We start from the raw sequence: 55,373 nt of genomic DNA, 5'->3' as shown, positions 1-55,373 counted from the left end.
CGCGAGAGAGGAAAAGGACCCGGCAGAGCGGGACCTGGGGCTGGAGGCGACGGACCCCCCCCCCCGCCCCCGGTGCGCGCGGGGTCAGAAGGGACGGTCGCCCTCGATGGCGACGCGTTCGGCGACGCGGCGGTCGGAGCCGTAGTCGCCCACGGCGTAGTGCTGCGTGGCGCGGTTGTCCCAGAAGGCGACGTCCCCGGGCTGCCAGCGGAAGCGCACCTGGTACTCGGGAACGTGCGCCTGCTGGAAGAGGAAGCGCAGCAGCCGGTCGCTCTCGTCCCGGTCCATGCCGGTGATGTGAGTGGTGAAGGAGGTGTTGACGAACAGCATGCGCCGCCCGGTCTCGGGGTGGACGCGCACGACGGGGTGCTCCACGGGCGGGAAGAGGTCCTGGTGGGGGATCAGCCGCTCGGGACCGTAGAACCTCGCGAAGCCGGGGATGAAGTCGTGCACGGCGCGGGCACCGTCGATGCGGTCCTTCACCTCCTGCGGGAGGTTGTCGTAGGCGGCCGCCATGTCCGCCCACATGGTGTCCCCGCCGAACGGCGGGACCTCGCGCAGCTGGAGGACGGCGCCGAGCGCCGGCCGCTCGCGGAACGTGACGTCGGTGTGCCAGACGTTCTCGTACGTCGGGGTCGCCCCGTCGGCCTTGTCGAAGCGGACGACGTCCTCGCTGGAACCGGCGGCGAGCAGGGGGTTGGTCTCCAACTCGCCCCAGTGACCCGCGAAATGACGCTGCCGGTCGGAGGTGAGGTGCTGGGCGCGGAAGAACAGCACCTTCCACTCCAGCAGGGCGCGGTTCAGCTCCTCGCGCAGTGCGGCATCGAGCGGGCGCGAGAGGTCGACGCCTCTGATCTCGGCGCCGATCGTGCGCGCCTGCGGAACGACCTCGAAGAGTTCGTAGGGCCGTTCCTCCCACCCTGCGGGCAGTCGGCGCAGCACGCGCCGGCCCTCGTACATCCCGTCCTGTGGAATGCGTGCTTCTCGCAGGCCGGTGCTCGGTACGGCAGCCGTGACGGTCATGGGAGTCCTCCCCTTGTGCGGCGGTACGGGCAGTGCCGGGCCACGGCGGTACGACGTCATCGCCGGACGGCCCGGGAAATGAAGGTGTTCCGGACTGTTCGCCGGAAGAAATACCGATCGGCTCGCGACGCGGTACGCGTCGGGCCCTCGGTTCGAAGACGGCCGTTATCGGCCGGAGCGCTCACATCCGGTTCGTTCGGGCACGCGGGGACACTCCGCCGTGGTGCCGAACCGGTATGTGGTCATGGCACCGATTGTGTGATCTCCCGGCGCCCGTGTCAACGGGGTCCGACGGGCTGCGGGGCGAAGGGGAGCATGGCATCGCCCTCGGGCTGGACGACGCCGTAGCTGCTCTCGGGCACCTTGTTCCAGACGCCGGGCAGGTCGCCCAGGGGTTCCGAGACGATGAGGCGGGTCTCGTCGGACGCCTCCCGGAGGAACGGCAGGTCGGGTTGGAGGGCACGCAGGCTCTCCACACGTGAGCTGTAGTAGAGCGACCGTGACTCCGCCTGGCTGGAGTAGCGGAAGGCCCACAGCCGCAGCCCGTCGGTGACGGCGACCGTCATCTGCAGCGGGTACTCCACGTCGTGCTCGTGTCCGACCTGCTCCACCAGCCCCGCCATCCGTGCCACGGCCGTCGGAGGGTCGTCCTCCAGGCCGAACGTGAGGGCCAGGAAGAACATCATCTCCGAGTCCGTCGAACCCTCGATGTGCGTGTAGAGCCGCGGATCGACGGCCAGGGCGAGGTCGCGCCGGACGCGGTGGAAATCGGCGATCGCGCCGTTGTGCATCCACATCCAGCGGCCGTGGCGAAACGGGTGGCAGTTGGTCTGCTGCACCGCGCTGCCCGTCGAGGCCCGGATGTGCGCGAAGAACAGCGGCGAGCGGACATGGCTCGCGATCTCCCGCAGATTGCGGTTGCTCCACGCCGGACCGATCTCCCGCACGATCGCGGGTGTCGTCATCTCGGGACCGAACCATCCGACGCCGAATCCGTCCCCGTTCGTCGTCTCGACGCCCATCCGGGCGTGCAGGCTCTGGTCGATCAGTGAGTGCTGCGGCTGGTAGAGGATGGTCTCCAGCAGCACGGGCGTTCCCGAGTAGGCAAGCCATCGGCACATCGTCTGCCGCCTCCCTGGTCCTGGGCGCGTGCCGCGCGGGGCGCCGGCCCTCAGTCGACCGGCCAGGTGTGGACCGGGGCGTTGAGATGCATGTAGTCCATGTACTGCTGTGTCATCCGGCGCAGGGCCTCGTGGCGGCCCGGATGGGCGGAGGCGTCGATGTGGTGGAACATCTCCTTCTGCCAGACCGCGCCGTTGCGCCCGGTGACGCACCGCTGCTCGATGATGCCGAGCAGCGGCTCCCGCCAGGCCGCGTCCATGCCGGAGAGCTCCAGTCCCCGGTGCGCCAGCGGCAGCAGCCGCCGCAGGACGAGTTCGGGCACGGTCACCTCGCCCACGCCGGGCCAGTACAGCTGTGCCTCGATGCCGTGCCGGGCCGCGGTGTGCAGGTTGTCCTCGGCGACCGAGAAGGACATCCGCGACCACACCGGCCGCTCCTCCTCCACCAGGGCGCGGGTGAGCCCGTAGTAGAAGGCGCCGTTGGCGAGGGTGTCGGCGACGGTCGGGCCGGCGGGCAGTACGCGGTTCTCCACCCGGACATGCGGTTTGTCGTGGGCGACGGCGTAGACGGGCCGGTTCCACCGGTAGATGGTGCCGTTGTGGAGGGTGAGCTCGCCCAGTTCGGGGATGTCGCCGCGGTCCAGTGTCTCCGCGGGGTTCTGCTCGTCGCACAGGGGCAGCAGCGCCGGGAAATAGCGCAGGTTCTCCTCGAAGAGGTCGAAGACGCTGTTGATCCACCGCTCCCCGAACCACACGCGGGGCCGCACGCCCTGCGCCTTGATCTCCTGCGGCCGGGTGTCGGTGGCCTGCTCGAAGAGCGGGATACGGCTCTCGTGCCAGAGTTCCTTGCCGAGCAGGAAGGGCGAGTTGGCGGCGAGGGCGACCTGGACCCCGGCGATCGCCTGGGCCGCGTTCCAGTAGTCGGCGAACTCGTCGGGGGAGACCTGGAGGTGGAACTGCGTGCTGGTGCAGGCGGCCTCCGGTGTGATCGTGTCCGCGTAGGTCCGCAGGCGGTCGACGCCGTCCACCTCGATGTGCAGGTCCTCGCCCCGGGCGGCGAACACCTGGTCGTTGAGCAGCCGGTAGCGCGGGTTCTCCGACAGGGCGGCCTCGCCCACGTCCGAGTGGCGCAGCGTGGGCAGGGTGCCGACCATGATCAGATGTGCGCCGACCGACTCGGCGCGGTCCTCCGCGTGGTTCAGGGCGGCGCGGATCTCGGTCTCCCAGGCGTCGGGGCCGCCCGCCGTCAGGGCGCGGGGCGGGATGTTGATCTCCAGGTTGAACCGGCCCAGCTCGGTGGACCAGGCGGGGTCCGCGATCGCTTCGAGCGCGTCGCTGTTGCACATCGCCGGCTCGGCCTCGTCGTCGACCAGGTTCAGCTCGATCTCCAGCCCCACCTGGGGCCGCTCCGTCTCGAACCGTGACTCGCGCAGCATCTGCGCGAAGGCCTCGAGGCACTCCTGCATCTTGCTCCGGTACCGGCGGCGGTCCTCGCGGGTGAAGACCAGCGCCGGGACGTCCCGTCCCATCGGCCCTCCCGGGTTGCCTCGCTCGGACGCCTCTCCACCCCAGCGTCGCACCACCTGGCGCCCCTCACCAGACGGGACGGGGCGGGGCTCACCGCACCGTGTGCGATGAGCCCCGTCGATTCAGGTTCCCGTGCGGCCGATCAGCCCTCAGATCTTGCCGGACTCCCGCACCGTGATCTTGGCGGAGGTGCGGCCGGCCGGGGAGGAGCCGTAGCCCTCGACCTTGTCGACCACGTCCGTGCCCTCGACGACCTTGCCGAAGACGACGTGCTTGCCGTCCAGCCAGGGGGTGGGGACGGTGGTGACGAAGAACTGCGAGCCGTTGGTGTTCGGACCCGCGTTCGCCATGGACAGCAGGTAGGGCTCGGTGTGCTTCAGCTGGAAGTTCTCGTCCGCGAACTTCTCGCCGTAGATGCTCTTGCCGCCGGTGCCGTCGCCCCGGGTGAAGTCGCCGCCCTGCAGCATGAACTGCGGGATCACGCGGTGGAACGGGGAACCCGCGTAGCCGAAGCCGTGCTCGCCGGTGGCCAGCTCGAGGAAGTTCTTGGCGGTCTTGGGGGTGACGTCCTCGAAGAGCTCGAAGACGATGCGGCCCGCATCCTGGCCGTCGATGTCGATGTCGAAGTAAACCTTGGAATTGCTCATCGCACCATTGTGACGTGTGAGCCCCCGTGATGTCGCACCGGCCGTCCTTTCAGCGCGTGGCGAGCAGTCCGAGCGTGTCGATCACGCGGTTCGAGAAGCCCCACTCGTTGTCGTACCAGGCGACCACCTTGACGTGGCGGCCGTCGACGCGGGTCAGGGCCGAGTCGAAGATCGACGAGGCAGGGTTGCCCGTGATGTCCGAGGAGACCAGCGGGTCGTCCGAGTATTCGAGCACGCCGGCGAGGGGCCCCTCGGCGGCGGCGCGGTAGGCCGCCAGCACGTCCTCCCGCGTCACGTCACGGGCGACGGTCGTGTTGAGCTCGACGATCGAACCCACCGGTACCGGCACGCGGATCGAGTCGCCCGACAGCTTGCCGTCGAGGTTCGGCAGCACCAGGCCGATCGCCTTGGCGGCGCCCGTCGTGGTCGGCACGATGTTGACCCCTGCGGCGCGGGCCCGGCGGGGATCGCGGTGCGGACCGTCCTGGAGGTTCTGCTCCTGCGTGTAGGCGTGCACCGTCGTCATGAAGCCGTGTTCGATTCCGGCGAGCTCGTCGAGGACCGCGGCCAGCGGCGCGAGCGCGTTGGTGGTGCAGGACGCGTTCGAGACGATCGTGTGCGCGGCCGGGTCGTACGCGTCGGTGTTCACGCCGTACGCGAGGGTGACGTCGGCGCCGTTCGACGGCGCGCTGACCAGGACCTTCCTCGCGCCCGCGGTGAGGTGGGCGCGGGCGGCGTCGGCCGAGGTGAAGCGGCCGGTGGCCTCCAGTACGAGTTCGACGCCGAGCTCGGCCCAGGGCAGCCGCGCCGGCTCGCGCTCGGCGAGCACCTTGATGCGGTGGCCGTCGACGACGAGGGTGTCCCCGTCGACGGTCACCGGGCGGCCGAGCCGGCCCGCCGTCGAGTCGTAGGCCAGCAGCCGTGCGAGGGTGGCGGGCTCCGTGAGGTCGTTCACGGCGACGACCTCGAGCTTGCTGTCGCGTTCGAGGAGAGCGCGCAGCACGTTGCGTCCGATGCGCCCGAAACCGTTGATGCCGATGCGAGTCATGTGTGGTGCCCCTTCGGTTCGCCATGCGGTGCACCACCAGGCTCCCCCGTGGCGTCCGCCGGCGGTAGCGGCGTGATCGCCATGGTTCGCAAGGATCGCGCCAAGCGCCGGAGGCGGGGGGTGCGGTCGATGCCGCGGTTGCGGTCGGTCGCGGTCGCGGGGCTATTCGCCCTGGGCGAAGGTGCGACGGTACTCGCTCGGTGTGGTGCCGAGGATGCGCTGGAAGTGCAGCCGCAGATTCGCACCGGTGCCGAGACCGACGTCGGCGGCGATCTGCTCGACGCTGCGCTCCGAGCGTTCGAGCAGCTCACGGGACATGTCGATACGGGCGCGCATGACCCACTGCATCGGCGTGTACCCCGTGTCGTCGACGAAGCGTCGCGAGAACGTGCGCGCCGACACCGCCGCGTGCCGGGCGAGGGCCTCCAGAGTCAGTGGTTCGCCGAGCCGGCGCAGCGCCCACTCGCGGGTGGCGGCGAACCGCTCGCCCAGCGGCTCCGGCACGCTGCGCGGCACGTACTGGGCCTGACCGCCGCTGCGGTAGGGAGCGGCGACGAGGCGCCGGGCCGCGTGGTTCGACGCGGCCACCCCGAGGTCGCCGCGCAGGATGTGCAGGCACAGGTCGATGCCCGAGGCGGCGCCGGCGGACGTCAGCACGCTGCCCTCGTCCACGAACAGCACGTTCTCGTCGACCCGCACGAGAGGGTGCTTCGCCGCGAGCGCCCGCGTGTAGTGCCAGTGCGTCGTGGCGCGCCTGCCGTCGAGCAGGCCCGTGGCGGCGAGCGCGAAGGCGCCTGTGGAGATGGCGGCGAGCCGCGCCCCCCGTTCATGGGCCGCCGTCAGCGCGTCGACGACGGCCCGCGGCGGATCGTCGAGGTCGGGGGACCGGTAACCGGGGAGGAAGACCACGTCGGCCCACGCCAGCGCGTCGAGGCCGTGGGCGACGTGGTACGACAGGCCGTCACCGCCGGTCACGAGGCCGGGCGCCGCGCCGCACACCCGCACCTCGTACGGCATGCTCGCGCGCGTGGTGAACACCTGCGCCGGAATGCCGACGTCGAGGGGCTTCGCACCCTCGAGCACGAGGACGGCGACGCGACGCAGGCGGGAGGACGGCACGGGGCCAGCGTACGTGGGGGAGTGGGGGTCAGCTCAGGCCCAGCACGCCCATGGTGTGCTCGGCCATGCGCCGCTCCCCGAGGGCGTTGGGGTGCACGGGCACCAGGCTGTGTCCGAAGAGCAGCGGTTCGATCCACCGGGTTCCGGGGGCCTCGCAGGCGTCGTGCCCCTCGGACACCTTGGAGAAGTCCACATACGTGGCACCGGTCTCCTCCGCGGCCCGCTCGACGACGGCGTTGAGGCGCGCCTGGATGCCCCGCAGGTAGGGCACGTCACCTGCCGCGATGGGCAGCTTCGCGAAGCAGGACGGGTCGGCGGTGGCCGGTGTGATCCACGGGTAACCCAGGGCCGCGACCCGGGCGTTGGGAGCCTCGGCGTGGACGCGGCGCAGCGCGGCCTTGAGCGCGGGGTAGGTGTTGGTCTCGATCTGGTCCACGAAGGACGTGCCGTGTCTGTCCTTGCAGGGGCTGCCCTTCCCGCCGCTGAGGACGCCGGCGGAGCCGCAGGCCGTGATGGCGTTGATGAACGTGTTGTTGTCGTTGCCGCCGATGGTCAGCGTGACCAGGTCCGTGCCGGTGCTGAGCGCGTCCACCTGGGGAGCGACGCCCGGGTACTGCGCCTGCGTGAAGTGGGACGTCTGGGCTGCACCGCAGGTGACGTCCTTGAGGTTGGCGCCCGTGGCGGAGGCGATGACGTGCGGGTAGTTCGCCGTGGAGCGCAGACAGAGCAGGTTGGTGAGATCGACGGGCAGGACGCCCGAGCCGGCGCTGTAGCTGTCGCCGAGGGCGACGTAGTCCAGGGAGGGGGTGGCGTGCGCGGTGGCGTCGGTGAGACCGAGAGCCAGCGTGCCCGCGAGGGCGACTGACGCGGTCATGACACGACGCAGGGCGTGCTTCGGCATGTGGTCTCTCTTCTCGGGGCGTGGGCACGGGAGTTGTGCGAGCGTGCGACCGCTGGTTACCGGTCGGTTCTACTTTTAAGTAATGTGCATGCACCCTGACTTTGAGTCAACGTTGTTGACGGAACTTCTTGCGCCCGCGTCCGCGGAGGCCGGCCCCCAGGTGGCCCGGTCCGCCGACTGCCGTGAGCGCTGTCGGTGCCCGTAGCTATGCTCACCGAGCCCTTTCCGTCCCCGCGCGCTCCGGGAGCCCATGCCGTGCCACCGACCGAGACCGACCTGGTCGACGCCGTCCACCGCGCGGCCCGCGCCGCCTTCCTGGACCTGTTCCGCGAACACCCCGACCACCGGTTCTACTACTGCACCCTCGTCACCCCCGGCGAGGCCTACGGGCCGGTGCTGTCCGCGTGGTCCGTCCAGGCCCTGGCCGAAGAGGCGGCACGCCAGGGGTGCGCGCCGCCGGACATCAAGTGGTCCTACGCAGACTCCCCGTTCTGCGGCTACGGCGAACGCCATATGGAGCCGGTGCGGCCCCTCTTCGAGGCGCGGGGAGAACTCTTCGACCTGCCCGACGGAGAGTGGGAGGCCGAGTTCGACCTGAGACTGCGGGCGATGGAGACGGCCATGGCCCGCCTCGACGCGGAAGGACTCTTCGGTACGGGCACGGACCGCCATTCCGTCGTCGTCACCGTCGAGGTGCCGTCCGAGACGGGCAACGACGAGAGGGCGCTGCGGCTGAACCCGCCGGAGGCCCTGACCGGCTGGCTGGCCGAGGCCGCCGTACTGGAGGACGGCTGACCGGCGGCGATGGGAACCCGGGCTGTTCTAGAGTGACTTCCGCCAGTGCAGACGACCGCGGACCTGTGAGGTACTCACCAGCCATGACGACCGAAACGTTTGAGTTCCAGGTAGAGGCGCGTCAGCTCCTGCAGCTGATGATTCACTCCGTCTACTCGAACAAGGATGTCTTCCTGCGCGAGCTTGTCTCCAACGCCTCCGACGCGCTGGACAAGCTGCGCCTCGCCGCCCTGCGGGACGACACACCCGGCGTCGACGTGACCGACCTCCACATCGAGCTCGACGTCGACCAGGAGGCCCGTACCCTCACCGTGCGGGACAACGGCATCGGGATGTCGTACGAAGAGGTCACACACCTCATCGGCACCATCGCCAACTCGGGCACGGCCAAGTTCCTCGAGGAGTTGCGCGAGGCCAAGGACGCCGCCGGGGCCGACGGGCTCATCGGCCAGTTCGGCGTCGGCTTCTACTCGGGCTTCATGGTGGCGGACGAGGTCACCCTGGTGACCCGGCGCGCCGGTGAGACCGAGGGCACCCGCTGGACGTCGCGCGGCGAGGGCACGTACACCCTGGAGACGGTCGCCGAGGCGCCGCAGGGCACCTCCGTCACCCTCCACCTCAAGCCGGCGGACGCCGAGAACCAGCTCCACGACTACACCTCCGAATGGAAGATCAAGGAGATCGTCAAGCGGTACTCGGACTTCATCACGTGGCCGATCCGCCTGCTGCCGGAGCCGGCCGAGGACGGCGCCGAGGCGCGCGAGGCCGAGACGCTCAACTCGATGAAGGCACTGTGGGCCCGCCCGCGCGACGAGGTGTCCGACGACGAGTACCACGAGCTGTACAAGCACATCGGCCACGACTGGCGCGAACCGCTGGAGACGATCCGGCTGCAGGCCGAGGGCACCTTCGAGTACCAGGCGCTGCTCTTCGTGCCCTCGCACGCTCCGCACGACCTGTTCACCCAGGGCTACCAGCGCGGCGTACAACTCTATGTGAAGCGCGTCTTCATCATGGACGACTGCGAGGAACTGCTGCAGCCCTACCTCCGCTTCGTCAAGGGCGTCGTCGACGCGCAGGACCTCTCGCTCAACGTCTCCCGCGAGATCCTCCAGCAGGACCGCCACATCCGCATGATCCAGCGCCGCCTGACGAAGAAGGTCCTGTCCACGGTCAAGGACCTGATGGCCTCCGCGCCGGACCGCTACGCCACGTTCTGGCGGGAGTTCGGCGCCGTCCTGAAGGAGGGGCTGGTGACCGACTCCGACAACCGGGACGCGATCCTCGCCGCCTCCTCGTTCGCGAGCACGCACGACGCCGACGAGCCGACCACGCTGAAGAGTTACGTGGAGCGGATGAAGGACGGCCAGGACGACATCTACTTCATGACGGGCGAGTCCCGGCAGGCCATCGAGAACTCCCCGCACATGGAGGCGTTCCGGGCCAAGGGTGTCGAGGTGCTGCTGCTGACCGACGCCGTGGACGAGGTCTGGGTCGACGCGGTGGGGGAGTACGACGGCAAGCCGCTGCGCTCGGTGGCCAAGGGCGAGATCGACCTCGGTGGCACGGAGGACGAGAAGAGCGACGCCGAGAAGGACGCGCAGAGCGAGGAGTACGCCGGGCTGCTCGGCTGGATGACGGAGCACCTGGGCGAGGACGTCAAGGAGGTCCGCCTCTCCTCCCGCCTCACGGTCTCCCCGGCCTGTGTCGTCTCCGACGCGAACGAGCTCACGCCCGCGCTGGAGAACATGTACCGGGCCATGGGCCAGGAGGTCCCCCACGCCAAGCGGATCCTCGAACTCAACCCGGAGCACCAGCTGGTGAAGTCCCTGAAGCGGGCGCACACGGAACAGCAGGACCGGACGGAACTGACCGAGACCGCCGAACTGCTGCACGCCCTGGCGGTACTCGGCGAGGGAGGCCGGCCGAAGGAGCCGGCCCGCTTCGTGAAGCTCGTGGCGGACCGCCTGGAGCGCACGCTGTAGCCACGCGGATCGGTGTGAGGCCCCGAGGCAGTCCGCTGCTTCGGGGCCTCTCCGCTCGCCTGCTGTCCACGTCGCCATCCGCATGGCGAGACGGCCTGGCATCCGGAGCGCCCCACTCCGTATATTCGCACGCATGTATGCATCGGCTCCGCTGCTGTGCCTCGCGCTCTTCGCGAACTCGGCGTGGTGCGTCGACGACGGCCTCTGTCGCCACTGAGCCCCGTACCGGCCGCGTGAACCGCGCCGCCGGTACGCCAGCGCCCTCGCCCGCCGTCCCCGTGCACCACACCGGAGATCTTCCGTGACCACCGCACCCCCAGCCGGGCCGGCCCCGGCCGCGCCGCCGCGCGCGCCCGCCGCCCTGTTCGCCCCCTCACCCACCTCCTCCGCACGCCCCGAGGCGTCGCCCCTGCCCCCGGTGCGACGGACGCCACTCGCGGTGTCCGGGCTGCTCGCCGCGGCCCTGACCGTGTACGTGTGGTCCGCGCACGGCGCCAAGCCGGGCGTACTGCTCCTGCTCGGTCTCGGTCTGGGCGTCGCCCTCTTCCACTCCCGGTTCGGCTTCACCTCCGCGTGGCGGCAGCTGGTCGCCGTCGGCAACGGTGCCGGGCTGCGGGCGCACACCCTGCTGCTCGGCACCACGGCCACCCTGTTCGCCCTGCTCATCGGCACGGGCACCGGTCTTTTCGGCTCCCAGCCGGCCCCGTCGGCCGGGACCATCGGGGTCGGTCTGTTCGCCGGTTCGGCGCTCTTCGCGATCGGCATGCAACTCGGCGGCGCCTGCGCCTCGGGCACCCTCTTCGCCGTCGGCTCGGGACAGACCTCGATCGTGCTGACCCTCGGCGGCTTCATCGCGGGCGCCACGCTCGCCGCCTGGCAGTTCGACCTGTGGAAGGACCTCCCGGCCTGGGATCCCGTCGTCCTGTCCGACCACGTCGGCTGGTTCGGCTCCTGGGCCGTGACCATCGCCGCGCTGCTGCTCGTGGTGCTGGTCACTCGGCGCGTCCAGGCCCGCCGCAACCCGCCGCCCCTCGGGGCGGTGCCCTCGGCGCGCGGCGCGGCGGTCCGCGCCGTCCGCGGCTCCTGGCCGCTCGCTGCCGGTGCCCTCGCTCTGGCCGTGCTCGGAGCGGGCGTGCTGTGGGTCTCCGGCGGTGCCTGGGGCGTCACGAGCGCCTTCAGTCTGTGGGGCTCGGAACTGGTGGGTGCGCTCGGCGAGCACCCGGAGAACTGGACGTGGTGGCAGCGGCCCGGCAACGCCGAGATGCTGGCGGGCCCGGTGCTCGCCGACAAGACCAGCCTCACCGACATCGGCATCATGATCGGCGCCGCGGTCGCCGCCTCGGTCGGCGGAACCTGGGCCCTGCACCGGGGCATCCCCTGGCGCACGGCGCTCGCGGCGGTGCTCGGCGGTGTGCTGATGGGCGTCGGCGCCCGCCTGGCCGGCGGCTGCAACATCGGCGCCTATCTGGCGGGCATCGCCTCGGGCAGCCTCAGCGGCTGGCTGTGGGGCGCCTTCGCGCTGGCCGGCACGTGGGTGGGACTCAAGCTGCGTCCCCTGTTCGGCCTGGGCAACCCCAAGCCGGGTGACGGCGTCTGCTGACACGGGGGATGCCCGTGCGGCACAGGGGTCAGGCCTGTGCCGCACGGGCGGCTAAGGGGCGCGCCGGTCCGTGGTGGTGACGCGGGCGATGGCCTCCGCGGTGAGGGCCCGCCCGTGGGGCTCACGGGCCAGCGCGCGGTGCAGCGTCAGGCCCTCGATGAGGGCGTCGAGCTGGCGGGCCGTCTCCGGGTCGAAGTGCTTCTCCAGGTGGACGCGACTGCGGCGCATCCACTCGTGGGTGAGTTCCCGGTAGGCCGGCTGCCGTGCGGCGAGGGTGTACAGCTCCTGGGTGAGCACCAGGTCCCGCTGGCTCCCCTCGGACAGTTCGTGTACGAGGTCGGCGACCGCCGCCCGGGCCTGGTCGCGGTCGGCCGCCGCGCCGAGATGGGCGTCGAACACGGCGACGATGTGGTCGGTGAAGCGGCCGAACGCCTCCCGCAGCAGCTCCTCGATGCCGCTGAAGTGGTACGTCATCGAACCCAGGGGGACCCCGGCGCGCGTGGCGATCTTCCGGTGGGAGACGCGCGCGATGCCCTCCTCGGCGATCAGGTCGAGCGTGGCGGCGATGATGCGTTCACGCCGCTGCGGGTCCGTGTGTCCGGTTGCCATGGGAAGAGGCTTACACCTTCCGCACCGGCCGGGCAGGGTTGCCGACGGCCACGACGTTCGCGGGCACGTCCTTCGTGACGACCGCTCCGGCGCCGATGACGGCGTTGTCGCCGATGGTCACGCCGGGCAGGACGACGGCGCCCCCGCCCAGCCAGACGTTGTCGCCGATGGTGATGGGGCGGGCGGCCTCCAACTTGTCCCGCCGGGGCTCGGCCTCCAGGGGATGCGTGGGGGTGAGCAACTGGACGCCCGGCCCGATCTGGCAGTCCTCGCCGATGGTGATCGCCGCGACGTCCAGCGCGGTCAGGTTGTAGTTGACGAAGGTGCGCGCGCCGATCGAGATGTTGCTGCCGTAGTCGACGTACAGCGGTGGCCGCACGTGGGCCTCGGCGCCCACGGAGCCGAGCAGTTCCGCGAGGATCGGCTGCGCGGCTTCGGCGTCCTCCACGTACGCGGCCTGGTAGCGGGCGGCAAGCCGCACGGCCTGCTGCTGCCTGCGGGCGATCTCGGGGTCGTCGGCGATGTAGAGGTCGCCCGCCTCCATGCGTTCGAGGTTCGTGCGGGGGTCCTGCGCGAAGTGGTCCGTCGGCATGCGCACGATCCTACCCCTGAAGCGTACGAACGTACATTCACCGTCGCCGGGGCCGCAGCACTCCGGCGAGCAGGAGCACGAGGAGCCCGGCGAACGGCACCACCAGCAACCCCACCCGCAGGCTCGCCGCATCGGCGACCAGCCCCACGATCGGCGGGGAGAGCAGGAATCCCAGCCGCATGAGCCAGGAGACGATGGTCAGCCCGGAACCGGGCTTCAGGCCGGGCAGCTCGTCGGCCTCGTGCATGGCGGCCGGAACCAGGGTCGCCACCCCGAACCCGGCCGCGGCGAACCCGAGGATCGTCCCGGGCACCGTCGGCACCGCCAGCGCCAGGCCCATGCCGGCCGCGGCGACGAGAGCGCCGGAGCGGGCCACCGCGCGCTGACCGAACCGGTCCACGAGCCGGTCACCGATCAGCCGGCCGACGAACTGCGCCCCGACCAGGGCGACATAGCCGGAGGCGGCCAGCGCCACCGAGGCGTGCAGCGAGTCGGAGAGGTAAAGGGTGGCCCAGGAGCTGCCGGCGTCCTCGACGAGCGTGCCGGCCGTGGCGATGAGGACGAGCGCGGTGCGGCCTGGCCGGACTGCCCGCCGCGGTCGCCGCGGTACGCGAGGAACTGGTCGCCTTCCGAGACGAGCGCGGCCGGGAACTGCTGGACCTGCCCGACGCGCCGCGCCCCGATCCCGACAGCCCCGCCCCGGTGCGGTTCCTGCCGGCGTTCGACAACGCGATCCTCGGCTACCACGACCGGAGCCGGATCATCGACGACGCCCACCGGGGCCTGTCGGTCGCCGGCGCCCGCGTCGTCCTGGTCGACGGCCGGGTCGCCGCGACCTGGAGCGTCGAGGCCGGCACGGTGACCGCGACCCCGCTGCGCGGCCTCTCCCGGGCCGACCGCACCGCCGTCGCCGAGGAGGGACGGGCGCTGGCGTCCTTCCTCTCCGACGGAGACAGCGACCGGGTCCGGGTCGCCGCGTCGACCGGCTGAGTGGCGCACCGGACGGCGGTCCGGTCACGACGGCGGACGTACCGCCACGGCGCCATGGTCAGCGAGGGGCGTCCCGGGCTCCGTGCAGGATGCCCAGGAGCCCGATCTCCGCGACGTTCTTGGTCAGTTCGACGTTGACCCAGCCGGCCACGTCCGCCAGGGACATGCCCTCGCCCCAGGGCAGGGTGACGGTCCTGTCGGTGGAGTCCGGTTCGGCGTCGGTGAGGTCGCCCAGCCGCGCCCGCCACTGCCGGTGCGGTCCGCGCAGCCGATCCACGGCGCCCTCCGCGGTGCCCGGCCAGAAGACCTCCGCCCGCTCCGACGGCGCCGGGTCCTGGAAGCAGTGGCGGAGCGTGGCCGTCCACCAGTAGCCGATGTGCCAGGTGACCCATCCGATGGTGAGCGCCGGCACCGGGTCGGGCTCGGGCACCTGGAAGTCGGCGACCCACCGTCCCCTCTTCGAGTACCACGCCGACGGCTTGGACGACGCCTTGTGCCTGTGGGCGCCCGACCCGCACCACTGGACGGTACGGCCGGACGAACGGGCCTCCCGTGACGTCGGCGACCACGCGGCCGACGTTGTCGGCACCGCCGGAGCCCTCCCTGGTGGTGCGCGCGGTGTCGGCTGCCCGCGGCAACGAAGTGCGGCGTACACCCATCGCCGCGATCTACACCCGGGGGAGAGGAGCACGGGGTCGCACTACACCCATTGCAGTACGTCAGTCCAGCCCCAGGGTCGGATCAAAGGCGGGAGGCCCCGGGTGAGCATGGAAAGGTACCCCGGTCAGCGCCTCTGCCCTCCCCCCATGTGCCGGGTCCTCGTCCTGCCCGACATCCGACGGATTGGTCCCAGGTGGCTACGTTCCTCTACCGACTCGGCCGACGCGCGTTCCGGCGCCGCGGCCTCGTCGCCCTGCTCTGGGTGGCCATACTCGTGGGCGCCGGCGTCGCCGCGTCCACGGCGCCCGCCCCGCCCGAAGATTCCTTCTCGATGCCCGGCACCGAGTCCCAGAAGGCATTCGACCTCCTCGACGAGCGCTTCCCGGCCGCCAGCGCCGAGGGCGCCACCGCACGCGTCGTGATCCGCGCCCCCGACGGGGGGAAGATCTCGGACCCGGCCGGCAAGGCCAAGGTCGAGGAACTGGTGACGGCCCTCGGCGACGGCCCGCAGGTCTCCTCGGTCACCGACCCGTTCAAGGCGGACGCCGTCAGCGAGGACGGTACGACCGCGTACGCCTCGGTGACGTACAAGGTCAACGCCATGGAGCTGACCGACCAGGCCCGCGACTCGCTCACCGCCGCCACCGACGACGCGCGCGGCGACGGCTTCACCGTAGAGACCGGCGGCGACGCGGTCATGGCCGAGCAGGAGATGGGCGGCACCGCCGAGCTGATCGGCATCGGTGTCGCCGCGATCGTCCTCCTGCTGACGTTCGGCTCGCTCGTCGCGGCCGGCATGCCGCTGCTCTCGGCGATCATCGGTGTCGGCATCGGCATCTCCGCCATCGGGGCGCTCGGCAGCACGCTCGAACTCTCCGCCACGACCTCGACTCTCGCCATGATGATCGGCCTCGCGGTCGCCATCGACTACGCCCTGTTCATCGTCTCCCGCTACCGCGCGGAGATCGCCGAGGGCCGCACCCCCGAGGACGCCGCGGGCCGCGCGGTAGGCACCGCGGGCTCCGCGGTCGTCTTCGCGGGCCTCACCGTCATCGTGGCCCTGGCGGGCCTCGCGGTGGTCAACATCCCGATCCTCACCAAGATGGGCCTGGCCGCGGCGGCCACGGTCGGCATCGCCGTGCTGATCGCGCTCACCCTCACCCCGGCACTGCTCGGCTTCGCCGGCAAGAAGGCCCTCAGCCGCAAGGACCGCAAGGCGCCCGCCGGACAGCGGGCCGCGTCCGCCAAGCCGAAGCTCGGCACCCGCTGGGCGCAGTTCGTGCTGCGGCGTCCGGTGACCGTGCTGCTGACCGCGGTGCTCGGCCTCGGCGCCGTCGCCGTGCCGGCCGCGAGCATGGAGCTGGGCCTGCCCGACGAGGGCAGCTCCGCGCCCGAGACCACGCAGCGCAAGGCCTACGACATGCTGTCCGAGTCCTTCGGCGCCGGGTTCAACGGCCCGCTGATGGTCACCATCGACACCCGGGACGCGGACGACGCGAAGGCCGCCGCCGACACCGTCGGCAAGGAGATCACCGGCCTCGGCGAGGCCGCGGCCGTCACCCCGGCCAACTTCAACGAGGCGGGCGACACCGCCCTCCTCACGGTCGTGCCCAAGACCGGGCCGAGCGAGGCGGCCACCGAGTCGCTGGTGAAGGACATCCGCGCGCTGTCCGGCGACATCGAGGCCGAGACCGGCGCGACCATGCTGGTCACCGGCGCGACCGCGATGACCATCGACTTCTCCCAGACCCTGGACGACGCGCTCATCCCGTACCTGGCCCTGGTCGTCGGCCTCGCCTTCCTGCTCCTGATGCTGGTCTTCCGCTCGATCCTCGTCCCGCTGAAGGCGGCCCTCGGCTTCCTGCTCTCCGTGGCCGCGGCGCTCGGCGCGGTGGTCGCGGTCTTCCAGTGGGGCTGGCTCGCCGACCTCTTCGGTGTGGCCCAGCCGGGCCCGATCATGTCGATGATGCCCATCTTCATGATCGGCGTGGTCTTCGGTCTGGCCATGGACTACGAGGTCTTCCTCGTGACGCGCATGCGCGAGGCCTACGTCCACGGATCGTCCGCCGCCGAGTCCGTCACCACCGGCTTCACCCACGGCGGCCGGGTCGTCGCGGCGGCCGCGATCATCATGATCAGTGTCTTCTCCGGCTTCATCATGGAGGACGACAACATGATCAAGATGATGGGCTTCGGCCTCGCGATCGCCGTCCTCTTCGACGCCTTCGTGGTCCGCATGGCCATCGTGCCCGCCGTGCTGGCTCTGCTCGGCACCAAGGCGTGGTGGCTGCCCAAGTGGCTGGACCGCCTGCTGCCGAACGTCGACGTCGAGGGCGAGAAGCTGCACAAGGAACTCGGCGACACCGCCGCACCCGAGGAGCCCGCGCGCGAGCCGGAGACGGCCGGCGTCTGACACCCACGCGTACGGCCCCGGTGACCTGGTCCGCCAGGTCGCCGGGGCCTTCGCGGTCCGGGGCGGGCCCCGTTGTACCGCGGATGCGCAGCCCTGTACCCCACGACGGCGTCGTCGGCGCGCTGACCGCCTGCGGTGAGGTCGGCCAAGTTCTCCATGCCCGCGGCAGGACCGGCGTCTTCGCCCAGGTCGGCAGGGGGCACCGCGGACAGAAGCTGACCGCAACGCCTCCTACCGTCGTCCCATGACTCAGACGCAGAAGATCCTTGTCACCGGCGCCACCGGAACCGTCGGCCGTCAGGTCGTCGCCGAACTGCTCGCTCGCGGCCACGCGGTCCGCGCTTCCACCCGGGACGCGGCGAGTGCCGCTCTGCCGGACGGCGTCGAGGTGGTCCAGGGGGACCTGACCGAGCCCGACACCCTCGCCCCGGCCCTGGAGGATGTGACCGGCCTCCACCTCATCACCTTCGGCGGCCCCTACTTCGCCCCGCTGGAGACCGGCCCGAGGATCCTGGAACTGGCCCGCGCGGCCGGCGTCCGACGAGTCACCGTGCTGCACGGCGGCGGGCCGTCGCTGCTGGAGGACGCGGTGCGTGCCGACGACGGGGTGCACTGGACCGTCCTGATGCCGGTCGAGTTCATGGCCAACGCCCTGGAGTGGGCGGACCGGATCACGGCGTCGGGCGAAGTGCACGAGCCGTTCGTCTCCCGGCTGAGCGCCATGGTCCACGAGGGCGACATCGGCGCTGTCGCGGCGGTCGCGCTCATCGAGGAGGGCCACGGGGGCCAGGAGTACGTGATCACGGGCCCGGAGCTGCTGACCGTCGGCGACAAGGTGGCGGCGATCGCCGCCGCTCGCGGCCGGGAGATCGCCCTGGTCGAGCTCACCGAGGAGCAGGCCGTCGCGCGGTGGCGGGCGGCGGGACACCCGGAGGAGGTCATCGGCTTCCTGCTCGAGGCGTACGGCAACACCCCCGAGGTGGGACGCACGGTCGTCCACACCGTCGAGAAGGTCACCGGCCGCCCGGCCCGCACCTTCGCCCAGTGGGCCGCCGACCACGCGGACGCCTTCCCCGCGGCAACGGCCTAGCCGCGCCTGCCGGGCGGGCCGGCGGGGACGGAGTCCTCAGAGGTCCCGAGCCGCGTCGGTGAGCGCTTCGTCGAGGATGGCGACGCCCCGGGCGATCTCGTCGTCGCTCGCGGTCAGCGGGGGCGCGATGCGGAAGATGCCCCCCATTCCGGGCAGCTGGACGATGTTCATGTGCAGCCCGAGCTCGAAGCAGCGCCGGGTCACGGCGGCGCCGAGACGGTCGGCGCCGCCGTCGCCCAGAACCTGGTCCCCGACCAGCTCCACACCCAGGAGCAGCCCGCGGCCGCGCACGTCCCCGACGACGTCGTGGCGGGCGGCGAGCCCGTCGAGATGACCGCGCAGGGCCGTGCCGAGCCGGCGCGCGCGCTCGTCGAGACGGTCGCGGACCAGGACGTCGAGGACGGTGTTGCCCACGGCGGCCGGCAGCGGGTCGTTGACGTGGGTGGTGAAGAAGAGGAACCCCCGGTCGTGGGCCTGCTGCTCGATCTCCGCACTGGTCAGTACGGCGGCCAGCGGCAGCCCCGCGCCGAGCGTCTTGGACAGCGTGAGGATGTCGGGTACCACCCCCTCGTGCTGGAAGGCGTACCAGTCGCCCGTGCGGCACAGCCCGGTCTGGGCCTCGTCGAGGATCAGCAGCATGCCGCGCTCCCGGCACTTCTGCGCCAGGGCCGCGAGATAGCCGGGCGGAAGCTCGACGACCCCGCCCGAGCTGAGGATCGGCTCGACCAGGCACGCGGCCAGGCTGCCGACCGACTGGGCGTCGATCAGCTCGAAGCCCATGTCCAGCTGGCGACGCCAGTCGAGCGCGCCGTCGGAGCCGACGACGGAGGGGCGGAAGCGGTCCGGCACCGGAAGCGCGAAGTTGCCCGGCGCGGCGGGGCCGTAGCCCTTGCGTCCGGCGCTGTAGGTGGCGTTCGCGGCGGCCTGGGTCATGCCGTGCCAGGACCGGGCGAAGGAGACTATCTCGTGGCGGCCGGTGACGAGCTTCGCCATCCGCACCGCGGCCTCGTTCGCCTCCGCCCCGGTGGTCAGGAGCAGCGCCTTGTCCAGAGCGTCGGGCAGGGTGCCGGCCAGCCGGCGCGCGAGCTCGACGACCGGACGGCTCAGCATGCCGCTGTGGAGGTGGTCGAGGTGCGCGACCTGCTCGCGCACCGTCGAGACGATCGCCGGGTGGGAGTGCCCGAGGATCGCGCTCATCTGACCGGACGTGAAGTCGAGCAGCTCACGGCCGCTCTCGGTGAACACCGACGTGCCCGCGGCGCGGGCGATGATCTCTGGCGAGAAGGGGGCGTGGCCGGAGTAGCGGACGAGGTGGCGCTCAGGGTTGGCGAAGGCTGTCTCGGAAGGCATGCGACCGACGTTAGGGACGCGCGACTGCGCGTGTCCATCGCACAGATCCGACGACGCTGTTCGGCAGAACCGTACACCGGTCGATACAGTGGCGGGATGCTCAACTCGGGACGGCTGCAGCTGCTCAGCCTGCTGGACACTCTCGGTACCGTCCGCGCGGTCGCCGAGACGCTGCATCTGAGCGCGTCGACGGTCTCCCAGCAACTGGCGGTGCTGGAGACGGAGACCCGGTGCCGGCTGATCGAGCGGACCGGACGGCGGGTGCGGCTGACCCCGGCCGGTCTCGTGCTGGCCCGTCGGGGCCGGGAGATCCTGGACCGGATGGCCGAGGCCGAGGCCGAACTGCGTGCCCTGAACGACGAGCCCATCGGCACCGTCCGGCTCGGGGTGTTCCAGAGCGCGATCTACACCCTCGCGGTCCCGGCGGCGACGCGCCTGGCCACCACCCACCCGCACCTGCACGTCGAACTGATCGAGATGGAGCCGCACGAGAGCGGACCCGCCCTGCGCTCGGGGGAGGCGGACGTCATCGTCACCACCACCGACTACGCCGGCCTCTCATGGGGCGCGGACCTCGAGGTCATGTCGCTGGGGACCGACTCGGTCGTGTTGGTGCTGCCGCGTGGCCATCCGCTCGCCTCCCGCACGGCGGTGAACCTCGCGGCCTGCAAGGAGGAGACCTGGGCCTGTGATCGACCGCAGTCGTACATGGCGGACCTGGCCGTGCGGCTGTGCCGCGAGTCGGGGTTCGAACCCCGGGTGGCATGCCGGTTCAGCAACTACCTGATGCTGCTGCGACACGTGGAGACGACCGGGTCGATCGCCCTGCTGCCCGCCCTGGCCGTCACGCCGGACCACGCCGTCGTCACCCGGGAGCTCAGCCCACCGGTGCACCGCAACGTCGCCGTCGTCGTGCGGCGCGGCACCACGCGGCGCGCCGCGGTGAACGCGGTCATCGCCGCGCTGCGCGAGCACCCGGAGATTTTGGCACTGGCCGAGCCTCGGGACGCCGCCCGACGACCGTGAAGGCCATGTCTCTCAGTCGGCGGCAGCCCCGGGAATCCGGCCGTGGATGTCCTTGAGCATGATCCGGACCGACGTGCGGAAGATCTCGGCCTGATGGTCGCCCAGGAAGGAGGTATGCCCGAACACCTCGAGGACGACGAGGCCGTGCAGGTGCCCCCACGCGCTCATGAAGAGGGCGACCGCGGGTGGCGGCAGGTCTCCCTGCGCGTTCGCGGGCAGGCGTTCCAGATGCTCCCGGAGCGGGGACGAGAGCGCGGGTATGTCGGCCGCGCAGAGTTGCGCCGTGCCGAACCCGCGGAACAGCTCACGCTGGAAGATCGCGCCCATCCGGCGGACCGCCTGGGTGGTCGGGCCCTCGGCGGGCGCCGCGTAGTACCGCAGTGGTGTGCCGTAGAGGAGCTGGAAGCGCTCGGGGTGTGCGATGCCCCAGCGGCGATAGGCCTCCGCCACCATCACCAGCCGCGGTGTGGACGGGTCGTCCACTGCGCTGTCGACGGCCGCCTGCAACGCGTCGGCCAAGTCCTCGTACGACTTGGTGATGAGGGCCGTGACGAGGGCGTCGCGGTTCGGGAAGTAGTGGTAGAGCGCCTGCACGGTCATGCCGAGACTGCGGGCGACCGCTCGCAGGGACAGGGCCGAGGGCCCGTGCTCCCCGATGTGGTGCTCGGCGGCGTCCACGATCTCCCGGGCCGCGGCGGCCCGACGCCGCTCGCGCAGAGAGGCCGGAGCCGGCGGATGTTCGTCTGAGGGCATGCGGTGAGCGTACGGCCTGAGACCTGACACGACATCAAAAAGCCGAACAGTGTCAGGGAAATCTCACACTGCCAAATCCTCCGCCGTCTCACTAACGTCGTCTCGCGGCGACGAAGTGTGGCCCCGGAACGTCAACTCCGGCTGCTTCCCGTCGACTTCACCGCAAGGACACATAAGGAGATCGTGCGTGTTTGAACGCATAGCCGAACTGGCGATCCGCCGGTCCCGGCTGGTACTCGTGGTCGCCGTCGTGGCCGTGGCCCTCATGGGTGCCGTCGGGGCCGGCGCGTTCGGCAAGTTGAAGGGGGGCGGCTACGACGACCCGGCCTCCCAGTCCACCCGCGCCGGTGAGGCCATCGAGGAGAAGTTCGGCGGGGAGACGAATCTGGTCCTGCTGGTCCGTGCCCCCGAAGGCCGCATCGACGCGCCGGACGCCGAGCGGAGCGGCCGCGCCCTGGTGGCCGACCTCAGGAAGGAGGCCGACCTCGAGAACGTGATCTCGTACTGGGACGCGGACAAGGCCGCCCTGCGCTCCGAGGACGGCCGCGACGCCCTGGTGCTCGCCCATGTGAGGGGTGACGAGACAGAGCAGAGGGAGAACGCCAAGGGCATCATCGACGCGTACTCGGGAGTGTACGAGGGGGGACTCGACGTCCGGGCCGGAGGTGGCGCGGCCGTCGGCAACGACCTGGAGACGCAGACGCCCAAGGACCTCCTGCTGGCCGAGGCCATCGCCGTACCGCTGACCCTGCTCCTGCTCCTGGTCGTCTTCGGCAGCGTGGTCGCGGCCCTGCTGCCGCTGGTCATCGGAACCGTCGCCATCGTGGGAACGTTCGCCGAACTCGCCCTCCTCGGGAGCGCCACCGACGTCTCCGTCTCCGCGACCAACCTGACCACGGCCCTGGGACTCGGACTGGGCATCGACTACGCCCTGTTGATGACCAGCCGGTTCCGGGAACAGCTCGCGACCGGATCGACCGTGGACGACGCCGTCCGTCACACGGTACGCACCGCCGGCCGTACGGTCGCGTTCTCCGCCGCGACCGTGGCCGTCGCGCTCGCGGCGCTCCTGGTGTTCCCGCAGTACTTCCTCCGCTCGTTCGGCTACGCCGGCGTCGGTGTCGTCGTCATCGCCGCCGTCAGCACCCTGTTCGTGATGCCGGCCCTGTTCGTCGTCCTCGGCCACCGGGTCAACAGCGGACGGCTGCCGTGGGCGAAGCGGTCACGCACCGGTGCCCGGGCGCCCCTGTGGGGAAGGCTGGCCCGGACCGTCATGCGGCGGCCCGCACTCACCGCGCTGCCCGTACTCGCGGTACTGCTGGTGGCGGCGAGCCCGCTGCTGGGCATCACCCTCGGCACGCCGGACGAACGCGTACTGCCCGAGGGCGCCGAGAGCCGCCAGGTGGCCTCGGTGCTGCGGGAGAAGTTCGACGGCAACGACGCCGCCGCCCTCCATGTGGTCATCGACAAGTCCGTGGGCCAGGAGCCGCTCGGCTCCTACGCCGCCGAACTCTCCGGTATCGAAGGCGTCGTCCGCGTCGAGGCCGGCACGGGGACCTACACCGGCGGGCGCGCCACGGCGGCCGGCCCCGGCAACGCCGCCCTCAGCAGCCCCGACGCGCAGCGGATCACCGTGGTGAGCGGCCTGACACCGAAGTCGGACGAGGCCCAGAGCCTGGTGCAGGAGGTGAGAGCGGTCGCGGGGCCCGCGGGCACGGAACCCCTGGTGGGCGGAACCGACGCCCAACTGGTCGATTCCAAGGACTCCATCAGCGGCCGGCTCCCCCTCGCCCTGGGCCTGGTCGCCCTCACCACCTTCCTCCTGCTCTTCCTCTTCACCGGCAGCGTCGTGCAGCCGCTGCGTGCGCTGGTCCTCAACGTGATCAGTCTCGGAGCGACGCTCGGCGTCATGACCTGGATCTTCCAGGACGGCAACCTCTCCTCCCTGCTCGGTGTCACACCGCAGCCGATGGAGGCGTCGATGACCGTGCTGATGTTCTGCATCGCCTTCGGTCTCTCGATGGACTACGAGGTGTTCGTCACCAGCCGGATCAAGGAGCTCCACGATCTCGGAGAGGACAACGAGTCCGCCGTGGTCGACGGCCTCGGCCACACCGGACGCATCGTCACCGCGGCGGCCTGCCTGCTCGCCGTGAGCTTCTTCGCCTTCGGGACCGCCGAGATCAGCTTCATGCAGATGTTCGGCCTGGGCAGCGGGCTCGCCATCCTCATCGACGCGGTCGCCGTCCGCGGCGTACTCGTACCCGCCGCCATGCGGCTGCTCGGCCGCTCGGCCTGGTACGCGCCCGGCTTCCTGCGGAAGTTCCACGGACGGTTCGGACTCAGCGAGGGCGATCCGGCGCCCGCGCCGGCCGCGGTGTCGAAGCCCTTGGCGAAGGCACCCGAAGTGAAGGACCCGACCGGGGTCTGACCACCCCTCGGTCCCACCCACCCGTGCCCGTCTCCACCCCCCCGGAGGCGGGCACGGGCCGACCCGTCGGCGGCCGTACGAGGGAGCCGCGCGACCGGTCAGAGGCCGACGGAGGCCGGTCCCTCGGCGCCGGCCTCGCCCGCCGACCTGAACTCCACGGCGACGACACCGTCGACGCGCCGGCAGAGCTCTTCCAGCACGGAGACGGACACGTCGCCCGGGAGCCGGCCGCTGAGGACGACATGGCCGTGTGTCACATCGACCTGCATCGACGAGGGAGCCAGACCGAGGGATCCGACCAGGGCCTCCTCGATGATCTCGGTGCGGATCGCCCGGTCCTTGCGGAGGAAGACCCGCAGCAGGTCGCTTCTGCTGACGACTCCGATCAGCCGACCTCCCTCGTCGACGACCAGGAGCCGTTTGATGCCGTGCCGGGCCATCACCCGGGCGGCGTCCACGACGCTCCAGTTCTCCCGCGCGCAGACCGCGGGAGAGGTCATGAGCCCGGCGGCGTCCGTGGCGGACGCCTTGTCCCCGTCCGGCCGGGACCACTCCCCTTCTTCCGGGGAGCGGCCGGGGTCTCCACCCCACATCTTCTGCAGGAGGTCCGCCTCGGACACCACTCCCACGGGACGGTTCTCCTCGTCCACCACGGGCACCGCTGTGATGTCGTACTCCTGCAGCAGGTGGGCGATCTCCTTGAACGGTGTGCCGCGCTGGACGCGGACCACGGCGTCGCTCATCAGATCGCACACCTTCTGGTGCTTCATCGAGGTTCTTCTCCTCCGCTGCCGGCCTGTGCCGACCGGCGTCAGTCCTACTTGCCTGTGTAAACGATCTATCGGTCGTGGGAGTGCCCCATGTGTCATGTACGGGTACTGAGGAGGAGCAGGGCGATGTCGTCGCCGGGGCTGGGCGCGTGCCGGATGAGGGTGTCGGCCATCGCGTCGAGATCGGTGGGATCGGCCTGTTCGAGAAGCCCGGCGAGGGCCGCGGTGGCGTCGTCGAGGTCGACTCCGGGGGCTTCGACCAGTCCGTCGGTGTAGAGGGCGAGCACGCTGCCGGGCGGCAGGTCGCATTCCAGCACCGAGTAGCGGGCGTCCGGCTCGATGCCGAGAAGGAGGCCGGGCGGCACCTGGAGGAGTTCGATGCGTCCGTCGGCATGGCGCACCAGCGGCGGCGGGTGGCCGGCGGAGGCCAGACAGACGCGGTGCGTGGCGAGGTCGAGGTGGACGTAGACACAGCTGGTGAACAGGCCGGGGTCCAGGTCGGTGAGCAGACGGTTGGTGCGGGCCAGGACGTCGTCGGGGGTCGCCCCCACGGTGGCGTGGGCGTGCACGGCGGTGCGGACCTGCCCCATCAGCGCGGCGGCGTCCACGTTGTGGCCCTGTACGTCGCCGATGGTGGCGCTGGCGGTGTGCTCGTCGAGGCGGATGAGGTCGTAGAAGTCACCGCCGATACCCAGGCCCCGGGCCGCCGGAAGGTAGCGGGCGGCGACCCGCAGGCCGGGTACGTGGGGGAGGGTGTGCGGGAGCAGGGCGGACTGCAGGCGGTGGGCGAGGTGGTGTTTGGCGTCGTAGAGACGGGCGCGGTCCAGGGCCTGCCCGACCAGGCCGGCCAGTGAGGTGAGAGCGGCCCGCTCGCCGGGCGGGAAGACGTGCGGCCGTTTGTAGGCGAGGAGGAGGGAGCCGATCGGCCGGCCCGAGGCGATCAACGGCAGGACCGCCCAGGCGGCCATCCCGTCCTCGTGCACGGTGGTGGGGTAGGCGCGCCGCAGTTCGGCGAAGGACGCGAAGAAGTCCGGGACACCGCGGGCCAGGACGTTGGCGCCGGGGATGTCCGAGCTGAGCGGAACGGCGTCGAAGCGGTCCATGAGTTCGGCGCGGTAACCGCGGTGGCCGAGGATCTTGAGGCGGCCGCCCTCGGCGGTCATCAGCACCATCGCCTGCGCACCCAGAGCGGGCAGCAACTGGTCGGCGGTCTGCTCGACCACGTCCTGCACACCGACGGCCTCGGTCAGGGTGGAGGCCAGGTGCATCAGGTGGTACAGAACGGTGGCGCGGCTGGGGCCGGCGGTCGGCACGGACGGCGACGGGGGAATGTCCTCGGCCGGGCCGCCGGGGGCGATGCGGACGCTGATACCGGTGGCGTCCGGGTACAGCTCGAAGGCCAGCCATGTCTCCGGGGGACGCAGGACGCTGAACTTCTGCGGTCGGCGGCTGACCAGCGCGGCCCGGTAACGGTCCTCGACATGGGGTACGTCCATCCACGGCAGCGCCTCCCACGGCAGCGCACCCACCAGGTCGGTTCGATCGGCACCGACCAGGTCGGCCCCGGCCGGCGTGATGAAGGTGATGCGTCCGTGCATGTCCAGCGCACAGGACCCGCCCGGCAGGCGGTCGACGAAGGCCGACACCGCGGTCGCCTCGGCGGGGGAGGGGGTGCGCCCGACCGGCGGTGGCAGGGCCCGTGGCCGGTCCGCGGGCACCAGCGGGTCGCCGCGGTCCGCCGCCTGCTGCAGGAGCCCGCCCAGGTGGCGACAGCCCTCATGGACGGCGTCGCGCTCCTCGGGGCTCAGCTGCGCCGGATGGGTCCCGGACCACAGCAGCACCAGTCCGCCCCGGACGGTGGTGCCCGAAGCGAGCGGGGTGGCCGCCAGCGCGAAGTCGTACGGCAGGACCAGCGCCGGCCGGGGATACCGGCGCGCCATCTCCTCCCGACCGCCGATCCAGACCAGGCGCCGCTCGCGGACGGCGTCCGCCACCGGCATCGGATCGGTCAGCGCAACGCGCCGCCACGGAGCGGCGATCTCCTGGGGGACGCCCGCCACCAGGATCTGCCACAGCGCGTTGTCGCCCGGCGGCAGCACGTACAACAGCCCTCCGAACGCACCGCTCTCCCGCACCACGGCGGCCATCGCGGTGTCCATCAGAAGTCCGGCTCCGGCAGGGCTGCTCGACGCCGACCACACCGAGCATCACGCATATGAGGACACTACGCCCGTCCTGCCGTGACGGCATGTGATGCCTCGGGCCGCGCGGCCGGCGCCGGTGGCGCGCGTGCGGACCCGCCGTGTCCCTCCTAGTCTGGTGCTGCTCGGGGACTTCTCGTGGAGAGGCCTGTCCATGCCCCGGTCGATCTGGAGCGGTGCCATCTCGTTCGGCCTGGTCACCGTGCCGATCCATGTGGTCGGCGCGACCGAGGACCACAGCATCCGGTTCCACCGGTACCACCTGGCGGACCATGGGAGGATCCGGACCCGGAAGGTCTGCGAGCTCGAGGACCGGGAGGTCCGCTCCGACGAGATCGGCAAGGGGTACGAGCTGACCAGGACGCAGATCGTTCCCGTCACCGACGAGGACCTGCGGGAGCTGCCGCTGCCGACCGCGAAGGCCATCGAGATCGTGGCGTTCGTACCGCTGGGCTCCGTGGATCCGATCAGGATCGGCGACGGCTACTACCTGCAGCCGGACGGACAGGTCGCGGCGAAGCCGTACGAGCTGCTGCGTCAGGCCCTGGCACGGTCGTCGAAGGTGGCGGTGGCGAGGTACGCGTGGTCGGGCCGGGAGCGGCTGGGCCTGCTGCGGGTGCGGGACGAGGCGATCGTGCTGCACGCCATGCGCTGGCCCGACGAGGTCCGCGACCCCTCCTCTCTCACCCCGCCCCCCGTCGAGGTGGCCGAGGAGGAGATCGAAGGAGCACTCGCGCTGATGGACACGATGACCCGCGACGACCTGGCGGGCGACGAGTTCCGGGACACCTACACGGACGCCGTCGCGGACCTGATCGAGGCGAAGCGCGAGCACAGGGCGCCGCCGGCGGCGCCCGAGCAGGAGGAGCGGCCGGGGCAGGTGCTGGACCTGATGGCCGCCCTGCAGGAGTCCGTGTCCCAGGCGAAGGAGTCCCGGGGCGAGGACGGGCACGCCGAGGTGCACGAGCTGCCCGGGCCGAAGAAGAAGGCCACGGCGGGGAAGGCGCCCGCCGGGAAAACGGGGGCGAAGAAGACCGCGTCGAAGGCGACGAGCGCGAAGAAGGCGACCGCGAAGAAGGCGACCGCGAAGAAGGCGACCGCGAAGAAGGCGACCGCGAAGAAGGCGACGGCCCGCAAGCCGAGGAGTGCCTAGCTTTCGCAGTGAGAAGGGGTGTTCGAACGGCCGACGCCGAGGACGCCGTGGACGTCCTAGGCGGCGCCGGGGTGTTCCTCCCTCATGTGGAGGGCCGTTCGGCGTGAGCCCGTCAATGACCGGACGAACGCCCATGCCTGCGCTTCACGTACAGGCGACTGTCACCGGGACCGGTCCACTCCAGCCGTACGACACCGGGCACGGCGGCGTCGGCGACCCGTGACGGGTCCGCCCAGTGACCGAAGTTGGGGTTGCGGAAGAACGTGGCCCACAGTCGGCCGCGGTGATCCACGAAGAAGTTGTTGTGGCCGGCGCCGACACCGGCGGTCCACCGCTCGGAGTACGGACCCTCGAATCGGTCCGATACGGCCACGACCGCGTCGTACTGGTACTGCACACGGCCCGCGCCGGGCGGGTCGTAGGCATGACGCGTGCTGCCGTCCGGGTTGACCGACGTCCGGTCCCACGCGGCGTGGACGAGGTAGTACTTGCCGCGGTACTTGAACACGTACGCGCCTTCGAGATACGGCTCGGGGGAGTAGGGCGTCTGGCGGAACTCGGGAAGGTTCGTCGTCGGGACGATGTCCTCCATGTCGTCCCGGAACCTGGCGTACAGGTCGTTGTGCAGCACGAGCCACGCGTCGTCGCCCTCGGAGTACAGGCTGCCGTCGATGTGGTGGTAGGCGCCGGGCTCGATGAACCGCGGGCCCCCGATGAACGAGTCACCGAAGGGTTTGTCCAGATTGCCCTCGACGAGCCGGTAAGGACCCTCGACACCGCCCTCGCTCACCAGCATGAACGAACCGACCTTGCGGGAGTGGTCGCCCATGCACGCGACGATGTACCAGGTGTCCCGGAAGTAGTGCAGTTCCGGCGCCCAGGCCTGGCCGCGCTTGCCGAACCGGTCGTCGTACCAGTACTCCTGCCAGGGAGCGACGACCGTGCGCCCGGGCCGGTTCTCCCCGACGAACTCGGGTGACCACACCTTGCCCTTCTCGGCCCCCGGCCGGATGCCGGTCGTGTCGACCAGTCTCCACGGCCCCTTGAGCGACCGGGACACCCACACGAAGATGCCGTCGTTCCACGGACCGGCGGCCTCCAGTCCCGGGACCCGGGTGGTGCCCGTGGCGACATAGACCGGACGGCCGTCGACGACGAAGCAGTTGACGTAGGTGTCCCGCATCCAGACCGTGCCGCGCTCCTCGTCACGCGGGCGCGGCTCCAGCGCGAGGACGAACGAGTTGTCCTCGCGGGGCCACAGGTCCGCCCGGGTGTCCGCGAGTCCGTAGGGCGCGGGATCGGGCCAGTTCGGCGGATACCGCCGCCCCGACGCGCCCTGAGCCGTCGCGGGGGCGGCCTGTGCGGCGGCCGCGGGGAGGGCGAACGCCGCCCCCAGGCCGGCGGCGCCGGCCAGCAGTGACCTTCGGTGCGGTCCGTTCTCGGCATTGGTCATCGGTCGCGTTCTCCTTCGTCGGACTCATGGCGCACAGCATGCGAACGTCCGCACATTTACGTCAACACCGCGGACGAATAAACCGGGTTGACCGACTGGGCCGTGGCCCACCCACCAGGCATTGTGAACGCTTCGTTTCGACTTTCTGTCGGAGTGTTGACGGAATAATCCGGCCTCCCTACGTTGACCGGCATGCAGATGCCCAGCGGAGTGCACGCACTGGTCAGGCGAACCCATGAGGAACGCGTGATGCGTGCGCTGCAGGAGAACGGCGCCATGAGCCGGGGCGAGATCGCCCGAGTCGTGGGCCTGTCCCGTACCACCCTGTCCGAGATCACCGGCAACCTCCTGCAACGAGGCGCCATCGTCGTCGTGGACACCGATGCCTCCCGGCGCGAGGGCAGCGGGCGGCCGGCCGAGCGGCTGGCGCTCGACCCCGCCTCGGCACAGTTCATGGGCGTCGACTTCGGCCATCGCCGCGTCCACGTCGTCGTCGCCGACGCCTCGCACGAGATCATGGTCTCCGGTTCAGTCCGGTACGAGGACACCGCGACCTGGCGGACACGGACCGAGCTGGCCCTGGGCCTGGTCGACCGGCTGAGCGGCGACGCCGGGGTGCACTACGGCGCCCTCCAGGGCATCGGCATCGGCGTGCCGGGGCCCTACCCGGCGCCGGAGGGGGCGGCCTGGCCCCGCGCCGCGTCCGGCGCCACGGTGCTGCGTCCGGCCCCGGAAGGTGTCGACGTGGCGTTCGCCGAACGCTTCGACGCGCCGGTGATCGTCGACAACAACACCCGCCTGGCCGCCCTCGCCGAGGCGATCAGCGGCACCGACAGCGTGGCCGACCTGGTGTACGTGCGTCTGTCGGACGGCGTCGGCGGTGGGCTCGTCGTCGGCGGGCAGTTGGTGACCGGCTCCTCCGGGCTGGCCGGCGAGCTGGGGCACGTGACCGTCGAACCGGCGGGCCGGCCCTGCCGGTGCGGCAAGCGCGGCTGCCTGGAGACCGTGGCCTCGGTGCCCGGCATCCTCGCCGCCTGCTGGGAGTTCGGCCTGCGTCTGGAGAACCTCCAGGACCTGGCGGCCGCCGTCTCCCGCGCCCACCCCGTCGTGGACCGGGTGCTGCGGGAGGCCGCGGGGGCACTGGGCCGCGTGGTCGGAGCGGCGACGATGATGCTGAACCCGGCGAAGGTGGTCATCGGCGGCGAGATCACCCGGCTGGCTCCCGTCATCGTGGAACAGGTCGCCGCCACCCTCGCCGCCGAGATCTTCCCGACCGCGTCGGCCGGCCCCGCGGTCGCCGCGGCGCGGCTCTCGGACGACGACGGCGCCCTGGGCGCGCTGGCCGCGGTCTTCCACAGTTCTCCCCTCCTGGCGAGGTACCCCGAGACCGCCGACGTGAAGGGCCGTTCCGATGCACCCGACTCCGCGACCGAAGGAGCCGCCCATGTCCGTTCTTGACAAGCGGGGTGCCGACCCACGGCGCCCCCTGCCCGCGAAGTCGCCCGAGGGCTCGCCCGATGCCACCGCGGGCGGCACGAAGACCGCGCCGGAACGCGCCCGATCGGGCCGGCGCGGGCTGCCACTCATCCTGAACGCCGTGTCCGTCGCGTTGGGCATCGCGATCTGGTGGGCCCTGGCGTCCGCCGGCTTCAAGCTGCCGACCCCGCCGGAGGTGGTGTCGCGGGCGGGGACGCTGATCGGCGACGGAACACTCGGCGCCGACGCCCTGGCCAGCCTGACGCGGGTACTCATCGGCTTCGCCCTCGGCACGGCCGTGGCCGTACCGGTCGGCTTCCTCATGGGCTGGTACGGCATCCTGCGCGGCCTGATCGAACCCTGGATCCAGTTCTTCCGCACCATCCCGCCGCTGGCGATCATCCCGCTGGCCGTGGTGGTCATGGGCATCGACGAGACACCGAAGATCTTCGTCATCTTCCTCGCCGCGTTCCTGGCCTGCGTGATCTCGACCTTCCAGGGCGTGGTGAACGTCGACCGCACACTGATCGACGCCGCCAGGGTCCTGGGCGCCGGGGACGCGACGATCTTCGCGCGCGTGGTGGTGCCCGCCTCCACCCCGTTCATCCTCGTGGGCATGCGGGTCGGCCTCGGCTCGGCCTGGGCCACCCTGGTCGCCGCCGAGCTGATCGCCGCCCAGCAGGGCCTCGGTTACCGCATGCAGAACGCCCAGCTCTACTACGACCTCCCGACCATCTTCGTCGGGCTCATCTCGATCGGAATCCTCGGTCTCCTCATGGACCGCGTACTCCTCCTCGCCGAACGGGGGCTCACCGGATGGCAGGAACGCCGATGACCAGCAAGCCGGCCAAGATATCCGTCCAGGGCGTCACCAAGACCTTCGCCCTGGGCCGGGAGACCTTCACCGCCCTCGACGACGTCTCGATCGACATCGCGGACCACGAGTTCGTCACCGTCGTCGGCCCCTCGGGCTGCGGCAAGAGCACCCTGATGAACATCCTCGCCGGGCTGGAGACACCCACGGCGGGCCGTGCCCTGGTGGACGGCGCCCCCGTCCTGGGACCCGGACCCGAGCGCGGCGTCATCTTCCAGCAGTACGCCCTCTTCCCCTGGCTGACCGTGCGACAGAACGTCGAGTTCGGACTGAGGACGACGGGCGTGCCGAAGCGCGAACGCCGCCGCCGGGCGGAGCACTTCATCCGACTGGTGGGCCTCGAACGCTTCGCGGACGCGCTTCCCAAGACCCTGTCCGGTGGCATGCGCCAGCGCTGCGCCATCGCCCGCGCCGTCGACCCCTCGATCCTGCTGATGGACGAGCCGTTCGGGGCCCTCGACGCGCTCACCCGGGTCACACTCCAGGAACAACTGCTGGAGACCTGGAGCCAGGACAAGCGCACGGTGCTGTTCATCACCCACGACGTCGACGAGGCCGTGTTCCTGGCCAACCGGGTGATCGTCATGGCGGCCCGCCCGGGGCGGGTCTACGACGTCATCGAGGTCGACCCCGCCATCGAGCGCGACGAGGAATTCCGGCTCAGCGCCGAGTTCGCCGCACTGCGCAACCGCGTGTGGCACTCCGTCTACCACCAGGAAGGCCGCACCGCCGTGCTTTCCGGATCCCGCTCCTCGACGTCATGACCCGGAAGGAACGCACAGCCATGCCATCCACCTTCACCCGCAGACACCTTTCCGCCACCCTCGCCGGCGTGGCCGCGATGGCGCTGCTGGCCGCGTGCGGCAGCGGATCGTCCTCCGGCGGGTCGGGCGACAAGGTCCGCTTCGGCTACATCAACGACTTCAACGGCGCCAGCCTGATCGCCATCGCCGAGGCCAAGGGCCTGTGGAAGAAGCACGGGCTGACGGCGGAGAGCAAGGTCTTCACCAACGGACCGCTCCAGATCCAGGCCCTGGGGACGGACAACCTCGACTTCGGCTACATCGGCCCCGGCGCCATGTGGCTCCCCGCCTCCGGACAGGCCAAGGTCGTCGCGATCAACACGCTCGGCAACTCCGACCGGGTCCTCGCCCAGCCGGGCATCGACTCCATGCAACAGCTCAAGGGCAAGACCGTCGCCGTCCCCGAAGGCACCTCCGGTGACATGATCCTCTCCCTCGCCCTGGAGAAGGCGGGGATGAGCAAGAGCGACCTGAAGGTCGTCCCCATGGACCCGTCGACCATCGTCTCCGCCTTCTCCTCCCAGCAGGTCGACGGCGCCGGCTTCTGGTACCCCGCCGCGGCCACGATCAAGAAGCAGGTCCCCGACCTGGTCGAACTCGCCAAGAACACCGACTTCGAGAGCGACGTCTCCTTCCCCACCGCCTTCGTGGCGGGCAACGAACTCGTGGCCGACCGGCCGGAGAAGGTCAAGAAGGTCCTCGCCGTACTCCGCGACGCCATGACGTTCCGCTCCGCACACGCCGAGGAGGCCATCGCACTCACCGCCGACAAGCTGAGGATCCCCGTCGACCAGGTCAAGGCCGACGCCGCCAACAACAAGGTGCTCAGCGTCGAGGAACTGGACGCGCTGACCCGGGACGGCACCGTCGCCAAGTGGCTGACGGGCATGAACGACTACTTCGTCGGGACGGGGAAGCTGAAGAAGCCCGTCGACCCGAAGACGTACTACACCGGCGACCTCTTCACAGGAGCGGGCAAGTGAGCCAGTCCAGCACGCCCAGGAGGAACATCCTCTTCCTCATGACCGACCAGCACCGGACGGACACGCTCGGCGCCTACGGCAACCCGCTGGCGCACACCCCCGCACTCGACGAACTCGCCGCCACGGGGACCCGCTTCGACCGCTGGTACACGCCCACAGCGATCTGCACCCCGGCCCGGGCCAGCCTGCTGACCGGTCAGGCGCCCTTCCGGCACAAGCTCCTCGCCAACCACGAACGCAACGTCGGCTACCTGGAGGACCTGGCCGAGGACCAGTTCGCCTTCTCCCGTGCGCTGCGGGAGCACGGCTACAACTGCGGGCTCATCGGCAAGTGGCACGCGGGCAACCGGCGGACGGCGGCCGACTACGGCTTCGACGGCCCCGAACTGCCCGGCTGGCACAACCCCGTGGACCATCCGGACTACCTCGCCTACCTCGACGAGCGCGGTCTGCCGCCATACGAGATCAGCGACCGGGTCCGCGGCACCCTGCCCAACGGCGGCCCCGGAAACCTGCTCGCCGCCCGGCTGCACCAGCCGGTGGAGGCCACGTTCGAGCACTACCTGGCCACCCGGGCCATCGAGAAGCTCGAGCGGTACGCGGCGGACTCCCGCGAGCGCGAGCAGCCCTTCTTCCTCGCCCTGCACTTCTTCGGTCCGCATCTGCCGTACATCCTGCCCGACGAGTACTTCGACCTGGTCGACCCGGCGGACGTGGAGCTGCCGCGGTCCGTGGCCGAGACCTTCGAGGGCAAACCTCCGGTACAGCGCAACTACAGCGCGCACTGGACCTTCGACACCATGCCGATCGAGACGACCCGCAAGCTCATCGCGGTCTACTGGGGCTACGTGGCGCTCATCGACACGCAGATCGGCCGGGTCATGGCGGCCATGGAGCGGCTCGGACTGGTCGACGACACCGCGGTGTTCTTCACCTGCGACCACGGGGAGTTCACCGGCTCGCACCGGCTGCACGACAAGGGCCCGGCGATGTACGAGGACATCTACCGCACACCCGGCCTGCTCCGTGTCCCGGGCGCGCCCCCCGGCGTCGTACGCGGCGAGTTCGTCAGCCTGCTCGACTGCACCGCGACCATCCTCGAACTCGCGGGCGTCGACCCGAAGCCCGCGGTCGACTCGCGCAGTCTGCTGCCCCTCGTGCACGGTGAAGCGGTGGACTGGGACCAGGACATCGTCTGCGAGTTCCACGGCCACCACTTCCCGTACCCGCAGCGCATGCTGCGCGAGGACCGGTACAAACTCGTCGTCAACCCCGACTCCGTCAACGAGCTGTACGACCTGCGGACCGACCCGGACGAACTGCTGAACGTCTACACCCATCCCGAACAGGCGGAGGTCCGCACCCGGATGACGCGCCGTCTGTACGACGTGCTGCGGGAACGCGGCGACAACTTCTACCACTGGATGACGTCGATGTACGACGTCGGCGAGGTGGGCCACGACCCGACCCTGAGCGGGCTCGACGAGTCCACCTACCAGGACCGTGCACCACAGGTCTGACGTGACGAGGATCCATGACCCACGACCACCGCCCGTGCTGCACCCCGACCGCGACACCCGCCGGCGTCGCGGTGCCCCCGCCGGCCGCGGGACGTACCGTCGGCGCGCGCTCCATCCGAGGCCAGGTGCGCCTGCCGGGCGGTGAGTTCACGATGGGAGACGCCTTCGGCGAGGGGTACCCGGCCGACGGCGAGACGCCCGTCCACCCGGCACGCCTGGCCCCCTTCCACATCGACGAGACCGCCGTCACCAACGCCCGGTTCGCTTCCTTCGTCAAGGCCACCGGTCACGTGACCGACGCCGAACGCTTCGGTTCCTCGGCGGTGTTCCACCTGGTGGTCGCCGCCCCGTCGGCCGACGTCCTCGGCGGCGCCGCCGGAGCCCCGTGGTGGATCAACGTCAGGGGTGCCCACTGGCGCCGCCCCGAGGGCGCCCGCTCCGACATCACCGACCGGCAGCACCATCCCGTCGTCCATGTCTCCTGGAACGACGCCACCGCCTACGCACGGTGGGCCGGCAAGCGCCTGCCCACCGAGGCCGAGTGGGAGTACGCCGCACGCGGCGGCCTGTCCGGCCGCCGCTACGCCTGGGGCGACGACCTCACCCCCGGCGGCCGGTGGCGCTGCAACATCTGGCAGGGACGCTTTCCACACGTCAACACGGCCGAGGACGGCCACCTGACCACCGCGCCGGTCAAGTCCTACCGCCCCAACGGCTTCGGCCTGTGGAACACCGCAGGGAACGTGTGGGAATGGTGCTCCGACTGGTTCTCCCCCACCTACTACTCCCAGGCGCCCCGGACGGACCCGCGCGGGCCGGAGACCGGGACCGCGCGCGTCCTGCGCGGCGGCTCCTACCTGTGCCACGACTCCTACTGCAACCGCTATCGGGTCGCCGCCCGCTCCTCCAACACCCCGGACTCGTCCTCCGGAAACCTCGGCTTCCGCTGTGCCAACGACACCCTCTAGGTGCGCAGCAGCCGTTGAGTGATCTCCCGGTACTGCCGCAGCGCGACCCGGAGTTCCTCGGCCTGCGTCTCGGGGTCGCGGTCCTGCCAGCTCTCATGAAGGGCACGGCGTCGTTCCGCGAGGGCGTCCGCGAGGTGGGCGGCGGCGTCGTCGAAGGCGCCCTCCGCTTCTTCCAGCGCCTGACGCGGAGTGTCGGCGAAGGTGTTGATGGCCTGGCGCAGGCGCCGAAGGACCGCGTCCCGTTCGTCCGACGGCAGGAGCGCGTCCGGTGCCGCGGGCCGGTGCTCGTGGTGGCGCGGGGGCTGGTCCGACGGCTGTTGTGCGCGCGTCTGGTCGTACATCATCGAGTGCCGCTTTCCTGGGTTGCTTGGATCACCGGTTCCCCGGAGCGGCCTGGCGCTGCGCCGTACTGGTAGTCAACGCCCGATGGCGGTGCGTGTCAACGCGGTGACTTCCGGACGCCCTGGTCAGCGCTGGGTGAGGGTTTGGGGGTAGTCGGTGATGATGCCGTCGACGCCGAGGGCGGTCATTGTGCGTATGGCGCCGGGTTCGTCGACGGTCCAGACGTTGATGTCCATGCCGAGTTGGTGGATGCGGTCGACGAGGTTCTGGTCGGTGACGGTGTGCTGGGGGTTGACCTGGTCGGCCCAGGTGCTGAGTGCGAGGAGTTCGGTGTCGGTGGGGCGGTCGGCGTCGAGGAGGCCGATGGGGATGTCGGGCATGTGGGTGTGGAACTGGCGGGCGTCGTCGGTCTGGAAGGACTGGACGGCGAGTTGGTCGCGGGCGAGTGCGCGGCGGACGTAGCGGGGTTTGTTGTGGAGGTTTTGGGCGAGGTCGGTGGCGAGGTCGGTGTAGTGGCCGCAGGGGCTGATTTCGGCGAGGAGTCCGGTGCGGGTGTTGTTGATGCGGGAGATGACGTGGTCGACGGTGATGAGGGGTTCGCCGGTGTAGTCGTGGTGGAACCAGGAGCCGGCGTCGAGTCGGCGTAGTTCGGTCCAGGTGAAGTCGGAGACGCGGTAGCGGGGGCGGTCGGGGTAGACGTCTTCGATGTTGGTGGTGCGTTCCATGGTGCAGTCGTGGAAGTTGACGAGTTTGCCGTCCTTGGTGCGTTGGACGTCGATTTCCACGTGGTCGGCGCGTTGGTCGACGGCGAGGTCGATGGCGGCTTGGGTGTTCTCGGGTGCCATGCCGGACGAGCCGCGGTGCGCGATGGCGTCCGGCCGGCCGTCGGTGTCCTCGTCGGCGTAGGCGGCCGTCGTCGTTGCCAGGACCAGACCGCTCAGCACCGCCACGACCACACCGACGCGCCTGTTGCTCGCATGCTTCACTACAGCCTCCCGCGATCGAATGACTTCCTGGAGGCTGTCGGACGGTGGTTACGGGAAGCCTGCCGCGGTCTGGCGGCGCCGGGATCAGCCGGTGGACCGGAAAGGTGAACCGGCTGATCCGAGGCCGAAGCGGCGATTACGTGCATTCGCGCCCGTCCCACCGCGCGAACGGGACGACGCGAAAGGGGCGTTGATCAGCGGCGGAGCTGATCAACCGCGACGACACCCGTCACCTGCCGAGGATGCCTTCGGGCAGCAGCGACTGCGGCGACGTGGCCGGGTGGCCGATCTCCAGCGTTCCGAGGAGACCGTCCAGGAGAGGCCCGCCGGGAACCCCGGCGGACGGGCCGGGCGCGGGGGCCGCCTGAGCGGCAGGAGCGGACGCCAGGAGAGCGGTGGCCATGACGGAGGCACAGGCAAGCTTCTTGATCATGTCCGCCTTAACGAACGACGGCCCGCGGAGCAACGCTCGCCGTCAGCCGACTGGCCCAGTCGGACTCACGCGAGACTCATCCAGGACGAAGTCGGGGCGCAGACGGCCGGCTCACCCGCCACCACCTCTACGAGAACAGCCTGTCCCTCGACGAGGCCTGCACGCCCTGTAAGGCGGGCGCGGCCGGTTCCCTCAGCCTCCTCCAGCGGTCGACCCGCCGTGGTCCCCCGCGTCGGGATCGTCGTCGTCGACACCGGCCGAGTACTCGGCGGCGAAGGTGGACGCCCCCAACGCCGCGAGGACCCTGGCCGTGATGCGCTCGACGTCGCCGCGCTCGGCCGCGGGGAGCGGGGCACCGGCGGCTTCCCGGGCCCGGGCGGCCGTGCCCAGGAGGCGGGCGGCCTGTACGGGTCGACCCGCGAGGGCGTACGCCCCGGCGAGGCCCTCGCGGGCGAGGGCGAGGGCGAGGGGGTCGCCGCCATCGCGGGCGACGGCGAGACCTTGGCGGTGCAGTGCGAGGGCCCCCGGGGCGTCGCCGCGTTGTTCGGCGAGGAAGCCGAGTTCGGCATGGAGGAGTGCGGGGCCGGGGTCGAAGTCGACCTCCCGATGCCAGGAGAGGGTCTTGCGGAGGTACTTCTCGGCCAGGTCGAAGTCGCCCGCGCGCCGGGCCCCGAGGGCGAGGCCAATCTCGGCGTGGACCTCTCCCGCCGCGTAGCCGTGCTCGGCCGCCCGGTCCACCGCCTTCCGATGGAGCTCGGTGGCCAGCGGGAAGTCACCGGTCAGCAGGGCGACCCTGCCGAGCCCGGTGAGCCGGTCGGCGGCGTCCGTCCACAGACCCAGCTCCTCGGCCGCGCGGAGGCCGTCCCGGTGCAGCCGGGCGGCGAGCGGGTAGTCGCCGGTGATGGTGGCCAGTGCCGCCAAGGGGTAGGTGGTCTGCAACTGCCCCCATCGATCGCCGAGTTCGCCGAAGATTGCGTGGCCGTCGTCGGCGCTGACGCGCAGTGCGGCGAGGTCGCCCCGCAGCAGAGCGTGGGTGGCCCGGGTGCTCTGTGCGGCCGCGACTCCCCAGCGATCTCCGGTGGCGCGGAATTCCGTCAGGGCACGGTCCACCAGCGCCTCGCTGCGGGCCAGGCCCTCGCCCGCGCTGAGCAACGCGTGGCCGAGGAACCACACGGCACGTGCGCCACCGGCTCGGTCGAGGGCGGTCTCCTCGGGAGGACGGGCAGCCGGGCCGTGACTCCCGTCCCCGGCCAACACGGTGAACGCCGCGTGCCAGAAGGCGACTTGGGAGCGGAGGGCCGTCCGGGTGTCGCCGGTGACCCGCAACGTTTCGTCCAGCGATCGCCGGGCCTCGCTCAACCGGCCGCGCAGGAACCAGTACCACGTCGAGGCGAGCGCCATGCGCACCGCCCCGGTGGCATCCTCGCGCCGCACGGCGCGTGCCAGCGCGACCCGGAGGTTGGCGCTTTCGGCGTCGAGGCGGGTCAACCAGTGCTGCTGCTCGGGTCCGTGGAGTCCGACCGCCGCCTGTTCGAGGAGGTCGGTGCAGAAGGCGTGGTGGCGTAGCAGGAGGGCGTCGGACTCGCCCGCCTCCACCAGGCGTTCCAGCGCGTACGCCGATATCGACTCCGGCAACCGGTACCGGGGGCCGTCGGCGACCGTGACCAGCGAGCGGTCCACCAGCCGGACCAGCGGGTCGAGGATGTCCCGGTCACCGCCGCACACCGCCTCGGCCGCTTCGAGGCCGCAGCCGTCGGCGAAGACCGCCAGGCGGCGCAGCACCACCCGCTCGTCGTCGCCGAGCAGTTCCCAGCTCCAGTCGATCACCGCGCGGAGGGTCTGCTGGCGCGGTGGCACACCGCGGTGGCCGCCGGTCAGCAGGCGGAACCTGTCGTCCAGACGCGCGGCCAACGCGTGCACTCCCAGCGCGCGGACCCGAGTGGCGGCCAGTTCCAGGGCGAGGGGCAGGCGATCGAGCCGACGGCAGATCGTCGCGACGGCTTCGGCGTTCTGCTCGGTGACGACGAAACCGGGCGCCGCGGCCGCGGCCCGCGTGGCGAACAGCTCCTCGGCGTCGGCCTGGGGCAGCGGCGGCACGGCCCACACCGTCTCTCCGACCAGGCCGAGGGGTTCCCTGCTGGTGGCCAGGACGCTCAGCCCGGGTGCGGCGGCCAGGACCCGGCGTACCACGTCGGCAGCCGAGTCGACGACGTGCTCGCAGTTGTCCAGAAGCAGCAGGAGCCGCCTCGAACGCAATGCGTCCTCCAGCCCCACCGTCCCCTCCTCACGGATGCCCAGGGCGGCACTGAGCTGCTCCGGTACCGCCGTGGATCCAGCGAGACCGACCACTCGTACGCCGTCGGGGAAGGAATCGGCCGCCCTCCCGGCGGCCTCCTCCGCGAGGCGGGTCTTGCCGACCCCGCCGGGGCCGGTCAGCGTCACCAGCCGGTGGGTGGTGAGCAGTTTGCCGATCGCGGACACCGCTTCCTTCCTGCCGATCAGACCGGTGAGCGGGGCCGCCAGGTCGCTGCTTCGCCGCCGACGGGGGACGGGGGTCGCGTCGAGGGCCGGGTCGTGGCCGAGGATCGACCGGTGCAGGGCGGTCAGTCGCGGTCCGGGGTCCACGCCCAGCTCGTCGGCCAGCCGTCTGCGCAGTTCGTCGTACACGGCCAGTGCCTCGGACTGGCGCCCGGCCAGGTACAGAGCCCGGAGCTGGGCGGCGCGCAGCCGTTCCCGCAGTGGGTGGTGGACCGCCAGCTCGCCCAACTCGCCGACGAGTGCGTGGTGTTCGCCCAGTTCGAGGCGGGTCTCCGCGAGCGCTTCCAGGGCGGTGACGCGCTGCTCCTCCAGGCGTGCGGCGGCGGTGCGCAGAAACTCCGGGTCGCCCAGGCCGGCGAAGGCGTCTCCCTGCCACAGCGTCAGCGCCTCGGTCAGCAGGTCCGCCCTCGCCCGAGGATCCTCCGTGCCGGTCGCGGTGGTGGTCAGGCCGGTGAACCGCTGGGCGTCCACGTCCTGCGGGCCGGTGCGCAGCAGGTACCCCTGGGGCCTGGACTCGACGAGTGTCTCGGCCCCGGGTTCGGCCCGTGCCAGGGCGCGCCGAAGCCGCGAGACCTTGGTCTGCAGGGAACCGGCGGGGTTGCCGGGCAGCCGGTCGCCCCACAGGGCGTCCACCAGGCGATCGACCGAGACCGTCTGCCCCGCGTGCACGAGCAGGGCGGCCAGCAGGGTACGCACCTTCGCCTCGGGGACGTCGACGGCCTCTCCGGAAGTCGTTCGTGCGGTGAGCGGGCCGAGCACCGAGAAGTACATGGGTGCACGGTATCCGCCCGGCCGACAGCGGCCGTCCGGGGACCGACAGCGGCTCGACAGAGGTCCGACAGCGCCGGTCGGCACAGTGAGGGCACACCGAACGAACCGTCCGGTGACGCCAGTCGAACGAAACAAAAGGAGTCGGTCCATGGGCGAGAACGGGATACACGAGCGATCCACGGTGTCGGTGATCGGCCTGGGGCAGATGGGGACCAGACTCGCCCAGGCGTTCCTCGCCGCCGGCCACGGCACCACCGTATGGAACCGCACCACCGCGAAGGCCGACGCACTCGTCGCCCAGGGAGCCGTCCGTGCGGCGACCCTGGAAGCCGCGATCGCCGCTAGTCCCCTGGTCGTGGTCTGCCTGCCGGACTACGCGACCGTACGGGACCTGCTCGGACCCGTGGCGGAGCGGCTGCGCGGCCGGGTCGTGGTGAACCTGACCTCCGGCACCCCGCAGGAGGCGACCCGGACGGCCGAGTGGGCGGCCGGACACGGCGCCGACTACCTCGACGGCGCCGCCATGAGCGGCACCCGCCTGGTCGGGCGGTCCGAGGCACTGTTCGTCTTCAGCGGCTCCCGAGAGGCGTTCGGCATCCACCGGACGGTGCTGGAGAGCCTCGGAAACTCCGTACACCTCGGCACCGATCCGGCACTGGCCCCGGTGTACGACACGGCGCTGTTCGGCCTGGCCTGGGGAGCGCTGGCGGGCTTCTACCACGCCGTCGCACTGGTGGGGGCGGCAGGCGTCGATCCGGCCGCGTTCGCGGCGGTGGCGACGGGGCACATGCCGTTCGTCACCTCCCTGATGACCGACCACGCCCGTCAGATCCAGGACGGCCGCTTCCCGGACGACGACGGCACCGTGGAGGTGCACGCGGCGGCGATGGAGCACCTCGTCGGGACCAGCAGGGCGCACGGCATCGGCACCGACGTGCCGGAACTGTTCGGGAACCTGCTGGGCCGGGCGATGGCCACCGGCCACGGCGCCAACGGCATGGCCGGCGTCATCGACACGATCCGGAAGGGCGAGCGCCATGTCTGAGCGGACCAAGCCCCACGTCACGGTCCTGAGCCTCGGCCGGATGGGCGCCGCGATCGCCGCCGCGTTCCTCGACTCCGGCCACCCGACCACCGTATGGAACCGCACCGCCGCCAAAGCCGGCGCCCTCGTCGCCCGGGGCGCAGTCCGCGCGGCGACCGTCACCGAGGCGGTCACCGCCGGCCCACTGGTGATCGCCCCGCTCCTCGACCACGACGCGGTCCGGCAGACCCTCGCCTCCGCCACCCCCGTGTTGCACGGCCGCACCCTGGTCAACCTGGCCAACAGCACCCCGGACCAGGCCCGTGAGCTGGCCGCATGGGCGTCCGGGCACGGTGCCGACTACCTCGACGGCGCCATGCTGGCCCTCCCCGACACCGTCGCCACCCCGGACGGCTTCTTCCTCTACAGCGGATCCCGGCGTGCCTTCACGACCCATCGGCGTGCACTGGAAGTGATGGCCCCGGCCCACTACTTCGGAACCGACCCCGGCGCCGCGGAGGTCCACGACCTGGCCCTGCTGGGCACCGGATACGCCGCCCTCACCGGGTTCCTGCACTCCGCGGCCCTGCTCGCCCCGGCGGGCACCACCCCCGAGACGTTCGCTCCGCTGGCGGCCCGGTGGCTGCACGGCATGGCCGAGTTCCTGCCGGAACTGGCGCGTGAGGCCGGATCGGCGACGTATTCGGACGGGGTCTCCACGGTCGACCTGAACCGGGCCGGCGTCGACAGCCTGATCGGCCTCAGCAGAGCGGCTGGTGTGGCCACCGATGTCCACGAGCCGTTGAAGGCCCTGCTGGACAGAAGGTCGGCGGACGGCCACGGCGGGGACAGCTTCTCCAGCGTGTACGAGCTGCTGAGAGGGGCACACCCCGGCCCCTGGCCGCGCCCCGAGGCTTAGCGGCGTGTGTACCTGGAAACGACTACTCCCGAACGGTCGTCGCAACGACGGTCGGCCGACACGGGGAGGGGTCTTTCGTGGATGTGCCCTTATATCTGAGGCCGCGAGTGGAACCGCCGCTCGCCTCACTGCTGGGGGCCGCACCATTCCTGCACTCGCTCGTCGACGCGCTCGGGTCTCCGCTCAACGTGCTGCTCCCCGAGTCCGTCGCCGCGAACGCCGAACGCTTCCGGGCCGTCTACCGTCGCCACCACCTCGCCGGGCGGGTGTATTTCGCGCACAAGGCGAACCGGTCCAGCGCCCTGGTGCGCAGACTGGCGGCCGAGGCACCGGCCGCCGTCGGCGTCGACGTCGCCTCGCTGGCAGAACTGCGGCACGCCCTGAGCTGCGGCTTCACCGGGGATCGTGTCATGGCCACCGGCCCCAAGGACCCGGAGTTCCTCTGGCTGGCGGCACGCGTGGGCGCGACGGTGAACCTGGACTCGATCCGCGAGCTGGAACAACTCGCCGATCTGGTACGGAAGTACGGCCTCTCGCGGGTCGACGTCCTGGCGCGCCTGTCCGGGTTCGAGTCGGCCGCCGGCCACGGGGGAGCGGGCACCCGGATGCTGTCGCGCCGCAGTCGCTTCGGCACCCCCGCGGGGGAGGTGGAGGAGCTTCTGGCGGCCGTGGAACGGCACGCGGACGCCGTAGAACTGACGGGCCTCGCCTATCACTTGGACACCACGGGCCTGGAGGAGAAGGGCCGGGCCCTGGAGCAGTGCGTGCTGCTCATGGACCGATGCCGGGCACGGGGCCTGGCACCGCGTGCCGTCGACATCGGCGGCGGATTCGGCGTCGGCTACGTCGCCGACGCCGAGGAGTGGGAGCGCTGGACGACCGCGCTCAGCGAGGCGGTCCTCGGTGGCCGCCCGCCCCTGACCTGGCGCGGCCACGGATACGGGCTGCGCAACGAGGGCGGCACGGTGCGCGGGTCCGTCGCGCTGTATCCCGGCCACCGCCCCGAGGCCGGCCCCGGCTACCTCGACGAACTCCTCTCGCTCCCCGCACCGGTGCTGGGCCGGGGGCCCGGCGCCCTTCTGCTGGAGCACCTCCACGACCTCCACATCGAACCCGGCCGTTCCCTGGTCGACCAGTGCGGGCTGTCGCTGGCCCGCGTGCTGGACGTCCGCCGCACGGGTGAGGACTCGGCCCCCTACCTGGTGCGGCTCGGCATGAACGCCGGGGACGTGAGCCTGGAGGAGCACGGAGTCCTCGTGGACCCCGTACTCCTGCCGCGCGGCGAACCGGAGAAGGGCGACAAGGACGACAAGATCGACAAGGACGACGAGGGGCCGGTCGGAGTCCATCTCGTCGGCAACCTCTGCCTGGAGGCCGACCTGATCACCCGCCGCCTGGTGTTCCTCCCCAGGCTGCCGCGCGCCGGTGACCTGCTGGCCTTCGTCAACACCGCCGGGTACGCGATGGACTTCCACGCCCACCACGCACAACGGCAGCCCCTCGCGCGGACGGTGGCGGTGGAGAAGGAGGGCGACTTCTGGCGCTGGTGCCTGGACGAGGACTACTGGCCGATCACACACCCGGGGGGAACGCCCGCATGAGGTACGACAGCATCACGGAGGCCATCGGCAACACACCACTGGTGCGCATCGACCCCGCCGTACACGGGCTGCGCAACATCGACCTCTACGCGAAGCTGGAGATGCTCAACCCGTTCGGCTCCGTCAAGGACCGGCCCGCCTGGCACATGGCGCGCCCCCACCTGGAGAACGCGTCCGAGGGGGAGGGGACGGTCGTGGAACTCTCCAGCGGGAACACGGCCAAGGCGCTCGCCCTGCTGGCCGGCATGCACGGCCTGAGGTTCAAGAGCGTCACCAACCGGATGCGCGTACCGGAGATCAAGGAGCTGCTCCTGCTCCTCGGTGCCGAGATCGAGGAGCTGCCGGGGCGCAGCGAGTGCCTCGACCCGACCGACACGGACGATCCGCTGACCCACTTCCACCGGACACTCTCGGAGCCCGGAAGCACGTACCTGCACACCGACCAGTACTTCAACCCGCGCAACGTCGAAGCGCACGCGGAGGGCACCGGACCCGAGATCGTCAAGGACCTGGGCGGGCGGGCGCCGGACTGGTTCGTCGCCTGCGTGGGCACGGCCGGTTCGTCGACCGGTGTCGCCAGGGTGCTGCGCGAGCACGACCCGGAGGTGCGGGTACTCGGCCTGGTCGCCCACAAGTCGGACTTCATCCCCGGCATCCGCACCATCGACGAGGTCCATCAGGTCGGCCTGTTCGATCCGGCGACGTACGACACGATCGAGTCCGTCACCTCGGGCGAGGCCATCGACGGGATGCTCACCCTCATCCGCCGCTGCGGACTGCTGACGGGGCCGACCGGGGGCGCCGCCTACCAGGGTGCGGTGCGGCACCTGCGGGACGCCGACGCGGCGCTGGAGGGGTCGGGGCGCCGGGAGACCGCGGTGTTCATCGTGTGCGACCGGGCGGAGAGCTACCTGAGTTACGTGCGCGCACGCCGCCCCGAGCTGCTGGGCAGGGCGAGCCGCGGGCCCACCCTCGCGACGCTCACCGAGGAAGAGGTGCGGGCAGGCGGCCGGTCCGCGACCGTGGACGAGGCCCGCTGCCGGCTCACGGAGGGCGATCCCCGGCCGCTCGTCGTCGACCTGCGCAGCCCGCACGCCTACGCCGCCCTGCACATCGAGGGCTCGGTCAACATCGCCGACGAACTGTTCGAGGAACTCGTCCGCGGCGGGCTCCCCTTCAGCAAGCGGACACCGGTACTGCTGGCCTGTCCCGTCGGCGAGAGGTCGCTGCGCTACGCCGCCCTGCTGACCCGCATGGGGCACCCCGACGTGCGAAGCCTGGTCGGCGGAATCGTCGCCTGGCGGGACGCGGGCGCCCCGCTGGTGCGCGAATGAGCGCCGCGCTCTGGCAGCGGGAACTGAGGGAGCAGTTCCCCATCGTCACCGCGCATCCGGAGTCGGCCTACCTCGACAGCGCGGCGACGTCCCAGAAGCCGCGGGCCGTACTGGAAGCCGTCCAGACCTACCTGACGACGTCGAACGCCAACGCGGGCCGCGGCACCTACCCCTGGGCCAACCGGACCACGGAGCTGGTGGAGACGACCCGGGAGCGGGTCAAGGAGTTCCTCGGCGATCCGGAACCGGACCACTCCACCGTGCACTTCACCAGCGGCACCACCGAGGGCCTGCGCACCGTCGCCCGCGACTGGCTCGTGCCGTACCTCACCGACGGCGACGAGATCCTCGTGCCGTTCGCCGACCACCGGGCCAACCTGGACCCCTGGGTGGAAGCGCAGCGACTGCTGGCCGCCCGCGGCGTTCGCGTACACCTGCGCGCCCTGCCGTACCAGGCGATCTCGGGCGACTACGACCACCGCGCCCTCGGCGACCTCGTCGGTCCGCAGACCCGCTTCGTGGCCGCCACGCACGTCCACCACGTCTACGGCGGTGACATGAACGTGCACCGCGTCCGCGCGGCGGTCGGCCCGGACGTGCCGATCTGCCTGGACGCGGCCCAGAGCGTCGGCCATCTGCCCGTCGACCTGGCCGATCCCGCGCTCGACGTCGACTTCGTGGTCTTCTCGGGGCACAAGGCGATGGCCCTGCCGGGTTCGGGAGCGGTCTGGGCGCGCAACGCACGGGGGCCCGGGTTCCGGCCGTCCGGCTGGCAGGGCACGCCCAACACCGTGGGCATCGTGTCGCTGAGGGCCGCGCTCGACTGGCTCGACGCGGCCGGTCCCGACCGGATCGCGGGTTGGACGGCCGGCCTCACGACCCGGCTGACCGACCGGCTCAGACATCTCGACGCGTACGAGATCCTCGGCTGTCCCACCAGTCTGGCCGCCGACTCCGCGCTCCCCGCGGCCCAGCGCCGCCACGGCATCGTCACCTTCCGGCACCACGACATCCCGTCCGACGACCTCGGGTTCATCCTCTACAGCCACGGCTTCATGGTGCGGGCCGACAGCCTCTGCCAGGCCGGCGCGGGCGAGAAGGACGGGTCGGTGCGTGTGAGCCTGCACGTCTACAACACGGAGGAGGAGATCGACCGCCTGCTCACCGTACTGGCGTCATTGGTGTGAAGGACGAGCGATATGGCAAGTGATAACCGTTTCCACCTGTAGATTCGGTCGCGTCCACTACGGGTGAGGAACGGAAGGGGTGGCGCGACCAGATGGGCATCAGCATGGCGGTGGCCAGGACGTGGGTGGAGCGCTGGGAGCGACAGCAGCAGCGCTACGCCGTGGACCGCGAGGAGCGGTTCACGGTGATCACGGATGTCGTCGAGTACGCCACGGCCGGCCGTCCCCGGCCGCTCCTGCTCGACCTCGGCTGCGGCCCGGGCTCCCTGGCCGCCAGACTCGTCGACCGGCTGCCGGACGCGGAGATCGTCGCCGCCGACATGGATCCGCTGCTGCTGGAACTGGGGCGGACCCACCACGCGAACGCCGCCCGCTACGTCGACACCGTGATCGGCGCCGACGGCTGGACCGACGCCCTCGGGCTGGAGCGCCCCCTGGACGCCGCCGTCTCGACGACGGCCCTGCACTACCTCCCCGAGCCGGTACTGCTGGACACCTACCGCCGTCTCGCCGCGCTGCTGCGCTCCGGCGGGGTACTCGTCAACGGCGACCACTTCCCGCCCGGCGAAGCACCGTGCTCGGACATCACCGGCCACGTGGGCCGCCGCCGCGCCGAGCGGACGGGCGGTCACGCCCACGAGGACTGGCGGGAGTGGTGGACCGCGGCGGCCCGGGAACCCGAGCTGGCCGACCTGTTCGCCGAGCGCGCCCGGCGCCACGCGGCCCACGGAGGGAGCGGGTCCGGTGAGGATCTCGCGGCGGACCGCCACACCGAGTTGCTGCGCCGGGCGGGTTTCCGCCATGTCGCGCCGGTCTGGCAGTTCGGCGACAGCGCCGTCCTGGTGGCGGTCAAGGGCGACTGAACCCCGGCCGGTTCACAGGGCCAGGCTCATCAGGATCTCGTCACGGTCGTCACCGGGCGCCACGCGCAGCACACCCGGCCATCGGCCGACCTCGGTCCAGCCGGCCCTGCGGTAGAAGTCCTCCAGCCCCAGACCGGCCCGCGCGGTGAGCCGCAGTCTCTCCATGCCCATCTCGTCACGGGCGATCCGCGGGAGACGGCGCATCAGCGCGGCACCGACGGCCATGCCGCGGAAACGGACGTGCGTCTGAAGGTGGTTCACCGTTCCGCAGTGCGCGGCAAGAGGGTGCGGCTCGCGGCGCAGGAGTACCCAGCCCGCGAGTGCGCCGTCGACGGTGGCCAGGAGGATCCGGCTGCGCTGCGGAGCGAGCCCTCGGACGATCTCGTCCAGCGCCGGTCCGACCTCCGGCGAGGACGCCGGCGGCAGGGGACAGCCCATGGGGATGACCGCGCCCCCGGCGTTGATGACCGCCGTCCAGCAGTCCCTCAGATCCCGGCGTACGGCCAGGGTGGCATCCTGCGCCCGGACGATCTGCGCGAACGCGGGTGCGCGCACCGCTTCGTGAGCTGTCACGTCCGCCAGTCTGCCAGTCCGCCCCACCGACCACGCTCGCACGCGGCTGTCAGTGAGGTGTTCACCTCGCGGTGCCCCGCCGTACAGGTGCTGACCCGCCGGGCCGGAGATCATCGGCTTCGTGACGGCTGACGTCGAGGCCGGCTCCGGGCGAGGACGCGTGACCATTCCACAACCGGTCACCGGCGTGGAAAATGTCAGACTGCTTCTGCTGGAACGCGTCCCGTGAACAGCCGCTGCCACCACCGGACGCCGCTTCGATCAGCGCGGGGAAGACCAGACGAAGATCTCGGTGCCCGGCTGACGCTCGGAGAACCGGCCGGACGGCGAGGTCTCTAGGAGCAGCCCGCGCAGGTCCGTCTCGAAGGCGTCGAAATCCGCGCCGAACAGGTGCGGCGCGGAGTACGACATCGAGAAGACCCCGGCGACGACGTCGGCACATGTGCGTTCCAGCGCCTGTCCGCCGGGGGCGACATGGCGACGAGGACCGGAGAACCCCGCCCGGGCGAACACCGCTGCCTCACCGCCGGGCGTGCCCTCCGGCAGCATCCCTCGGCCGGCTCGCCGGACCCATCCCAGCCGGCGCGTGACCAGCTCTGCGATCGCGGCGTGGGGAATCGCCGGATACGGCAGACCCTCGGTGCTCCGGACCTCGCCCTTCAGGTCCGAGATGTGCACCAGGACCCCACCGGGCCGGAGCATGTCCCTGATGGTCGCCGCCACCGCGTCGCGGTCCATCCAGTGAAACGACTGGCCGAAGGTCGCGACGGTGAACGTTCCGAGCCCCGCGGGCAGTTCCTCGGCGCGGGCCCGCACCCATCGCGCCTTGTCGGCCACGCCTCGCTCGGCGCCTTCACGCGCGGCTTCGGCGATCATCCCGCCGTCCGGATCCACCCCGACGACCTCGCTGAACAGATGGGCCAGCATCAGGGTGAGGGTTCCCGGCCCGCATCCCACGTCCACCAGCCGCCCTCGCCCGTCGAGGTTCAGCACCTCGGTGAGCACGTCCACCAGCCCGGGGGCATAGGGAAGCCTCCCGCGCCGGTAGTAGGCGGCGGTACCCGCGAACAACATGTCGTCCCACTCCCAGCCGGTGCTCACGTCCGCCCACCACCTCTCCTGGAATCCGCGACCGCCCGGCCGCACCGCGACGATGGCTCGCGCGGGTGTCAGGCTCATCATCGGCGACAGGGCCCGCGCCCGTGCGATCCGCCCGCATGCTGCCGTTGCGCCCGTCTTGCGCCCTGTCCCGCTCCCTTCCTTCACCACACGCTCGCGACCATGGGGGATACACGCGAACCGAGCCTCTTCCCGGTACCCGGCCCCGACAGCCACCGGCAGCCGCCCGTCGATGCCCCACGGCCCTGGGAGAGCGTCGACCGGGGGCAGGCCGCCAGCGACGGCGCCACCGGGCCCGAACCGCCGGCCCGGCCGATCTGTCCGCACTGCGGCCTGGTCGGCGAACGCCGTCCCACCTACACCGGTCAGCACGTCCTGCTCGAGCCCCTGCCCGCCATCCCCGCTCACCTCGTCCCCGGCGGCCACCGCTGGCACATCGACTCCGGTGGGCAGGCCTGGAACAGCGGCCCGAACGAGCCTTTGCCCGGCACCACTTGCCGCGTCCCTCATCAACTCGCGTGCCCGGGCCTCACGCTGGACGAGATCAAGCCGTGGCGGTGGCTGGACGCGGTGCGCGAGGAGAACGCGCGCCGGGCGCGGCGGCAGGCGGAGGAGGACGGCTTCCCGGGAGCGCTGCCCGACGCGGGCTGACAGGAGGAGATCGCCACCGGCGGCGTCACCCTCCCGGCCACCGGGACACGCCGCCACGTCGACCACGAGGGTGCCCTCGGCCACGCCGCCGCAGACGCCGAAGCCGGCTGTGAGGTGATCGGAGCCGGTGGTGACGCCCGTGCTCGTGGCGGCACCGCTCGGCACCGTCGCCGCTGGAGCCCGGGGCGGCGTACGCGTCGCCGCCTCCGGCAGCACGACCTCCGGTGTCCGGATCGATCCCGCCGGCACCGGCGGGCAGCCGACAGGTTCCGCCGGTCCGGCCGGGCGCGAGATGCCGCCAGGGCCCCTCGCCGGTGGAGGCGCTCGACCACGGCCCCGCCCGCCTCCAGTGGCCGGTGAGCCTCCGCACCGACGCGCCAGCTAGCCCAACCAGGTCACATCCCCGCCCAACCCTCCCTCGGCCGGTGCGTCCACATGACCGGCGCGGGCCCCTCGGACGATGTTGGTGCCAGGTGTGCCGCGCCGGAGGGCTGCGTCGGCACCGGACAGGTACGAGTGAGGGAGCCTGCGATGCCGGAACTGTTCATCGACGGCGAGTGGACGGGTGCCGTGGGCGGCGCGCGGTGGGACGTGGTCAACCCCTTCGACGCGTCCGTCATCCAGCAGGTCGACGACGCCGACGAGGCCGACGTCGACCTGGCCGTACGAGCCGCCCGGCGGGCCTTCAACCGGGGCGACTGGCCGTCGGCACCCACCCGGGAGCGGGCCGACGTGCTGCTCAGGGTGTCGCGGTTCCTCCTGCGCGACCAGGAGGAGATCGCCCGGGTCGAAACCCTCGACACCGGCAAGACGCTCGCCGAGGCACGCATCGACGTCGAGGACGTCTCGAACGCGTTCCGCTACTTCGCCGAGATCGCCGACAAGGACGGCGGCCGGGTGGTGGACGTCGGCCCCGATGTACTCAGCCGGGTCACCTACCACCCCCTCGGCGTCTGTGCCCTCATCGCGCCGTGGAACTACCCGCTGCTGCAGGCCTCCTGGAAAGTGGCCCCGGCCCTGGCGGCGGGCAACACCTTCGTGCTCAAGCCCAGCGAGACGACACCGCTGTCCACGATCCACATGATCCGGCTGATCGCGGAGGCGGGAGCGCCGCCCGGGGTCGCGAACCTGGTGCTCGGTCCCGGCGGCACCGTGGGCGCGGCGATGTCCTCCCACCCCGAGGTGGACCTGGTCTCCTTCACCGGCGGCCTGGCCACCGGGCGCCGGATCATGGAGGCGTGCGCGCCGGGCGTGAAGAACCTCGCCCTTGAGCTCGGCGGCAAGAACCCCAACGTGGTCTTCGCCGACTGCGACTTCGACGCGGCCGTCGACCACGCTCTGGAGGCCTCGTTCCTGCACTCCGGGCAGGTCTGCTCGGCCGGCTCGCGGCTGCTCGTGGAGGACGGCCTGCACGACCGGTTCGTGGAGCGGCTCGCCACCCGCGCGCAGACCATCCGGCTCGGCAGCGGGCTCGAACCGACGACCGAGAGCGGGCCGCTCAGCTCCGCGGAACACCGGGCGAAGGTCGAAAGCTACCTGGAGATCGCCCGCGACGAGGGCGCCCGCCTGGTCTGCGGCGGCCGGCGCCCGGACGACCCCGAGCTGTCCTCCGGCTTCTTCCTGCTGCCCACGGTCTACGCCGACTGCGACCGCTCCATGCGCATCGTGCAGGAGGAGGTCTTCGGCCCGGTCGTCACCGTGGAACGCTTCCGTACCGAGGACGAGGCCGTGGAACTGGCCAACGACACCCGCTACGGCCTGGCCGGTGGCGTGTGGACGAACGACGCGAGCCGAGCCCAGCGGGTCGCCGGCCGGCTGCGGCACGGCACGGTCTGGATCAACGACTTCCACCCCTACGTGCCGCAGGCCGAGTGGGGCGGCTTCGGCCGTTCCGGTTTCGGCCGGGAACTCGGGCCCACCGGCCTGCGCGAGTACCAGGAGGCCAAGCACATCTACCAGAACCTCAGGCCGGCTCCCTCCGGCTGGTTCAAGGGCTGAGCGGGCAGGGCGAGAGAGAAGGCGACGCCATGGACGACGATACGACGACGTACGACTACGTGATCATCGGCGGCGGTACGGCCGGCTGCGTACTGGCCGCCCGGCTGAGCGAGGACCCGGCCTGCCGCGTGTGCGTGGTGGAGGGCGGACCCAGCGATGTCGGCGACGAACGGATCCTGCGGCTCCGGAACTGGATCAACCTGCTCGGCTCCGAGTTCGACTACGGCTACACCACCGAGGAACAGCCCCGCGGCAACTCGCACATCCTGCACTCCCGCGCCCGCGTGCTCGGCGGCTGCTCCTCGCACAACACGCTGATCAGCTTCCTGCCGTTCCCGCAGGACCTGGACGAGTGGGCGGAGCGCGGCTGCACCGGCTGGGAGCCGGAGACGATCCTGCCGTACCGGACACGGCTGCAGAACACGATCGTGCCCGTCGGCGCCGCCGACCGCAACGCGATCGCCCAGGACTTCGTCACGGCGGCCACCACCCGGCTCGGTGTGCCGGTCGTCGAGGACTTCAACGCCCGCCCCTTCACCGACGGCGCCGGCTTCTTCTCCGTCGCCTACGACCCGGAGACCAACACCCGGTCGTCCGCCTCCGTCGCCTACCTGCACCCCGTACTGAACCGCCCGAACCTGGCGCTGCGCCTGGAGACCTGGGCGTACCGGCTGACGCCCGACAGCGAGGGCCGTTTCACTCGCGTCCAGGTCCGCAACCCCGACGGCTCCCTCTCGACGCTGGAGGCGGACGCCGAGGTGCTGCTGTGCGCCGGAGCGATCGACACGCCCCGGCTGCTCATGCTCTCCGGCATCGGCCCGGCCGACCACCTGCGGAACCTGGGCATCGAGGTCCGCGCCGACCTGCCCGGGGTGGGCGAGAACCTGCTGGACCATCCCGAGTCGGTGATGGTGTGGGAGACCCGTGAACCGCTGCCGCCCAATTCGGCCATGGACTCCGACGCCGGGCTCTTCCTGCGCCGCGACCCGGCGGGCGGTCCGCGCCCGGACCTGATGTTCCACTTCTACCAGGTGCCGTTCACCACCAACACCGAACGGCTGGGCTACCCCGTCCCAGAGCATGGCGTCTGCATGACCCCGAACGTGCCACGTGCCCGATCCGTCGGCCGCATGTGGCTGCGCAGCGCCGACCCGGACGTCAAACCGGCCCTGGACTTCCGCTACTTCACCGACCCGGACGGGCACGACGAGCGCACGATCGTCGAAGGCCTGCGGATCGCCCGCGAAGTGGCGTCCACCGCCCCGTTCAGCGACTGGCTGCTGCGGGAGGTGGCGCCGGGTCCGGACGTACGCTCGGACGCCGACCTGTCCGAGTACGGACGCCGCGCCGCACACACCGTCTACCATCCCGCCGGGACCTGCCGGATGGGCGCCGAGGACGATCCCATGGCGGTGCTCGATCCCCAGCTGCGGCTGCGTGGCCACGACGGGCTGCGGATCGTGGACGCGTCCGTCTTCCCCACCATGCCGACCATCAACCCGATGCTGACCGTACTGCTCGCCGCCGAACGCGCGGCGGACCTCATCACCGCCCGGCCGGCTCCGCGGCCGCCGGCCGTGGAAGGGTAGACCCGATGACGGTTCCCGGAACGCCGGGCGGTTCTGCGGACGCCGGCCATGGGCAGAAGGACTCGGAGTTCCGCAAGGAGATGGGACCCTGGGCGAACTTCGCCCTCGGCTTCACCTACCTCTCTCCGGTGGTGAGCACCTACACGCTCTTCGGCACGGCACTCGCCGACGGCGGCCCACCGATGATCTGGGCCTTCGTCATGGCGGGATGCGGGCAGTTCCTCGTCGCGCTGGTCTTCGGCGAGGTCGTCGCGCAGTACCCGATCGCGGGCGGGGTCTACCCATGGGCGCGGCGGCTGTGGGGCAAGCGCTGGGCCTGGATGACCGGGTGGGTCTACATGTGGGCGCTGCTCGTCACCATCACGAGCGTCGCCTACGGTGCCGGGCCCTACATCGCCATCATGCTCGGCTTCCGCGCCACCGTGCACACCACCGTGCTGTGCACGATCGCGCTGATCGTCGTCGCGGTGCTCATCAACTACGCGGGCACGAAGGCCCTTTCGTGGGCGGCGCTGATCGGCTTCGGCGCGGAACTGATCGGCGCCCTCGTCGTCGGCGTCATCCTGCTGGTCACGCATCGCTTCCACGGCCTGGGCGTCCTCTTCGACGACTTCGGGACCGCCGGCGACGGCTCCTACCTGCCGGTCTTCCTCGGGGCGGCGATCATCGGCTTCTACCAGTACTACGGCTTCGAGGCCTGCGGGGACGTCGCCGAGGAGGTGGCCCACCCCGGCAAGGTGATTCCCAAGGCGATGCGGCGCACCATCTACGTGGGTGGCGCGGCGGCGACCTTCACCTGTCTGACGCTGCTCCTGGCCGTCGTCGACTACCGGGCGGTGATCTCCGGCGAGGACACCGACCCGGTCGTCAGGGTCCTCTTCGACGCCCTCGGCGAGGCCGGCGCACGGATCGTGATGGCCGTGGTCCTCATCTCGTTCCTCTCCTGCACCATCAGCCTGCAGGCGGCGGCCGGCCGGCTGATCTACTCCTACGCCCGCGACGAGATGATCATCGGCCACCGGCTGCTGCGGAAGTTCTCACCGACCCGCGCGGTACCCGAGTACGCGCTGCTGGTCGCCGCGGTCGTACCGGCGCTGATCGCCGTCGGCTCGCTGATCTCGACGGACGCCCTCACCAAGATCGTGTCCTTCGCGATCCTGGGCATCTACGCCGCGTTCCAGATGGTCGTCCTGGCCGCTCTGCGAGCCCGCCTCAAGGGCTGGAAGCCGAGCGGCGAGTACCGGCTGGGCCGGTGGGGCCTGCTGGTGAACGCCGGGGCGCTCGCCTACGGAATCTTCGCGATCGTCAACATCTCCTGGCCCCGGACCCCAGGCGTCCCCTGGTACGACAACTGGATCGTGCTGCTCAGCGGGGGAGTGGTGGTGGCCGTGGGCCTCCTGTACATGTTCACCACGCACCACTACGGACGCAGCGACGCACCCTCGGGGAACGCGATCCCCGACTAGCGCCAATGCCGTTCGGTTAGTCGTCTGGCGGGCTTGGCGATGCGTTGATCTCGATGTGGACGGCGGTTCTGTGGGTTCGATGGTCGGTGTTGCGGCCG

45 protein-coding genes and 2 pseudogenes are annotated in these 55,373 nt (G+C 71.3%); 25 read left to right on the top strand and 22 right to left on the bottom strand.

The genetic code is table 11. From position 1 onward, the window contains the following. Positions 1-84: 84 nt before the first annotated feature. The 7 genes from ACFCZF_RS23005 to ACFCZF_RS22975 form a co-directional block, all read right to left on the bottom strand. Positions 85-1,023, bottom strand: coding sequence for a TauD/TfdA dioxygenase family protein (locus tag ACFCZF_RS23005; protein ID WP_376673237.1), 939 nt, complete (start codon positions 1,021-1,023; stop codon positions 85-87). 278 nt (positions 1,024-1,301) lie between these two features. Continuing rightward, positions 1,302-2,144: a class II glutamine amidotransferase gene (locus ACFCZF_RS23000; protein ID WP_376673236.1), complete on the bottom strand. Its 843-nt coding sequence runs from the start codon at positions 2,142-2,144 to the stop codon at positions 1,302-1,304. Between the two features lie 50 nt (positions 2,145-2,194). Beyond that, a complete protein-coding gene (locus ACFCZF_RS22995) occupies positions 2,195-3,673 on the bottom strand; it encodes a glutamate-cysteine ligase family protein (RefSeq protein ID WP_376673235.1) in 1,479 nt (492 codons plus the stop codon). Positions 3,674-3,820: 147 nt separating this feature from the next. Beyond that, positions 3,821-4,318, bottom strand: coding sequence for a peptidylprolyl isomerase (locus ACFCZF_RS22990; RefSeq protein ID WP_375923225.1), 498 nt, complete (start codon positions 4,316-4,318; stop codon positions 3,821-3,823). 49 nt (positions 4,319-4,367) lie between these two features. After that, the gene (gene gap, locus ACFCZF_RS22985) at positions 4,368-5,366 is read right to left on the bottom strand and encodes a type I glyceraldehyde-3-phosphate dehydrogenase (RefSeq protein ID WP_376673234.1); all 999 of its coding nucleotides are present in this window, start codon (positions 5,364-5,366) and stop codon (positions 4,368-4,370) included. 162 nt (positions 5,367-5,528) lie between these two features. Then, the gene (locus tag ACFCZF_RS22980) at positions 5,529-6,485 is read right to left on the bottom strand and encodes a GlxA family transcriptional regulator (protein WP_375923219.1); all 957 of its coding nucleotides are present in this window, start codon (positions 6,483-6,485) and stop codon (positions 5,529-5,531) included. A 28-nt stretch (positions 6,486-6,513) separates the two neighbouring features. Then, complete coding sequence (locus tag ACFCZF_RS22975; RefSeq protein ID WP_376673233.1) at positions 6,514-7,386, bottom strand: SGNH/GDSL hydrolase family protein; 873 nt, start codon at positions 7,384-7,386, stop codon at positions 6,514-6,516. A 255-nt stretch (positions 7,387-7,641) separates the two neighbouring features. On the opposite strand from ACFCZF_RS22975, the gene ACFCZF_RS22970 reads away from it, so the two are divergent. From ACFCZF_RS22970 to ACFCZF_RS22960, 3 genes are all read left to right on the top strand, one after another. Next, positions 7,642-8,181, top strand: coding sequence for a DUF4303 domain-containing protein (locus tag ACFCZF_RS22970; protein ID WP_376673232.1), 540 nt, complete (start codon positions 7,642-7,644; stop codon positions 8,179-8,181). A gap of 83 nt (positions 8,182-8,264) precedes the next feature. Next, the gene (gene htpG, locus ACFCZF_RS22965) at positions 8,265-10,166 is read left to right on the top strand and encodes a molecular chaperone HtpG (RefSeq protein ID WP_376673231.1); all 1,902 of its coding nucleotides are present in this window, start codon (positions 8,265-8,267) and stop codon (positions 10,164-10,166) included. 301 nt (positions 10,167-10,467) lie between these two features. Next, the gene (locus tag ACFCZF_RS22960; RefSeq protein ID WP_376673230.1) at positions 10,468-11,766 is read left to right on the top strand and encodes a YeeE/YedE family protein; all 1,299 of its coding nucleotides are present in this window, start codon (positions 10,468-10,470) and stop codon (positions 11,764-11,766) included. A 51-nt stretch (positions 11,767-11,817) separates the two neighbouring features. Here the strand turns inward: ACFCZF_RS22960 and ACFCZF_RS22955 are convergent, their stop codons facing one another. The 3 genes and pseudogenes from ACFCZF_RS22955 to ACFCZF_RS22945 all read right to left on the bottom strand — a co-directional run. Continuing rightward, a complete protein-coding gene (locus tag ACFCZF_RS22955) occupies positions 11,818-12,375 on the bottom strand; it encodes a TetR/AcrR family transcriptional regulator (RefSeq protein ID WP_376673229.1) in 558 nt (185 codons plus the stop codon). 10 nt (positions 12,376-12,385) lie between these two features. Then, entirely contained in the window at positions 12,386-12,967 is a 582-nt protein-coding gene (locus ACFCZF_RS22950) for a sugar O-acetyltransferase (protein ID WP_376673228.1), read from the bottom strand. A 37-nt stretch (positions 12,968-13,004) separates the two neighbouring features. Next, positions 13,005-13,574: pseudogene (locus ACFCZF_RS22945) on the bottom strand (MFS transporter); the annotation flags it as partial. On the opposite strand from ACFCZF_RS22945, the pseudogene ACFCZF_RS22940 reads away from it, so the two are divergent. Continuing rightward, positions 13,529-13,957, top strand: a pseudogene (locus tag ACFCZF_RS22940) (DNA glycosylase AlkZ-like family protein); the annotation flags it as partial. The pseudogenes ACFCZF_RS22945 and ACFCZF_RS22940 sit on opposite strands and share 46 nt — an antisense overlap. Before the next feature lie 58 nt (positions 13,958-14,015). Here ACFCZF_RS22940 and ACFCZF_RS22935 read toward each other — a convergent pair. Next, the gene (locus ACFCZF_RS22935) at positions 14,016-14,546 is read right to left on the bottom strand and encodes a DinB family protein (protein WP_376673227.1); all 531 of its coding nucleotides are present in this window, start codon (positions 14,544-14,546) and stop codon (positions 14,016-14,018) included. 264 nt (positions 14,547-14,810) lie between these two features. Here ACFCZF_RS22935 and ACFCZF_RS22930 point away from each other — a divergent pair, with 264 nt between their 5' ends. Both ACFCZF_RS22930 and ACFCZF_RS22925 read left to right on the top strand, forming a co-directional pair. Next, positions 14,811-17,030: an MMPL family transporter gene (locus tag ACFCZF_RS22930; RefSeq protein WP_376673226.1), complete on the top strand. Its 2,220-nt coding sequence runs from the start codon at positions 14,811-14,813 to the stop codon at positions 17,028-17,030. A gap of 244 nt (positions 17,031-17,274) precedes the next feature. Then, on the top strand, positions 17,275-18,120 hold the full coding sequence (locus ACFCZF_RS22925) for an NAD(P)H-binding protein (RefSeq protein ID WP_376673225.1): 846 nt from the start codon (positions 17,275-17,277) through the stop codon (positions 18,118-18,120). Between the two features lie 36 nt (positions 18,121-18,156). Here the strand turns inward: ACFCZF_RS22925 and ACFCZF_RS22920 are convergent, their stop codons facing one another. Beyond that, positions 18,157-19,470, bottom strand: coding sequence for an aspartate aminotransferase family protein (locus ACFCZF_RS22920; RefSeq protein ID WP_376673224.1), 1,314 nt, complete (start codon positions 19,468-19,470; stop codon positions 18,157-18,159). A gap of 96 nt (positions 19,471-19,566) precedes the next feature. On the opposite strand from ACFCZF_RS22920, the gene ACFCZF_RS22915 reads away from it, so the two are divergent. Next, positions 19,567-20,496 carry a LysR substrate-binding domain-containing protein gene (locus ACFCZF_RS22915; RefSeq protein ID WP_376673223.1) on the top strand — a complete coding sequence of 310 codons (930 nt, stop codon included), beginning with the start codon at positions 19,567-19,569 and terminating at the stop codon, positions 20,494-20,496. A 12-nt stretch (positions 20,497-20,508) separates the two neighbouring features. Here the strand turns inward: ACFCZF_RS22915 and ACFCZF_RS22910 are convergent, their stop codons facing one another. After that, positions 20,509-21,249, bottom strand: a complete 741-nt coding sequence (locus tag ACFCZF_RS22910) for a TetR/AcrR family transcriptional regulator (protein WP_376673222.1) — start codon at positions 21,247-21,249, stop codon at positions 20,509-20,511. A gap of 187 nt (positions 21,250-21,436) precedes the next feature. Here ACFCZF_RS22910 and ACFCZF_RS22905 point away from each other — a divergent pair, with 187 nt between their 5' ends. After that, the gene (locus ACFCZF_RS22905; protein WP_376673221.1) at positions 21,437-23,680 is read left to right on the top strand and encodes an MMPL family transporter; all 2,244 of its coding nucleotides are present in this window, start codon (positions 21,437-21,439) and stop codon (positions 23,678-23,680) included. A 98-nt stretch (positions 23,681-23,778) separates the two neighbouring features. Here ACFCZF_RS22905 and ACFCZF_RS22900 read toward each other — a convergent pair whose 3' ends face one another. Further along, positions 23,779-24,450 carry a CBS domain-containing protein gene (locus ACFCZF_RS22900; RefSeq protein ID WP_375923094.1) on the bottom strand — a complete coding sequence of 224 codons (672 nt, stop codon included), beginning with the start codon at positions 24,448-24,450 and terminating at the stop codon, positions 23,779-23,781. Between the two features lie 95 nt (positions 24,451-24,545). After that, positions 24,546-26,609, bottom strand: a complete 2,064-nt coding sequence (locus ACFCZF_RS22895) for a SpoIIE family protein phosphatase (RefSeq protein ID WP_376673220.1) — start codon at positions 26,607-26,609, stop codon at positions 24,546-24,548. 196 nt (positions 26,610-26,805) lie between these two features. On the opposite strand from ACFCZF_RS22895, the gene ACFCZF_RS22890 reads away from it, so the two are divergent. Continuing rightward, entirely contained in the window at positions 26,806-27,804 is a 999-nt protein-coding gene (locus ACFCZF_RS22890; RefSeq protein ID WP_376673219.1) for a Ku protein, read from the top strand. Between the two features lie 112 nt (positions 27,805-27,916). On the opposite strand, the gene ACFCZF_RS22885 is transcribed toward ACFCZF_RS22890, so the two are convergent. Beyond that, complete coding sequence (locus tag ACFCZF_RS22885; protein WP_375923087.1) at positions 27,917-29,257, bottom strand: family 43 glycosylhydrolase; 1,341 nt, start codon at positions 29,255-29,257, stop codon at positions 27,917-27,919. 192 nt (positions 29,258-29,449) lie between these two features. On the opposite strand from ACFCZF_RS22885, the gene ACFCZF_RS22880 reads away from it, so the two are divergent. The 6 genes from ACFCZF_RS22880 to ACFCZF_RS22855 are packed head-to-tail and all read left to right on the top strand — an operon-like array spanning position 29,450 to position 35,881. After that, positions 29,450-30,715, top strand: coding sequence for an ROK family transcriptional regulator (locus tag ACFCZF_RS22880; protein ID WP_376673218.1), 1,266 nt, complete (start codon positions 29,450-29,452; stop codon positions 30,713-30,715). Continuing rightward, positions 30,702-31,568, top strand: coding sequence for an ABC transporter permease (locus tag ACFCZF_RS22875; RefSeq protein WP_376673217.1), 867 nt, complete (start codon positions 30,702-30,704; stop codon positions 31,566-31,568). Before ACFCZF_RS22880 ends, ACFCZF_RS22875 begins: the two co-directional genes overlap by 14 nt. Next, complete coding sequence (locus ACFCZF_RS22870; protein WP_376673216.1) at positions 31,565-32,371, top strand: ABC transporter ATP-binding protein; 807 nt, start codon at positions 31,565-31,567, stop codon at positions 32,369-32,371. Before ACFCZF_RS22875 ends, ACFCZF_RS22870 begins: the two co-directional genes overlap by 4 nt. Positions 32,372-32,391: 20 nt before the next feature. After that, on the top strand, positions 32,392-33,393 hold the full coding sequence (locus ACFCZF_RS22865; RefSeq protein WP_376673215.1) for an aliphatic sulfonate ABC transporter substrate-binding protein: 1,002 nt from the start codon (positions 32,392-32,394) through the stop codon (positions 33,391-33,393). Next, the gene (locus ACFCZF_RS22860) at positions 33,390-34,913 is read left to right on the top strand and encodes a sulfatase-like hydrolase/transferase (protein ID WP_376673214.1); all 1,524 of its coding nucleotides are present in this window, start codon (positions 33,390-33,392) and stop codon (positions 34,911-34,913) included. Before ACFCZF_RS22865 ends, ACFCZF_RS22860 begins: the two co-directional genes overlap by 4 nt. A 14-nt stretch (positions 34,914-34,927) precedes the next feature. Next, positions 34,928-35,881, top strand: coding sequence for a formylglycine-generating enzyme family protein (locus ACFCZF_RS22855; protein WP_376673213.1), 954 nt, complete (start codon positions 34,928-34,930; stop codon positions 35,879-35,881). On the opposite strand, the gene ACFCZF_RS22850 is transcribed toward ACFCZF_RS22855, so the two are convergent. From ACFCZF_RS22850 to ACFCZF_RS22835, 4 genes are all read right to left on the bottom strand, one after another. After that, on the bottom strand, positions 35,878-36,222 hold the full coding sequence (locus ACFCZF_RS22850; protein WP_375923119.1) for a hypothetical protein: 345 nt from the start codon (positions 36,220-36,222) through the stop codon (positions 35,878-35,880). The genes ACFCZF_RS22855 and ACFCZF_RS22850 overlap by 4 nt on opposite strands. A 126-nt stretch (positions 36,223-36,348) precedes the next feature. Continuing rightward, positions 36,349-37,209, bottom strand: a complete 861-nt coding sequence (locus ACFCZF_RS22845; RefSeq protein WP_376673212.1) for a glycerophosphodiester phosphodiesterase — start codon at positions 37,207-37,209, stop codon at positions 36,349-36,351. Positions 37,210-37,438: 229 nt separating this feature from the next. Then, entirely contained in the window at positions 37,439-37,642 is a 204-nt protein-coding gene (locus tag ACFCZF_RS22840; protein ID WP_375923284.1) for a hypothetical protein, read from the bottom strand. Between the two features lie 192 nt (positions 37,643-37,834). Continuing rightward, the gene (locus ACFCZF_RS22835) at positions 37,835-40,951 is read right to left on the bottom strand and encodes a BTAD domain-containing putative transcriptional regulator (protein ID WP_376673211.1); all 3,117 of its coding nucleotides are present in this window, start codon (positions 40,949-40,951) and stop codon (positions 37,835-37,837) included. Between the two features lie 148 nt (positions 40,952-41,099). Here ACFCZF_RS22835 and ACFCZF_RS22830 point away from each other — a divergent pair, with 148 nt between their 5' ends. The 6 genes from ACFCZF_RS22830 to ACFCZF_RS22805 all read left to right on the top strand — a co-directional run bounded on the left by ACFCZF_RS22830 (position 41,100) and on the right by ACFCZF_RS22805 (position 47,879). Beyond that, complete coding sequence (locus tag ACFCZF_RS22830; protein WP_376673210.1) at positions 41,100-41,996, top strand: NAD(P)-dependent oxidoreductase; 897 nt, start codon at positions 41,100-41,102, stop codon at positions 41,994-41,996. Next, complete coding sequence (locus ACFCZF_RS22825) at positions 41,989-42,894, top strand: NAD(P)-dependent oxidoreductase (RefSeq protein ID WP_376673209.1); 906 nt, start codon at positions 41,989-41,991, stop codon at positions 42,892-42,894. Before ACFCZF_RS22830 ends, ACFCZF_RS22825 begins: the two co-directional genes overlap by 8 nt. A gap of 77 nt (positions 42,895-42,971) precedes the next feature. Beyond that, entirely contained in the window at positions 42,972-44,495 is a 1,524-nt protein-coding gene (locus ACFCZF_RS22820) for a Y4yA family PLP-dependent enzyme (protein WP_376673208.1), read from the top strand. After that, entirely contained in the window at positions 44,492-45,829 is a 1,338-nt protein-coding gene (locus ACFCZF_RS22815; protein WP_376673207.1) for a pyridoxal-phosphate dependent enzyme, read from the top strand. Before ACFCZF_RS22820 ends, ACFCZF_RS22815 begins: the two co-directional genes overlap by 4 nt. Beyond that, positions 45,826-47,016: an aminotransferase class V-fold PLP-dependent enzyme gene (locus ACFCZF_RS22810; protein WP_376673206.1), complete on the top strand. Its 1,191-nt coding sequence runs from the start codon at positions 45,826-45,828 to the stop codon at positions 47,014-47,016. Before ACFCZF_RS22815 ends, ACFCZF_RS22810 begins: the two co-directional genes overlap by 4 nt. Before the next feature lie 92 nt (positions 47,017-47,108). Continuing rightward, on the top strand, positions 47,109-47,879 hold the full coding sequence (locus tag ACFCZF_RS22805) for a methyltransferase domain-containing protein (RefSeq protein WP_375923263.1): 771 nt from the start codon (positions 47,109-47,111) through the stop codon (positions 47,877-47,879). Between the two features lie 12 nt (positions 47,880-47,891). Here the strand turns inward: ACFCZF_RS22805 and ACFCZF_RS22800 are convergent, their stop codons facing one another. Together ACFCZF_RS22800 and ACFCZF_RS22795 are read right to left on the bottom strand one after the other, a co-directional pair. Then, the gene (locus ACFCZF_RS22800) at positions 47,892-48,452 is read right to left on the bottom strand and encodes a GNAT family N-acetyltransferase (RefSeq protein WP_376673205.1); all 561 of its coding nucleotides are present in this window, start codon (positions 48,450-48,452) and stop codon (positions 47,892-47,894) included. A 261-nt stretch (positions 48,453-48,713) separates the two neighbouring features. Beyond that, positions 48,714-49,553 (bottom strand): class I SAM-dependent methyltransferase, encoded by an 840-nt coding sequence (locus tag ACFCZF_RS22795; protein WP_376673204.1) that lies wholly within the window; start codon positions 49,551-49,553, stop codon positions 48,714-48,716. A gap of 180 nt (positions 49,554-49,733) precedes the next feature. On the opposite strand from ACFCZF_RS22795, the gene ACFCZF_RS22790 reads away from it, so the two are divergent. From ACFCZF_RS22790 to ACFCZF_RS22775, 4 genes are all read left to right on the top strand, one after another. Then, positions 49,734-50,222: a DUF6083 domain-containing protein gene (locus tag ACFCZF_RS22790; protein WP_376673203.1), complete on the top strand. Its 489-nt coding sequence runs from the start codon at positions 49,734-49,736 to the stop codon at positions 50,220-50,222. Positions 50,223-50,753: 531 nt separating this feature from the next. Further along, the gene (locus tag ACFCZF_RS22785) at positions 50,754-52,220 is read left to right on the top strand and encodes an aldehyde dehydrogenase family protein (RefSeq protein WP_376673202.1); all 1,467 of its coding nucleotides are present in this window, start codon (positions 50,754-50,756) and stop codon (positions 52,218-52,220) included. Between the two features lie 29 nt (positions 52,221-52,249). After that, positions 52,250-53,809, top strand: coding sequence for a GMC family oxidoreductase (locus ACFCZF_RS22780; RefSeq protein WP_376673201.1), 1,560 nt, complete (start codon positions 52,250-52,252; stop codon positions 53,807-53,809). 5 nt (positions 53,810-53,814) lie between these two features. After that, a complete protein-coding gene (locus ACFCZF_RS22775; RefSeq protein WP_376673200.1) occupies positions 53,815-55,275 on the top strand; it encodes an APC family permease in 1,461 nt (486 codons plus the stop codon). Positions 55,276-55,373 lie beyond the last annotated feature (98 nt).

It is taken from the genome of Streptomyces sp. NPDC056296 (assembly GCF_042268605.1).
Taxonomy (GTDB): domain Bacteria; phylum Actinomycetota; class Actinomycetes; order Streptomycetales; family Streptomycetaceae; genus Streptomyces.
Note: the sequence above shows the minus strand (reverse complement) of the source record. Positions and strands in the feature narration are given on the sequence as shown.

Bases quoted from the DNA above. Each gene is read 5' to 3' on its own strand.
- ACFCZF_RS22810 (WP_376673206.1), top strand. From the start codon at position 45,826: ATGAGCGCCGCGCTCTGGCAGCGGGAACTGAGGGAGCAGTTCCCCATC.
- ACFCZF_RS23005 (WP_376673237.1), bottom strand. From the start codon at position 1,023: ATGACCGTCACGGCTGCCGTACCGAGCACCGGCCTGCGAGAAGCACGC.
- htpG (WP_376673231.1), top strand. From the start codon at position 8,265: ATGACGACCGAAACGTTTGAGTTCCAGGTAGAGGCGCGTCAGCTCCTG.
- ACFCZF_RS22865 (WP_376673215.1), top strand. From the start codon at position 32,392: ATGCCATCCACCTTCACCCGCAGACACCTTTCCGCCACCCTCGCCGGC.
- ACFCZF_RS22875 (WP_376673217.1), top strand. From the start codon at position 30,702: ATGTCCGTTCTTGACAAGCGGGGTGCCGACCCACGGCGCCCCCTGCCC.
- ACFCZF_RS22835 (WP_376673211.1), bottom strand. From the start codon at position 40,951: ATGTACTTCTCGGTGCTCGGCCCGCTCACCGCACGAACGACTTCCGGA.
- gap (WP_376673234.1), bottom strand. From the start codon at position 5,366: ATGACTCGCATCGGCATCAACGGTTTCGGGCGCATCGGACGCAACGTG.
- ACFCZF_RS22840 (WP_375923284.1), bottom strand. From the start codon at position 37,642: ATGATCAAGAAGCTTGCCTGTGCCTCCGTCATGGCCACCGCTCTCCTG.
- ACFCZF_RS22895 (WP_376673220.1), bottom strand. From the start codon at position 26,609: ATGGACACCGCGATGGCCGCCGTGGTGCGGGAGAGCGGTGCGTTCGGA.
- ACFCZF_RS22780 (WP_376673201.1), top strand. From the start codon at position 52,250: ATGGACGACGATACGACGACGTACGACTACGTGATCATCGGCGGCGGT.
- ACFCZF_RS22890 (WP_376673219.1), top strand. From the start codon at position 26,806: ATGCCCCGGTCGATCTGGAGCGGTGCCATCTCGTTCGGCCTGGTCACC.
- ACFCZF_RS23000 (WP_376673236.1), bottom strand. From the start codon at position 2,144: ATGTGCCGATGGCTTGCCTACTCGGGAACGCCCGTGCTGCTGGAGACC.
- ACFCZF_RS22995 (WP_376673235.1), bottom strand. From the start codon at position 3,673: ATGGGACGGGACGTCCCGGCGCTGGTCTTCACCCGCGAGGACCGCCGC.
- ACFCZF_RS22910 (WP_376673222.1), bottom strand. From the start codon at position 21,249: ATGCCCTCAGACGAACATCCGCCGGCTCCGGCCTCTCTGCGCGAGCGG.
- ACFCZF_RS22785 (WP_376673202.1), top strand. From the start codon at position 50,754: ATGCCGGAACTGTTCATCGACGGCGAGTGGACGGGTGCCGTGGGCGGC.
- ACFCZF_RS22805 (WP_375923263.1), top strand. From the start codon at position 47,109: ATGGGCATCAGCATGGCGGTGGCCAGGACGTGGGTGGAGCGCTGGGAG.
- ACFCZF_RS22830 (WP_376673210.1), top strand. From the start codon at position 41,100: ATGGGCGAGAACGGGATACACGAGCGATCCACGGTGTCGGTGATCGGC.
- ACFCZF_RS22950 (WP_376673228.1), bottom strand. From the start codon at position 12,967: ATGCCGACGGACCACTTCGCGCAGGACCCCCGCACGAACCTCGAACGC.
- ACFCZF_RS22815 (WP_376673207.1), top strand. From the start codon at position 44,492: ATGAGGTACGACAGCATCACGGAGGCCATCGGCAACACACCACTGGTG.
- ACFCZF_RS22920 (WP_376673224.1), bottom strand. From the start codon at position 19,470: ATGCCTTCCGAGACAGCCTTCGCCAACCCTGAGCGCCACCTCGTCCGC.
- ACFCZF_RS22925 (WP_376673225.1), top strand. From the start codon at position 17,275: ATGACTCAGACGCAGAAGATCCTTGTCACCGGCGCCACCGGAACCGTC.
- ACFCZF_RS22990 (WP_375923225.1), bottom strand. From the start codon at position 4,318: ATGAGCAATTCCAAGGTTTACTTCGACATCGACATCGACGGCCAGGAT.
- ACFCZF_RS22955 (WP_376673229.1), bottom strand. From the start codon at position 12,375: ATGGCAACCGGACACACGGACCCGCAGCGGCGTGAACGCATCATCGCC.
- ACFCZF_RS22850 (WP_375923119.1), bottom strand. From the start codon at position 36,222: ATGTACGACCAGACGCGCGCACAACAGCCGTCGGACCAGCCCCCGCGC.
- ACFCZF_RS22885 (WP_375923087.1), bottom strand. From the start codon at position 29,257: ATGACCAATGCCGAGAACGGACCGCACCGAAGGTCACTGCTGGCCGGC.
- ACFCZF_RS22975 (WP_376673233.1), bottom strand. From the start codon at position 7,386: ATGCCGAAGCACGCCCTGCGTCGTGTCATGACCGCGTCAGTCGCCCTC.
- ACFCZF_RS22790 (WP_376673203.1), top strand. From the start codon at position 49,734: ATGGGGGATACACGCGAACCGAGCCTCTTCCCGGTACCCGGCCCCGAC.
- ACFCZF_RS22775 (WP_376673200.1), top strand. From the start codon at position 53,815: ATGACGGTTCCCGGAACGCCGGGCGGTTCTGCGGACGCCGGCCATGGG.
- ACFCZF_RS22915 (WP_376673223.1), top strand. From the start codon at position 19,567: ATGCTCAACTCGGGACGGCTGCAGCTGCTCAGCCTGCTGGACACTCTC.
- ACFCZF_RS22855 (WP_376673213.1), top strand. From the start codon at position 34,928: ATGACCCACGACCACCGCCCGTGCTGCACCCCGACCGCGACACCCGCC.
- ACFCZF_RS22870 (WP_376673216.1), top strand. From the start codon at position 31,565: ATGACCAGCAAGCCGGCCAAGATATCCGTCCAGGGCGTCACCAAGACC.
- ACFCZF_RS22825 (WP_376673209.1), top strand. From the start codon at position 41,989: ATGTCTGAGCGGACCAAGCCCCACGTCACGGTCCTGAGCCTCGGCCGG.
- ACFCZF_RS22900 (WP_375923094.1), bottom strand. From the start codon at position 24,450: ATGAAGCACCAGAAGGTGTGCGATCTGATGAGCGACGCCGTGGTCCGC.
- ACFCZF_RS22880 (WP_376673218.1), top strand. From the start codon at position 29,450: ATGCAGATGCCCAGCGGAGTGCACGCACTGGTCAGGCGAACCCATGAG.